Genomic DNA, 57,671 nt, shown 5'->3' with positions numbered 1-57,671 from the left:
GTGCCGCGCGACGGTCGCGTGCTGGTGCCGAACAACGGCGCGTACTGCGCGCGCATCGTCCGGATCCTGCAGCGGCTCGGCATCGCGTACGTCGAGCTCGCACTGCACGAGGACGAACCGGTCGACGCCGCCGCGATCGAGGATGCGTTCAACAGCGACCCGCGCATCACGCACGTCGCGCAGGTGCATCTCGAGACCAGCGCCGGCCTGCTGAATCCTCTCGATGAAATCGCCGCGGTGTGTCAACGGCATGGCAAACGGCTGATCGTCGACGCGATGAGTTCGTTCGGCGCGCTGCCGATCGATCTGCGCAACGGCGGCATTGATGCATTGATCTCGGCGAGCGGGAAATGTCTCGAAGGCGTGCCGGGCATGGGCTTCGTGATCGTGAAACGCGCGCTGCTCGAAACCTGCGAGGGCCGCTCGCCGTCGCTCGCGCTCGATCTGTACGACCAGTACGCGTACATGAAGAAGACCACGCAGTGGCGTTTCACGCCGCCGACGCATGTGCTCGCGGCGCTGCGCAACGCGCTCGATCAGTTCGCGGCCGAAGGCGGCCAGCCCGCGCGCGGCGCGCGCTACGCACGCAACTGCGCGACGCTGATCGAAGGGATGAAGGGACTCGGGCTCGAACCATTCCTGAAGCCGGAGGTGCAGGCGCCGGTGATCGTCACGTTCCATGCGCCGCGCGATCCGGCGTGGAACTTCGCGAACTTCTATGCGGCCGTGCGCGACGCCGGCTACGTGCTGTACCCAGGGAAGCTCACGCAGGTGGAGACGTTTCGCGTCGGCTGCATCGGCGCAATCGATTCGAACGAGCTGCATAACGCGGTCGCGGCGGTGGGTCGGGTGCTGGTGGCGCTGGGGGTGAAGGTGCGCTGATTGCGCGAGAGCGCTGCGAACGCTGATGTTCGACGCGCTCAGGCGATCAGCAACTCGGGCCCGCGCGCCGCGATCGCCTTGCCGAGCGCCCGGTCCGGCGCCAGCTCGGTGACGACGAAGCGCGCGCTTTCGAAGCCGTTGATGCGCACCGGCGTCACGCGGCCGAACTTCGAGTTGTCCGCGACGACGACCACGGTATCGGCGGCGGCGATCATCCGGCTGCGCACTTCGGCGGCCAGCCGCGTGTAGTCGGTCAGCCATGCGTCCGGCGAGATGCCGCCCGCACCGACGATCGCGAAATCCGCGTGGTATTGCGTGAGCTGCTGCACGGTGTCGAGGCCGAAGGTCGCGTCCTCGTTGTCCGACAGTTCGCCGCCGAGCAGCGTCACGTGGTTGTCGTTGCGTCGTCCGAGCAGCAGCGCGATGCGCCAGTCGTTCGTGTAGACCGACAGCCGGTGACGATCGGTCAACGCCCGCGCAACCGCCTGGGTCGTACTGCCCGAATCGATCACGATCGATGCACCGTCCGGCACCAGCTGTGCCGCGCGCTCGCCGATCGCCCGCTTCGCGCCCGCATTGGCGGCCTCGCGCACGTCGAGGTCCGGCTCGCGCCGATCGCTCGACAGCGCACCGCCGTGCGTCGTGACGATCAGCCCGCGACTCGCCAGCGCGTTGAGATCGCGCCGGATCGTTTCGCGCGACACGTTCAGTTCGCGAACGAGTTCCGCCACGGACAATGCGCCGTTCCTGGCAACTTGCGACAAAATGTATTGATGACGTTGTTCAGCGAGCATCTTGGTGGCGAGGCGTCGGGCCGGGGCGCGTCAGCGCGCGTGTAAGTTCTTCGAATGCTTCGCGAATGCTCCGCGAATTCTTCAGTTAGTCGCCGTATTGTATTACGCGACAGACCGCAATGTGCCGTCAGCCGAGGTTCCTGCTAACCTGAGCGCCCGGGCACCGATCCATCTGCCGCCACGCCACCCCGCCACCACGTCGTCAAGCCGCTCCACCGATGCCGTCACTGTTTCGCCGCCTTGTCCTGCTGTTTCACCTGCTCCGCTACGGCGCGCGATTGCTGTGGCGCGCCGCGCCGCGCGATCACAAGCTGCACTGGATCGCGACGCTGGTCAGTCGCATGCACGAGGCCGGCAGTCCGGCCGGCCTGCAGCGCGCGCTGCCGCAGCTCGGGCCGATTGCGGCGGCGTTCGCGCAGTCGCTGGCCGAGCATCCCGAACTCGCCGCCGGCACGCTGCACGACGCCTTCGACGCCGTCGCGCATCTCGAGGAGCCGCTGCCGCCGCAGGCCGTCGAGTTCTCGCTGGCTGCCGCATTCGGGCGACCGTTGTCCGCGGTCTTCGAGTCGATCGATCTCGTGCCCGCGCAGAACGGTTTCGCCGAACAGATTCACACCGCCCGTCTCGCGGTCTCGGCGACCGAGCCTGCGGGTAGTCATCGCGACGTGTCGATCAAGCTCGTGCGCACCGCGCAGTTACGCCAGCTCGGCGACGACGCCGCGCTGCTGCGCTGGGCCGCGCGCTGGATCGAACGGGTGTCCGGCGCCGCACGAAGCCTGCAGGTGCGCTCGCTCGCCAACGCGTTCTGCGACGACCTGCTGCGGCGCTTCGACCTGCGCGCGGAAGCCGCGAACCTGAGCCAGACCGGTCATCATTTCGCCGGCGATGACCGACTCGTGATCCCCGACGTGATCTGGGACCTGTGTACCGATCACACGCTCGCACTGCGGCACGTCGAATCGCTGCCTGCGATCGATCTCACCGGGCTCGCCGAACATCGCGTGAATCTCGCGCGGCTCGCGACGCATCTCGTCGAGGTGGTCGCACAGCAGGCGTTCGAGCACGGCTTCTTTCACGCGGCACTCGACGCGCGACGCGTGCGTGTCAGCATCGAGCCCGACACGCTCGGCCGCATCGTGCTCGCGGATTTCGCGCGGATGTCGAGCCTCTCCTCCGATGAGCGCGCGTTCTTCGTGCACGGCGCCACCGCGCTCTTCGAGCAGGACTACGGCCGTCTCGCGGACCTGCATCGCGAGGCAGGACACGTACCGCACACGACCCGCACCGAAATGCTGGAAGCCGAACTGCGCACGCGTAGCGAAGCGCATTTCGCCTTGCATCCGCACGAGCGGTCTGCCGGCGAGCTGTTTCATCATCTGCTGCATGCGGTGCAGCCGTTCGACGGCGGCGTCTCGCCACGGCTCGCAGCGGCGCAGCGCGCGTTCGAAGAAGCCGAAGCGCTCGCGCGCACGCTACATCCGGGTGTCAACACGTGGCACATCGCGCGCACGGTGCTCGCGGACATCGCGCGACGCGATCTCGGTCATCGCGGCTGGTTGCGGCGTCTGTCGCACGAACTGCCGCATCTCGCGCAGACGATGCCGCGTATTCCACAACTTGCCGCACGCTATCTGCAACAGCAGCACGACCGGCATGCGTCGCGCCAGCAACGGCAACTGCTCGCGGACATTGGGCGCGAGTACCGGCGCACGCGGATACTGCTGTGGGCGTGTGCTATTTGCGGCGGGGTGCTTGGTGCGTGGGCGATGCTTGCGGTGCGTTGAGGGCCCGTGTTTCACGTGGGGTACGCGTGCGGTTTCGTTTCGGTACGCGCGCAGTCAAGCTTCGATCAGGAACGACAGCATTTCCGCTCGCTAGCGAATCCCACCGCATGTCGTTGCTACACTGCCCGCTCGTCATGTAGAGGAGCGACATCGGATGTACAGGAAAGGCATCGTGCTGGAAATCCAGTTCCCGCCGCAACGGCTCAACGACAGCGCAGGCGACCCGTACTGGATCGACCTGACACTCGACGAAGCGCGCCGCCTGCATGCACAGCTCGACGCGCGTCTCGCCGGACACGCCGCCGCCAACCAGCCGCTCGATACGTTCTCGCTCGACTAGCCCCATTGCTCCAGTGCAGAACCGAACAAGACCGATGCCTACCGACGGCGTGATACTGCTGCCTCGTTAGCTCTATTCGCCTGGTCACTTCGGGCCTGTCTGCCGATGCTTGTTTCCGTTACTGCTGCCGTCTTCGTCGTCCTGTGGTCGAGCGGCTTCGTCGTCGCGCGTGCGATCACGCCGTTTGCCGATCCCAATCTCTTTCTGCTCGCGCGCTTCAGCGGCACCGCCGTGCTGTTCGCGATCGCCGCGCTCGCGGCGCGCGTCACGTGGCCGACCGGACGCGATCTCGGCAAGCATCTGTTTGCCGGCGCGCTGCTGCAAGGCGTCTATCTGGGTGCCGGCTACTGGGCCGTCGCGCAGGGTGTCAGCGCGGGTGTGATGGCGCTGCTCGGCGCATTGCAGCCGCTGCTGACCGCGGCGCTCGCCGCACCGCTGTTCGGCGAACGACTGTCGAGGCGCGGCTGGGCCGGGATGGCGTTAGGACTCGTCGGTGTCGTGCTGGTGCTCGAACCGAAGCTTGTAGCGGCGAGCGCGCCGTCGGCGGCTGTGCATGGTGCAGCGCCGCCGTGGCTGGTCATCGCGATCTCGCTGCTCGCGATCGGCGCGATCACCGCCGGCACGCTGTATCAAAAGACCTCGCTCGCCGCCGCCGATCTACGCAGCGCAAGCGCGGTGCAGAACCTCGGAGCAGCCATCGTCGCCGCGTTGCTGGTGTTCGCGCTTGGCGAACATCGATGGGTGCCGTCGATACAGTTGTGGGCATCGCTGGCGTGGGGCGTCGTGATGCTGTCGGGCGTCAGCGTGACGCTGCTCGTGTGGATGGTCCGGCGCGGCGACGCGTCGCGCGCGACGGCGCTGCTGTTTCTCGCGCCGCCGCTCGCCGCGCTCGAGGGCTACGTCGGCTTCGGCGAAACGCTATTGCCTCTGCAGATCGCGGGGTTCGGCGCGGCGCTTGTGGGCGTGTGGCTCGCGCGGTCGTAGCGGTCGGGACGTAATCGCTCGCGCACTGCCTGAATTCGGTGAAACGCTGTTGCCTCTACAGATAGCGGGTTTCGGAGCGGCGCTCATGGAGGGGGGCTCGCGCGGCCGTAGCGGTCTCTACGTGATCGCTCGCGCATTGCCTGAAGCCCGTCAGCAACGTCGACACCTCATCGCGCGCGCGATCCGTACAATGTGACACGCACATGCCGTGCCCCAACCGGTTTCACGGAGAAGAGCCGATGACCCAATCAGAACGCGCCGCCCGCCAGCAGCGGATCGCCGCCGAAATGCACGTCGCCGCGACGTTCAACGCGGCACAGGAGATCGAGCGCCGCGTGACGTTCCTCGCGAACTATCTGCGCACGAGCGGCCTGAAGACCTACGTGCTGGGCATCAGCGGCGGCATCGACTCGACGACGGCCGGCCGGCTCGCGCAACTCGCAGTCGAACGGCTACGCTCCGGCGGTTATGACGCGCGCTTCGTCGCGATGCGTTTGCCGTACGGCCAGCAGCACGACGAAGCGGACGCACAGCGATCGCTCGCGTTCATCCGTGCCGACGAAAATCTCGCCGTCGACGTGAAGCCCGCTGCCGATGCGATGCTCGCCGCACTCACGGCCAGCGGCACGCACTTCGCCGATCACGCACAGCAGGATTTCGTACACGGCAACATCAAGGCGCGCCAGCGGATGATCGCGCAGTACGCAGTCGCGAGCGCGCGGGTCGGCGTCGTGATCGGCACCGACCATGCGGCTGAATCGGTCATGGGGTTCTTCACGAAGTTCGGCGACGGCGGCGCCGACGTGCTGCCGCTGACGGGCCTGAACAAGCGGAGAGTGCGCGCACTGGCGCGTGAACTGGGTGCGGCGGATGAACTCGTGCACAAGGTGCCGACCGCCGATCTGGAGATGCTGCGTCCGCAGCGGCCCGACGAAGACGCGTACGGCATCAGCTACGACGACATCGACAATTTTCTCGAAGACAAGCCCGTCACCGATGAAGTCGCGGACATCGTGCTGCGCTTCTACGACGCGACGCGCCATAAACGCGCGCTGCCGTACACGCCGTTCGACTGGCCGACCGAGTAACGGCGTGCGCCGTGCGCGATCGCGTCAGTGATCAGTGATCGCGTGCGGCGTCCGGCTCGTCGCCGAACGGCGCGGCGCTCACCTGCAATGCGACGCCGGCAAGATGCTTGCCGTGCAACTGCTGCGCGATCACGTCGGCGATGTACGGCTGCTCCGCGTTGAGTTCGACGGTCGCGTAGACCGCGGGCGTGCCCGCGTCGTACACGGCGATCTCTTTCGCGTAGTGGCCGAGCTCGTGTTGCAGGAAGTCGCGCACCTCCTGCTCGGAGCACGATTCCGGGATGTTCCAGATGCGCACGTTCATAAACGTGGCTGCCGTGCGGCACGCGGGTCGGTGACGCGGACGCGCACCGGTTGAAGGCGGCTGCGGCGGGCGGCCTCGTCGGCGAGCCGGCGCATCAGCACAGCGCCTGCCGCGCCGAGTACGCCGAGCGCAACGAACATCGCAAGGGTCGTCACCATCATCTTTCACCTCCAGTCGATATTTCGTTCACGTGCGGGTTACATGCAACTCACGTACCGCTCAAGCATAGCCAGATTTGTACCCGAAAGCGATGCGGCAATCTGCTGCGTGCTGCGATGCTCGCGTGAAATCAATCCGCGTCGACCGGCTGCACGCTGGCCGCGCTGACCCACCAGGCCATCTTGCCGCGCGGCACATGCACGAGCACGGCGGACGGATCGTCGACGCCGTCGTCGGCGATTTCGCAGACCGTCAAGCCGTCGTGTAATCGCTTCACTTCGCCGGCGTCCTGAAACAGCGCGAGCCGGGACGCGTTCACCGGCTGCAATTGCTGGTACACATCGAAGCTGATCGCGGCCGGCACGTCGCCGCGAATCCGCAGCATATCCGCGCCGACGCGGCAGTGTGCGGGCGGATCGGCGAACGCCGATGCGCTGGCCAGCAGGCATCCGATCGCGGACATCCACGCGAAAGTACGTAAAGGTAACGGGGTCATGTCGTTCTCCATCAATGAGGCCGGCGCGAAACGATCACGGCACGCCGGAGTACGCCAATACCGGTCAAGGTGCGCTGTCGCTGGTCGCGATATCGACGCGGCTTACGTCGCACGATGTATCGGCGAAGCCCTGATACCAGGACGACCAGTTGCCGGCGATCGCGGTCTGCGCTTCGCTCAGGCTGATCTTGCCCATGCACACGCAGCGCTTAAGTTTCGCGGTCAGCAGTTCCTTGCGGCGCTCGCCGTGGTGACCGGCCCACGGCAGCAGGCCGAGATTCGCCGGCGCATCGGGCGAACCGCCCAGCACGATCGGCACGCGCCGGTCGAGTGCGTAACCGCCGCCGTCGTCGGCATCGATGCCGCGTGCCGCGAGCAAGCGGTCCTTGTGTTCCATCAGTTCGTCGAGCGGGGGCGCCACGGTGTCCGCATAGCCCGGACGACAGATCGTCTCCGCAACCGAATGCTGCGTGACCCGATCGTCGAGCATCGCCGGCGTCTGTGCGCGCGCCACGACGACATGTATGCCGAGCGCTATGACCGCACAGAAGCGAACCGCGCGCATGACGAAACGCTGCGACGCAGCGTCCATGCAACCTGCTCGAGCGAGAGAAGCGAAACGTCGCAAAACGCGACGCGTAACCGGTATTGCTGCGTTCATCAGTCGGCGCGCCGTTCTGTAGCGCGAGGATTTTTCGCAGACCAATTAAAACACATTCATTATCGACGCGGGAAAACCGTGGCCCGCGAGCGGCATCGAATGGCCTGCTGCCCGCGAGCATTTCGAGTTACACGGACGGCTCCACTACCCGGCCCTGCGTGCCTGCAATGCGCGGATGCGGCTAACCGCCGCAGTATTCGACGAGGTGGTGTCGTACATCTTCGCGACATCGGCTTTCAGCGCGGTTCTCGATGGACCGTCGAGATAGACCATATGGCCCGACGGATAAAAACGCGCGGACAGGTTCTGCCGGATCTGATCGCTGACGAGCGGCATCTGCTGCAGATCGATCACGGTCTGATAGAACGGCGTCACAAAGTCGTAAAAGCCGTTCGCCGACAGTACTTTCAGATCGACGTTGAGCGCCATCACCGCCGCGAGATCGCCGGCGGTGTACAGCACGATGTTGCCCTGTGCGTCGAGTCCCTTCTGTGCGCCGGTCGGATCGATATGACCGAAGTCCCAGTTCGCGAACGCCTGATCGTTGAGGTCGGTGAACGACGAGTTCGATGTGAACTTGAGCTGCTCGTTCAGATACGTATTCCACATCGTCGTGTAGACGCCGGTCACCGCCGTCATCGTCGGGTCGTTGCCGCCGGAGTTCGGATCGACCTGGCCCGCGATGCCGGTTTCGATCGCCGTGACGCGACCGTCGTACGAACCGAGCGCGAGCCCCTTCGACTTCAGCAGCGTCGTGAGGAATAGCGAATTGCCGCGACTGTCGTACGCAGCGATGTCGAGGCTCCACGCGATCAGCGTCGTCTTGTCGATGCCGGTGTATTCGCTGAGCTTCTCGACGATCGCGTTGTCGGTGGTCGGGAACTTGCGCAGCGCCGCGAGGTAGTCCGTGCGCGCGAACTGCGCGACTTCCTCGGCGAACGTGCCGAGGTCGGTCGGCGTCGGCGCAATGCCGAGCTTCCGGTGGAACCATGCGTCGGCGGCGGCCGTCGGTAGCGCGCCGACCGGATTGCCCGACTGCGTGTAGTCGAGAATCGACGACTGCAACGTGATGCCGTTCAGGTCGACGCCGTCCTCATGCAGCTTGTACGCGAGCACGCAGCTGCGCGCGGTGCCATACGACTCGCCGTACAGATACTTCGGCGAATTCCAGCGGTTGTTCTTCGTCAGGAAGCGTTTGATGAACTGCTTGATCGAATCCGCGTCCTGATCGACGCCCCAGAAATTGCGGTTCTTGTTCGGCGCGATCGCCGCCGAATAGCCGGTGCCGACCGGATTGATAAAGACGAGATCGCTGCGGTCGAGCAGGCTGTCGCCGTTGTCCTCCATCTGGTACGGCGCAGGCGGCGTGAATCCCGGCATCGACGTCTTGATGCGCCGTGGCGCGAACGATCCCAGCAGCACGAACACCGACGACGACCCCGGCCCGCCGTTATAGAAAAACGTAACCGGCCGGGTTTCCTCTTTCTGGTTGTCCTGCGTGAACGCGACGTAGAACATCTTCGCGCTCGGCAGCGAGCTGCTCGAATCGACGGTGACGAGATGCCCCGCCGTCGCGGTGTACGCGATCTTCTTGCCGCCGATCACGACGGAGTGTTTCGTGATCGCGGCGTTTTCGGTTGCATCGGTGACGGCATCGTCGGGCCCGTTGCCGTACGCGACGGGATCGAAGAACGGCTGGTCGCCCGCACGATGCGCGGTGCTGGGAGCATGGGAATTGTGAGTCGACTGCGCACTGCCGGAAGCTGAATCGGGGTTCGTCATGATCGCTCCATCGGATTCGTTAACGTCGTATCGTTGTATGACGCCATCCGGGCTGCACGTACGACACCGGACGACGCGATGTCCCGCAACGGCATGCGCGACGCGCGGGCGAACCCGCGCGCGGCCGGCCGCCTACAGCGCTGCTGCGATTTTCTGGCCATTGGGGCTGCCAAGCCCCGTACACGCGTCCCATCCCGGCGACGCAGCGAAACTGCCGTTGTTGCCCTGCGTAATATCGTTGAACGCACTTGCCGCCTGATACAGCTTCGGGTTCACGAAGCCGACCGGTTTGCCCTTGATCGCGTTGATGCGCGCGATCAGCGCGGCCCACAACGGCGCAACCGCGCTCGTGCCCCCGACCACCGTCGTCGTGCCGTCGATCACCACGTCGTAACCGGTCACCGGCGATGCGTCGCCTGCGACGTCGGGCACGCCGCGCCCTTTCAGCGCCACCTTGCCGCCGCCGGTCGTCGCAGCCGACAACCCTTCCTGCCAGGTCGGCACCGGGAACGCGCTGCTGACGCCGCCACCGCCCGCACCACCGGATGCGCCGTCGTTCCACACCGCCTCGTGCGTGATGGCCGTGCCCGAGGCCTGCAGCGTCGTGCCGCCGCACGCGAGTACGTACGGGCTCGATGCGGGGAAGTCGACGTGATCGGCGCCGTCGCTGACGCCGTCGCTCGAACCGCTGTCGCCGGATGCCGCACACACTGTCACGCCGACGGCCGCCGCAGCCTGCAACACGCTGTTGAATGCCTTTTGCGACTGCGCGGTCCACAAGGTTTCGGGACCGCCCCAACTGATCGAGATCACCGACGGCTTGTGCGTCGTATCGTGGACCGCGCGACTCACCGCGTCGATGAAGCCGGCGTCGCTGTTCGTCGTGAAGTAGACCGCGATCGTCGCACCGGGCGCAATCGCGCCCGCGATCTCGATGTCGAGCGTGACTTCGCCGTCGGGGCCGCTCGGATCTCCGCTCGGCTGGTTCGAGCCCTGATCGACGCCGACCGACACGACCGTTGGCTCGGGCACACCGAGGCTCGAGAAATACGACTTCAGATCGGCCGTGCGATAGCCGCCGCCCAGCTCGATGATGCCGATGCACTCGCCGCTGCCGTCGCCCTGCGGAAACTGATACAGCGACGCGAGTTGCAGCGGCGTGTACGACACCTGCTGACGGCCGCTCGCCGGCTTGAACGGCGGACGGATACGGAAATGCGGCCGCGCCTGCGGCCGATTGTCGAGCCCGAGCACGGCCGTGACCACGCCGTGCAGATCGTCGGGCACGTTGATCGGGCCCGAGCGGCCGCGATACTCGCCGATCGAATGATGTTCGTAATGTTGCAGCGTGACGTCGAAAGCGCCCTGGAACTGCGCGACGGTGCCGCCGAGTACCACCATGCAGGCAGCAGGGTCTTCGCGTGTGACAGTGAGGCCGTGTTGCTGCGCGAAGGCTTTCAGTCGCGCGACGTCGTCAGGCGACGCACCGAACTGTTTTGCGAACGACTCGCGCGACAGCGGTTGTGCGGAAGGATCGCCCGACGCGATTTTATGAACCAGCTGATCGAACTGCTGCTCGCCCTGGCGGCGCAGCATCACGACGACCTCGATACGTTCCGCCGGATTGCAATGCCCGACGACCTTCGAACCCTGCGCAAAGCCCTTCTCGCTTCCTGGCAACGGATGTTTGGCCATGGTTTCGACTCTCCTTCGTGCGTGGCCGCGTGGGCCATGCGTTGGACCCGGCGGGACCCGCAAACAGACGGCTGGCTTCCGTCTACACCCGCACCGGGCCTTCGTTTCAGGAACTGCGTCAAGCCGTCGGACAAATCCATTCAAACACAGTTCCGGGCGTCGCGGTACCGGCCAAATGGACGACGTACCCGTTTCCGTCGATGACGCTATGATGCTGCAGCGGCGATCCTGCCGTTACGTTCGCATCCTCGCGCCACGGCGCGAACCCGATCGAAGAATCGAGGAATTCTCCATGTCAATTTCGATGTATCAAGCATCGGTGCCCGCACTGGTCCGCGGCCTCACCAATCTGAAAGTTATTCTCGGCAAAGCGCAGGCGCATGCAGCAGAAAAGCAGATCGAACCCGTCGCGCTGACCGGCGCGCGCCTCTTCCCCGACATGCTGCCCCTCGCGCGGCAGATCCACATCATCACCGACACCGCGAAGGGCTGCGCATCGCGCCTCGCCGCTACCGAAGCGCCGAAGTTCGACGACGTCGAATCGACGTTCGACGAACTGATCGCCCGTATCGACAAGACGGTTTCGTACCTGAAGGAATTCACTGCGGCGCAGATCGACGGTTCGGAAGAACGCCAGATCGTGCTGAAGATGCGCGTCGGCCCGGTCGAATTCACGGGGCTCGACTACCTGCTGAATTTTGCGCTGCCTAACTTCTACTTCCACCTGACGACTTCGTACGACATCCTCCGTCACAACGGCGTAGAACTCGGCAAGCTCGATTACCTCGGGATGCGGAACGGGAAGTAATCGCAGCACGGCATGCGCGGCCGGGCCCGACAGCAACGTCGGGTCAGCCGCGCGGCTGGAACGCGATGATGCTCATGCCGACCAGCGTGACCGCTGCGCCGGCAAAGTCCCACACCGTCGGGCGAATCTGCTCGACGGCCCACAGCCACACGATCGCCACCGCGATATAGACGCCGCCATACGCCGCATAGACGCGACCGGCTGCCGCGCCGTGCAGCGTCAACAGCCATGCGAACACCGCGAGGCTCACTGCGGCGGGAACGAGCAGCCAGACAGACCCGCCGTCCTTAAGCCAGCGCCACGGCAGATAGCAACCGATGATTTCGGCGACGGCGGTAACGACGTAGAGCAGGAGCGTCTGCATGATCGGCGCAAAGGGAAAGCCTGCAGGTTACCTGAACGGCACGCTTGCACGAGCAGTCCCCCTATTGCGTTCATTGGCACAATCGCTTGGCGCGTCTGCGCGACGCCGTGCGACAGTCGCAGCTCGCGATCAATGAATCTATGGGGCCGAGCGTCCGATGAGCATCAAATCTCCCTGTGTCGACATTTGCAAGTTCGACGACAAAACCGGTCTGTGCCTCGGCTGCCTGCGCACTCGCGACGAGTGCAAAAGCTGGAAGAAAATGAAGGACAAGCACCGCAAAAAGATCATCGACGACCGGCCGCGCCGGGAGGCCAAGCTCGACCGGTAGTCGTCATCACTGCGCTCAGTTGAATCTCAGTCGAGCGACAGACGCACCGCAAACCCGATCAACGCCGCAGAGAACGTCCAGCGCTGCACCGTCTGCGCGAGCGGATGCGCGCGTACCCACGCCGCGATGCGCGACGCGCCCGTCGCATACGCCGCGTCGAAGCATGCACCGACGGCAACCAGCACGCCGCCCAGCGTCAGCATCTGCAACGCGACCGGCCCCGCTTCCGGCCGCACGAATTGCGGCAGCAGCACCGAACAGAAAAGCAGCGCCTTCGGATTCAGCAGGTTGGTCAACAGCCCTTTGACGAATGCGGTCCGCAGCGGCTTCGACAGCGCACGGGGTGCGTCGCCGTCCGGCAGACTGAAGATCGGAGAACGGAAAATCTGCACCGCGATCCACGCGAGATAAACCGCGCCGCCGTAACGCACTGCTTCGTAGAGCCACGGTGCGCTGCGCATCAACGCGGCGACACCGCACGCGGACAGCGTGACGTGCGTGGCCCGCGAAATCGCGAGACCGCCGGCAGCGGCAAAGCCGGTGCGGACGCCCTGCCCGATCCCCGTTTGCAGGATCAGCGCCATGTCCGGTCCGGGCACCGCGTAGACGACGGCCAGCGCGGCAACATAGACGATCAGCAGATGAGTGGACACCATGGAAACCTCGCGTTGAAGAGGTTCCATGATGCGTCGAGACACTGAGCGATTGCTGGCGAATTCCAGACAGCGGCCAGCACATCATGGCGGAATGCACTACCATTTCGTCACTTACACCATGATTCCCCTCATGACCACCGACCTCGACAAAGTCGACCGCGCGATCCTCGCCGCGGTCCAGACCGATGGCCGCATGTCCAACGCGCGGCTCGCCGAAGCCGTTGGACTCAGCGAAACGCCGTGCGCGCGGCGCCTCAAAAGACTCGAAACCGACGGCTATATCGAGCGCTATCGCGCGATGCTGTCACGCCGGACGCTGGGCTATGGCGTCGTGTCGTTCGTGCTCGTGCGCTTCGCGGTCCACGACCGCGAGGTCGCCACGCGTTTCGAACGCGAAGTGCTCGCGATTCCGCGCATCCTGTCGTGCCACAACGTGTCGGGCAGCGCGGACTACGTGCTGCAGGTCGTGGCACGCGATCTCGACGACTACGGTACGTTCATGCGCGACCAGTTGCGCGGTCTGCCGGGCGTGACGTCGGTCGAATCGTCGCTGTCGCTACGCGAAGTGAAGGCGGACACGGGTCTGCCGATCACCTGAGACGTGGCATAGTGGCGCGAACATTTACTGATGGAGTTGAGATGAACCCAGAACAGGCACGAGCCGAAGAGGCGAGCGCGATGGAGCGCGTCGTCGCTGCGACGAAGCAGGTCCAAACCTCATTCACCGCATTGCAGTCGCAGTTTCCGCCGGCAGGCGAAGGCCGGCCGTCGCAGATCGCACTGCAGACCTTCGATGCCGCGCTGCAGGAACTCGAGGACGCGCAAGCCGCGTTCGACGAAATACTCGGCGCGCTGCTTGACGGCGAGCGTTGAGCGGATTATTCGCGGCCGGCTGATCGCCGGTTGGCCTGCGACGCGGACATCAGCCTTAGCTCATCCGCAGCGCAGGCAGCGTATTTCGAGGGGGCCGGCGCGGCAGACCGTTAGTTGCGCTTGGGCGTTCGCACGCAAAACTGCGCGCGTCGAAGCACCCCTACTACCCATCAATCCCGCACAGCGACGATCGCCTCGATCTCGACCGTGATATTCCGCGGCAGCGACCCGACGCCCACCGCCGACCGAGCATGCCGCCCCGCTTCACCGAGGATGTCGACGAACAGATCCGAGCAGCCGTTGATCACGCGCGGATGCTCGCCGAATTCGGGCGTCGCGTTGACCATCCCGAGCAGCTTGACGACCCGCTTCACGCGACCCAGATCGCCAAGTGCATCGTGCAACACCGACAGCAGATTCAGACCGACGAGTTGCGCATGCAGATACGCATCGTCGGTCGTGACGGTCGCGCCGACCTTGCCGGTCATCAGTTCGCCGTGTTCGTTCAGCGGCCCCTGTCCCGACAGAAACAGCAGGTCGCCTTCGCGCGTGCAGTGTGTGAAGTTACCGATCGGTGCCGGCACCGGAGGAAGCGTAAAGCCGCGCGTACGCAGACGGTCGTAGCAGTTCATCGAAAGCGGAGAAGCCATTGAGCGAGGGAGTGGAGAGCAGGATGTGGAATCGGATGAAGGGTGAACAGTGACGACGACCGTTACCGCTCGCCGCCACGTGTAGCCGCATTCAAGCGGCGAAATCGGACGAACGGTGTTGCCAGCCGAGCCGTGCCTCGATCCGCGCGGCAACCGTGCGCACTGCGTCGGCGAACGGCTCGGTGCCCTTCACGGCTTTTGCTTCGGGCATCACGATCGAGATCGTGAACACACACGTCCCGGTGTTGTCGACGACCGGCGATGCAAGACACGCAACCGACGCATCCGACTCGCCGATCTGGATCGACAGTCGCGCGTCGAGCGCTTCGCGCGCGGTGCGCGCGAGCACGTCGGCGCGCGTTTCGGCGCGACCGGTCGGCGAAGGTTTGGCGTAACGACGGAAGAACGCGACCCGCTCGGCATCCGGCAGATGTCCGACCAGCAAGCGGCCCGACGCGGTCCAGTTCAGCGGCACGCGGCTGCCGACCCGCGACGTCACACGAAAATGGCCTGGCCCTTCGGCCATCTGCAACACGACCATCATCCCTTCGACCAGCCCGCACACCTGTACGGTCTCGCCGACCTCGGCCGACAACGTCTGCATTTCTTCGCCAGCGACACCGAGATAGTCGAGCGAACTCGCGTAGCTCAGACCGTAGCCATAGAGACGCGAACCGAGCCAGATCGTCCCGTCGGCTTTGCGGCCGAGCATATTCCGCTCGACCAGATCGTTGATGATCGAATAGACCGTCGACGGCGGCGCGCCGACCAGCCGCGCGATCTCGTACGCGGTCGCGGGCCGGCCCGCTTCCTGGAGCGCGTCGAGAATCTGCACTGCCCGCTCGATCGCGCTGGTACGCGTGCGCGGCGCGGCTTCCGCGGCATCGGCCGGGTCGGCCGGCTGGGCTGCTGAGTCTTTGGCGGACGGCGGCGAAGTCCGTGTCATCGTGTCCTCTGATCCTGATGCGTGCTGGCTATTTTTGTCCGGTTGACCGGGAACCATTGTATGTTAGACTGATCCGCAATTACAACATATATTCCACAGTTACGGAATAAACGGAATACGTTGCGGAGGCAGTTCCATGGATATCCGTTCTCGTCTCGGCTTGCGCCCGGTCATCAATGTGTCGGGCACGATGACGGGTCTCGGCGCGTCGATCGTTGCGCAACCGGTCATCGATGCGCTCGCGGACGTGCTGCCGCAATTCGTCGAGATCGACGATCTGCAGCGCCATGCATCCGCGGCTATCGCCGAGGCCTGCGGCAGCGAGAGCGGCTACATTACCGCATCCTGCTCGGCGGCGATCACGCTGTCGATCGCCGCGACGATGACCGGCGACGACGCCGGTCTGATCGAACGGATGCCGGATACCTCGGGCCTCGCGAACGAAGTCGTCGTGCAAACCGGCCACCTCGTGAACTACGGTGCGCCGATCGACCAGGCGATCCGACTCGCCGGCGCCCGCGCCATCGCGGTCGGTGCCGCCACCGAAGCGCACGCGTATCAACTCGCCGCCGCAATCACCGAACGCACCACGGCTGCGCTGTTCGTCGTGTCGCATCACACCGTCGGCTACGGCCTGATCCCGCTCGAAGCCTTCATCGAAACCGCGCACGCGAAGGGTGTGCCCGTGATCGTCGATGCGGCATCCGAATACGACCTGAAGCGTTTCATCGCCGCGGGCGCCGATGTCGTGCTGTACTCGGCGCACAAGTTTCTCGGCGGCCCGACAGCCGGCATCGTCGCGGGCCGTAAGGCGCTGGTCCGAGCCGCGTATTTCCAGAACGGCGGTATCGGTCGCGGGATGAAGGTCGGCAAGGAAGGCATCGTCGGTGCGATCGCCGCGCTCGAGCAGTGGGCGCGGCGCGATCACGCAGCGGTACGCGCGCGTGAGCACGGCTACCTGACGTTGTGGCAAGAAGCGCTGAACGACTGCCCCGGCGTGCGTGCGCAGATCGATCCCGATCCGACCGGCAATCCGCTCGACCGTCTGAAGGTATCGATCGATCCGCGTGAAGCACGAACCACCGCATGGGATCTCGCGGATGCGCTCGCCCGTCCGCGCGACGCAGCGCGCCCGGTAATCGTCCGCGATCACGAGGTCGAGCTGCATTTCTTCTTTCTCGATCCGTGCAATCTGCATCCGGGCGAAGAGCACGTCGTGCTCGAACGTCTGCTCGCCGAGCTGCATGCCGCACGCGATGCACGGGAACCCGTCGTCACACCGTTTCACGCACACGACGCAAAGCGCGGCGCAGCCCGCAAGAACTGGCCTGACTGATTCACTGATGTCCGATTGAACGCGGCGGCGGGCGTCCGCTGCGCAGTCGCGCACGATTTTTACCATTAGTACTACTACCAATAGAAAGCACGCAGCAAAAACCCGAAACCGGTCAGCCCCCGGCATTCGCCTTTGACTTGAGGAAACCACCATGCAAAAGAAGATCCTTCACACGGCCGTCGCCGTCGCTATCGCGGGTATCGCCGGCATCAGCTCGCACGCCGCGTGGGCGCAAAGCAGCGTCACGCTATACGGCATCGCCGATGCCGGTCTGACGTTCACGAACAATCAGGGCGGCCAGAAGGCGTATCAGGCCACGCAGGGCAACGTGCAGGGATCGCGCTGGGGCTTGACCGGCACCGAAGATCTGGGCGGCGGCAACAAGGTGTCGTTCCGGCTTGAAAACGGCTTCAGCCTCGAGACGGGCGCATCGGGCCAGGGTGGCCGGATGTTCGGACGCAGCGCATGGGTCGCGTTGACCAATGCTCGCGCGGGCACGATCACGCTGGGTCGTCAGTACAACAGCGTGCAGGACTATCTGTCGAATCTGCAGATCAACGGCGTCGGCGCATTGAGCCAGTACGCGAACGCGATCTACGACAACGACGACCTGAACAACACGTACCGCACGAACAACGCCGTCAAGTACACGACGCCGACGTTCTCCGGCTTCACCGCGAACGCGATGTACGCGTTCTCGAACACCGCCGGCCAGTTCGCGAACAACCGCGCATGGAGCGTCGGTGCGGACTACGTCAACGGACCGCTGCACCTCGACGCCGCGTACTCGCTCGTTGACAGCCCGGCGACGAACACGGCCGGCGCCGCGCCGTCGGACAACTACTTCAGCACCAGCTCGTCGATCATCAGCAACGTGAAGCGCAACCAGGTGTGGGGCGGCGGCGGCGCGTACGTGTTCGGCCCGGCGACGCTCGCGTTGCTGTACACGAACTCGCGCTTCGATCTGCTGACGGGCGGCAGCCTGCGCTTCGCGAACTACGAAGCGAGCGTGCGTTATCAACTGACGCCCGCGACGCTGCTGTCGGCCGGCTACATCTACACGAGCCAGAACAGCAGCTCGGCCACCGCGGCGAACGCGCACTACAACCAGCTGAGCGTCGGCGGCGAATACTTCCTGTCGAAGACCACCGACCTCTACCTGAACGGCATCTACCAGCGCTCGTCGGGTTCGAACGCGTGGATCGAAGGCATCGGCAAGGCATCGTCGAACAACGGCCAGTTCGTGACGGTCGCGGGCATTCGCCACAAGTTCTGATTCAGCGCGTTTCTGCCCAGATCGCGTGCAGGTATCGCATCCGCAATGCGATGCCTGCACGCGTATCACATCGACCCCTTCCTCACCCGGAGCACCCATGGCGACTGTTCAAGGAAGCCTGTTACTCGTCTATGCGCTGATCGCAATCGTCGCACTCGTCGTACTGATCGCGCGCTTCAAGGTCAATCCGTTCATCACGCTGATGGTCGTCTCGGTTGCGCTGGCCCTCGCGGTCGGCATGCCGATGACATCGATTCTGAAATCGTTCGAAACCGGGGTCGGCGGCACGCTCGGCCACATCGCGATCGTCGTCGGGCTCGGCACGATGCTCGGCAAGATGATGGCCGAATCCGGCGGCGCCGAGCGCATCGCGCAAACGCTGATCAATCTGTTCGGTCCGAAGAACGTCCACTGGGCGATGATGTGCATCGCGTTCCTGGTCGGCCTGCCGGTCTTCTTCGAAGTCGGCTTCGTGCTGCTGATTCCGATCGCGTTCAACGTCGCGCAGCGCACCGGCACGTCGATGATCCGCGTCGGCATTCCGATGGTCGCGGGGCTGTCGGTCGTGCACGGGTTGATCCCGCCGCACCCGGCCGCGCTGCTCGCGGTCACCGCGTACAACGCGGACATCGGCCACACGATTTTCTACGCGTTGATCGTCGGCATTCCGACCGCCGCGCTCGCGGGCCCGCTGTTCTCGAAGCTCGCGAGCCGCTTCGTCGTGCTCGACGGCGTCAATCCGATCGCGCAGCAGTTCATCGAGCAGGACGCGCAACGTGCGGATCGCGCACTGCCCGGTTTCGGCATCACGCTGCTGACCGTTCTGTTGCCGGTGCTGCTGATGCTGATCGGCAGCTGGGCCGATCTGATCGCCACGCCGAAGTCGACGCTGAACGGCGTGCTGCGTCTCGTCGGTCATCCGGACATGGCGCTACTGCTTGCGGTGCTGCTGAGCTTCTACACATTCGGCGCGGCGCGCGGCTTCGGACGCGAAGCGATCCTCAAGTTCACCAACGAGTGTCTTGCACCGACTGCGGGCATCACGCTGGTCGTCGGCGCGGGCGCGGGCTTCGGACGCATCCTGATCGACAGCGGCGCATCGAAAGCGATCGTCGACGTCGCGATGGGCGCGCACATGCCGTTGCTGCTGCTCGCATGGTTCGTCGCCGCGCTGATCCGCGTCGCGACCGGCTCCGCGACGGTCGCGATGGCAACGGCCGCCGGCATCGTCGCGCCGATCGCGTCGGCTGCCGTGGGCACCGCCGCTGCGGTGCGTCCGGAGCTGCTGGTGCTCGCGACCGGCGCGGGCTCGCTGATCCTGTCGCACGTGAACGACGGTGGCTTCTGGCTCGTCAAGGAGTACTTCGGCATGACCGTGCCGCAGACCTTCAAGACGTGGACCGTCTGCGAAACAGTGATCTCGATCTCGGCGCTCGTGTTGACGCTGGGGTTGTCGACGGTGGTCTGAACATATCGTCGACGCAAACCGGCCGGCTCGTAAAAGGATCGTAAAAGGATCACAAAAGGATCGTCCTAGCCAGCGCGGCCGATGCGATGCGACAGTCACGCGTAACACCCAGTCCGGAGCTATCGCGTGACCGTCGCCGAACCCATCTCTTCTGCTGCACCCACCACGTACCGCCCGTTCGCCGTCGACGACATCGCCGCAGCGCATGCACTGTCGACCCAGTTCGCGTGGCCGCATCGTGTCGACGACTGGCGTTTCGTCCTCGATGCGGGGACCGGCTTCGTCGCGGTGAGCGCGGACCGCGTGATCGGCACCGCGCTGTGCTGGGAGTACGGACGGCAGGCGGGATCGGTCGGGATGGTGATCGTCGAACCGGGCCACCAGGGCCAGGGCATCGGCCGCCAGTTGATGGACCGGTTGCTTGAAAAGCTAGGCAACCGCTTGACGCTGCTGCACGCGACGCCCGCCGGCCAGCCGCTCTACGAGAAGCTTGGCTTTCGCGCGATCGGCTTGCTGCATCAGCATCAGGGCGCGAACTTCAATCCACCGCCCGTCGTGCTGCTGCCGGGCGAACAACTGCGTCCACTACAGACAACCGATACGCCACGCGTCATCGAACTCGCATCGCGAGCCACCGGCGTCGACCGCAGCGCGCTGCTGCCGCCGTTGCTCGACATCGCACAAGGCATCGCCCTCGAACGCGAACGCGACGGCGCCCTGCTCGGCTTCTCGCTATTCAGGCGCTTCGGTCGCGGGTACGCAATCGGCCCCGTCGCCGTACTCGCCGACAACGCGAAGAACGAGCCCACGCTACACCGCGCGCAGGCGCTGATCGCCCACTGGCTCGCCGCCCATCCCAACACGTTCATTCGCGTCGATACACCCGAGCATCCGGGTCTGTCCGCCTGGCTCGACGGCATCGGACTGCCGCGCGTCGACACCGTCGTGAAGATGGCGCGCAACGGCACACCCGTCGACGACCCGTCGGTCCGCTCGTACGGCATCGTCAACCAGGCGCTCGGCTAATCGTCATGACGCTGCTCTATAAAGCGGACCCGGACCGCGGCCGTCAATGGGCGCAACTCTTCGCGGAAAAAGCGCCGGACATTCCGTTCCGTCTGTGGCCCGACATCGGCGATCCGTCGTCGGTCCGTTATCTCGCCGCGTGGCAGCCGCCCGACGATCCCGTCCGTGCGTTCTCGAATCTGGAGGTCGTGTTTTCGGTCGGCGCGGGCATCGATCAGTTCGATCTGTCGCGCGTGCCCGATCACGTCGCGGTCGTACGGATGATCGAGCCCGGCATCATCGAGGGCATGGTCGAGTATGTGACGCACGCGGTCCTCACGATCCATCGCGATCTGCTCGACTACGCGCAGCAACAGCAGCAGCGCGTGTGGCGCGAGCTGCCGCCGCGCGCCGCCGCGACGCGGCGCATCGGTGTGCTCGGCCTCGGCATGCTCGGCGTCGCGGTGCTCGAACGGCTGCGGCTGTTCAATTTTCCGTGCGCCGGCTGGGGTCGTTCGCCGCACGTGCTCGACGGCATCGAATGCTATGCGGGCAGCGAAACGCTCGACATGTTCCTCGCGCGCACGGACATTCTGATCGGCCTGCTGCCGCTCACGCCGGCGACGCGTGGCCTGCTCGACTGGCGCCTGTTCGCGAAGCTGCCGCGCGGCGCGTCGTTCGTCAGTGTCGGACGAGGCCCGCAGGTCAATCAGCAGGATCTGCTCGACGCACTCGACTGCGGCCAGCTGCACAGCGCGATTCTCGACGTGACCGATCCCGAGCCGTTGCCCGCGTCGCACCCGCTATGGACGCATCCGCGTGTGCGCATCACGCCGCACATCGCGAGCACGACGCGACCCGATACCGCCGTCGACGTGATCCTCGACAATCTGCGCCGGCATCGCGCGGGTCTGCCGATGCTCGGTCTGATCGACCGGCAGCGCGGCTACTGAATCCGTTCCCGGACGCTGCGCCCACACGCGCAGCACAAAATGCCGCCGACACCCCGCAAAACGCGGCGCCTGCGCTTTTCGACGGCCGATTTGACGGTGCAGCCGGACCGGTCCGCTCAGTAGTATTGAGCTATCCACCCACCGACCACACCGTCCCTCCGGAACGAGAGCCACCATGCCGACCTCCCCCCTCATCGAAGCCGACCGCAAGCATCTGATCCACCCCGTCGTCAGTTATCGCGCGCACGAGGCGCGCGGCGTCACCGTGCTCGATTCCGCCGACCGCGTGTTCCTGCGCGACATCGACGGCAACGAACTGCTCGACGCGTTTTCCGGGCTCTGGTGTGTGAACACCGGCTACGGCTGCGCGAGCATCGTCGAAGCCGCGCGCCGGCAGATGGAACGCCTGCCGTATGCGACCGGCTATTTCCATTTCGGCTCCGAACCGGCGATCGAACTCGCCGCGAAGCTCGCCGAACTCGCGCCCGCGTCGCTGCAGCACGTGTATTTCACGCTGGGCGGCTCGGATGCCGTCGATTCCGCGCTGCGCTTCATCACGCACTACTACAACGCGACCGGCCGGCCGTCGAAGAAGCACGTGATCGCGCAGACGCGCGGGTATCACGGATCGTCGGCGATCGGCGCGGGGCTCACCGCATTGCCGGTGTTCCATCGCGGCTTCGATCTGCCGCTCGCGACGCAGCATCACATCCCGTCGCCGTACGCATACCGTAACGATTTCGCCGACGACCGCGCGCTGATCGCCGCGTCTGTCGCCGCGCTCGAAGCGAAGGTCGCGGCGCTCGGCGCGGACAACGTCGCAGCGTTCTTCTGCGAGCCGATCCAGGGATCGGGCGGCGTGATCGTGCCGCCCGTCGGCTGGTTGAAGGCGATGCGCGACGCGTGCCGCGCGCTCGACATCCTGTTCGTCGCCGATGAAGTGATTACCGGATTCGGCCGCACGGGCCCGCTCTTCGCATGCGACGCGGAACACGTCGAGCCGGACCTGATGACGGTCGCGAAGGGACTCACCGCCGGCTACGCGCCGATGGGCGCGGTGTTGATGTCGGATGCCGTGTATCGCGGCATCGCGGACGGCGGCGATCTCAACGCGGTGATCGGCCATGGTCATACGTATTCGGCACATCCGGTGAGTGCTGCGATCGGTCTCGAAGTGCTGCGGCTCTATCACGAGGGCGGTCTGCTCGCGAACGGCATCGCGCAGGCGCCGCGCTTCGCGCAAGGGCTCGACGCGCTGCTAGCGCATCCGCTCGTCGGCGATTCGCGTCACCGCGGCCTGCTCGGCGCACTCGAACTCGTCGCCGATAAGGACAGCAAACAGGGTTTCGATGCCACGCTCGCGCTGCCCGACCGGATCGCCACGGCCGCGTATCGCAACGGCCTCGTGTTCCGCGCGTTCGGCGACGGCATTCTCGGTTTCGCGCCCGCGCTGTGCTACACGGAAAGCGACTTCGACATGCTGTTCGAGCGCCTCGAAAAAACGCTCGACGACGTGCTCGCGCAAGCCGACGTCCGCGCCGCGCTGAAGCGGTCCAACGAATTCAGACACGGCGTAACAGCGTGATATCTGCGTGATAACATCGGCCGACTACTCCGACATGCGGCACTGCCCCCGTCACGATGAGCACCGACTGCAAACTGGATCGAATCGATCTGCGGATTCTCTCGCAACTGCAAAAGCGCGGCCGCATCACGAACGTCGAGCTCGCCGATGCGGTCGGGCTGTCGCCCAGTCCGTGCCTGATCCGCGTCAAGCGTCTGGAGAAAGCGGGCTACATCCTCGGCTACGGCGCGCAGATCCAGCTGGAAAAGCTCGGCGACATCCAGGTCGTGTTCACCGAGGTCACGCTCGCCGATCATCGCCGCGAGGACTTTGTCCGCTTCGTCGCGGCGATCCGGGATGTCGACGAGATCGTCGAGTGCCATCTGGCGAGCGGCGGCTACGACTACCTGCTGAAGTTCGTCACGCGCAGCGTGAGCCACTATCAGAGCATCGTCGAGAGTCTGCTGGATCGCGACATCGGCATCGAGAAATACTTCAGCTACGTGATCATCAAGTCGCCGTTCGTGAAAACGCACTACCCGCTCGAAACGCTGTTTTCGCCGAACTCTCACTGACGCCCGGCGCGTTCGTCGGTTGCGGCAGTTTCAGCGGGTTCAGCCCAGCGCCCGAACTCGTCGGCAAGAAACTCCACGCAGGCGCGCACTTTCGCCGACGCCGCGAGCCGTGCCGGATACACCGCCCACACGTTCGCCGGCTGCGTGACGCCGGGCAGCACCTGCTGCAGCGCGCCGCTTTCGAGCAACGGCCGCACGTTCCACATCGACCGCAGCACGATGCCGCGTCCCGCCAGCGCCCATTGCACGGCGACCTCGCCGTGATTGGTCGACAGCGGGCCGGTCACTTTCACCGACACCGTCTCGCCGCGCTCGCTCAATCTCCAGATACCGAACGGACGATCGCGCTCCTTGATCGCGACGCATTGATGCGCGGCGAGATCCGCAAGCTGACGCGGCGTGCCGTGACGCGCGAGATAGTCCGGCGACGCGCACAGCACCCGATGATTCGACGCAAGCCGCTTCGCGATCAGATGCGGCGCGATCTCGTCGCCGACACGCACGTCGAGATCGAAGCCCTCGCCCGCGACATCGACAATGCGATCGAACAGATCGAGCCGCACACTCAGTTGCGGATAGCGCGCGGTGAGCCGGTCGAGCGCGGGCGCGACGATGTGCCGACCGAACCCAAAGCTGCTCGACACGCGCAGCGTGCCGCGCGGTACACGCCGCGTCGTCGATACGTCCTCGACCAGCCGGTCGACGTCGTCGAGAATTTTTTCTGCCCATGCATACACGCGCTCGCCGGCTTCGGTGATCGCGACGCGCCGCGTCGAGCGATGCAGCAGACGCGTGCCCAGTTCCGTCTCGAGCACGTTCACGCGCTTGCTCACATACGCAGCCGACACCGACAGCGCCTCCGCCGCCGCGCTGAAGCTTGCCTTGCGGGCCACCGTGCAGAACACGCGCAGGTCGTCGAGGTTCGGGGCTTTATTCACGATTCGTGCACAGTGGCTTAACCAAAACCGCGATTTTAGGGCCGAACATCAGGAATAGACTAGCCGCTGGCCCCCGACACAACCGAAAGAAACCAGAGAGACGCCCATGACCCGCACCCCCTATCGCATCGCCGTGATCCCCGGCGACGGCATCGGCAAGGAAGTGATGCCCGAAGCGCTGCGCACGCTCGACGCCGTCAGCCGCCGCTTCGATATCGGTCTCGAATACCGGCACATCGAATGGGCCAGCTGCGACTACTACGCGCAGCACGGCCAGATGATGCCCGACGACTGGAAGGCGCAACTGCAGGATTGCGACGCGCTGCTGTTCGGCGCAGTCGGCTGGCCGCAGACCGTGCCAGATCACATTTCGCTGTGGGGCTCGCTGCTGAAATTCCGTCGCGAGTTCGATCAGTACATCAACCTGCGCCCGGCGCGTCTGTTCGACGGCGTGCCGTCGCCGCTCGCGAACCGCAAGGCCGGCGACATCGATTTCATGATCGTGCGCGAGAACACCGAGGGCGAGTATTCGTCGGTGGGCGGCACGATGTTCGAGGGCACCGAGCGCGAACTCGTGATGCAGCAGTCGATCTTCACGCGCAAAGGCAGCGAACGCGTGCTGCACTACGCATTCGATCTCGCGCAGCAACGCGCGAAAAAAATCACGGTCGCGACGAAGAGCAACGGCATCTCGATCAGCATGCCGTGGTGGGACGCACGCGCCGCCGAAGTCGCGACGCAGTATCCCGATGTGACGTGGGACAAGCAGCACATCGACATCCTGTGCGCACGCTTCGTGCTGAACCCCGACCGCTTCGACGTGGTCGTCGCGACCAATCTGTTCGGCGACATCCTGTCCGATCTCGGCCCCGCGTGTACCGGCACGATCGGCATCGCGCCGTCGGGCAACCTGAATCCGGACCGGACCTTTCCGTCGCTGTTCGAACCGGTCCACGGCTCGGCGCCGGATATCGCCGGCAAGGGCATGGCGAATCCGGTCGCGATGATCTGGTCGGCGGCGATGATGCTCGATTTTCTCGGTGGCAATCAGGGCAGCGGTCCGGAGCGCGACGCGCACGACGCGATCCTCTCGGCGATCGAGGCGGTATTGAAAGAAGGTCCGCGCACCGGAGACCTGGGCGGCAACGCGAGCACGACCGAAGTCGGCAAGGCGATCGCGGAACGGCTCGGCTGAAAACCCGGGCGCAAGCCCATCCACCCCCACACACCAAGGAGCGTTCCGATGAGCGGCACCCTGCAGCTGGACGATCTGATCCGCCCGGACAATTTCATCGACGGACAGTGGGTTCCCGCCGCGAGCGGCAAGCGCTTCGCGGTGACGAATCCTGCGACGAGCGAACGCATCGTGGACGTCGCCGACAGCGATGCCACCGACGCGCGCGCCGCAACCGACGCGGCCGCGCGCGCGTTCCCCGCGTGGCGCGACACGCTGCCGGCGGAACGCGCCGCCGTGCTGCGCCGCTGGCACGCGCTGCTGCTTGCGAACGCCGACACGCTCGGCCGGCTGATCTCGCTCGAACAGGGCAAGCCGTTAGCCGAGGGACGCGGCGAGGTGCTGTACGGCGCGTCCTATGTCGCGTGGTTCGCCGATGAAGCGACCCGCATCTACGGCGACGTCATCCCGCAGCAACAACGCGGCAAGCGGATGTCGACCGTGAAGGAACCGGTCGGCATCGTCGCGGCGATCACGCCGTGGAATTTCCCGCTCGCGATGATCGCGCGCAAGATCGCACCCGCGCTCGCCACGGGCTGCACGGTCGTCGCGAAGCCCGCCGAAGACACGCCGCTCACCGCACTCGCGCTCGCATTGCTCGCGCACGAGGCCGGCGTGCCGCCGGGCGTGCTGAACATGATCGCGGCGTCGCGCGAACAGACGGTGCCCGCGGTTGCCGACTGGCTCGCCGACAGTCGCGTGCGCAAGATCACGTTTACCGGATCGACGGCGGTCGGTAAGCATCTCGCACGCGAATCGGCCGGCACGCTGAAAAAGCTGTCGCTCGAACTGGGCGGCAACGCGCCGTTCATCGTGTTCGACGACGCCGGTCTCGATGCCGCAATCGCCGGCCTGCTCGCGGCGAAATTCCGCAATGGCGGTCAGACCTGCGTGAGCCCGAATCGCGTGTACGTGCAGTCGAACGTGTACGACGCGTTCGCCGCACAGCTCGCCGAACGCGTCGCAGCGCTGAAGGTCGCGCCCGCGACCGACCCCGCCGCGCAGATCGGTCCGATGATCAACGCGCGCGCCGTCGACAAGATCGCGCGCCACGTCGACGATGCAATCACCCAGGGCGCACGTGTGCTGACCGGCGGCCAACGCCTGCCCGAACTCGGACCGAACTACTACGCACCGACCGTGCTCGCCGACACAACGCCCGCGATGCAGTTAAGCTGCGAGGAAACCTTCGGTCCGATCGTGCCGCTATTCCGTTTCGACGACGAAGCGGACGCGATCCGCGCGGCCAACGACACCCCGTTCGGTCTCGCCGCGTACTTCTATACTCAGGACGTGCGGCGTATCGATCGCGTCGCGCGACGTCTCGAAGCGGGCATCGTCGGCATCAACGAAGGCGCGCTCGCGAGCGAGGCTGCGCCGTTCGGCGGCGTGAAGGAATCCGGCTACGGCCGCGAAGGATCGAAATACGGCCTCGACGATTATCTGTCGATCAAATATCTCTGCCAGGGCGGCCTAGAATGACTCAGGATCACTACCCGATCGAACTCGCGTTCCCCGATATCTCCGCGCACGCGCACAGCGAATCCGGCATTCCATACGTTCACGTGTTCGACTCGGGCGTGCCCGGTCCGCACGTGATGATCAACGCGCTGACGCACGGCAACGAGGTGTGCGGCGCGATCGTCGTCGATGCGTTGTTGCGCGCGCGGCTGCGCCCGCGACGCGGCACGCTCACGCTGTCGTTCGCGAACGTCGATGCGTATGCGCGCTTCGATCCTTCGCAACCCGACGTAGCGCGTTTCGTCGATCAGGATTTCAACCGCGTGTGGACCGCGAAAACGCTCGACGACACTTCGCTCGATTCAAGCGAACTGCGACGCGCACGCGCGATGCGTCCGGTGATCGACACCGTCGATCTGCTGCTCGACCTGCATTCGATGCACGAGAAGAGCGCGCCGCTGATCGTCGCCGGGCCGCTCGCGAAGGGCATCGAACTGAGCGAACAGCTCGGCGCGCCGGCCACTGTGATCTGCGACGAAGGGCATCCGGAAGGCCGGCGGATGCGCGACTACGAAGGCTTTGGCGATCCGGGCAGCTCGAAGAATGCGCTGCTGGTCGAATGCGGTCAGCACTGGGAAGCGAGCGCGGTCGCCGTCGCGCGCGATACGACCGCGCGTTTTCTTGCGCTGTCGGGTGTCGTCGACGTAGCGGATCTGCCGCTCGACTGGACGATGCCGCTGCCCGCCGAAATGCGCATCGTGCGCGTGACCGAGCCAGTCGTTGCGACGAGTCTCGACTTCCGTTTCGAGGCGCCGTACACCGGTCTCGAAGTGTTCCCCGATGCGGGCAGCGTGATCGCGTGGTCGAACGGCGAAGCGATACGCACGCCTTACGCCGACTGCATGCTCGTGATGCCGTCGCTGCGGCAGTTGCGCGTGGGCGTGACCGTCGTGCGGCTCGGCAAGATCGAGCGGCGCATCGCTATTAATCGGTAACGCGCAGCGCGCGTCACGCCGGTTCGGCTGCGCGCGCGTGCCGCTGGAACGAACCCGGCGTCATCCCGCAGACGCGCTTGAAGTGCCGCGCCAGATGACTCTGATCGAAGAAACCAACTTCGGCCGCAACCACCGAGCCGGGGACGCCCGCCAGCAGCAACGTCTGCGCGCGCCGTACCCGCAGCCGGCACAGATAGCGATACGGCGATAACCCGACCTGCTGCCGGAACACCGTCGCGAAACGCGACACGCTCAGTGCCGACAGCGCGGCCAGTTGCGCGAGGCTCACCGTCTGATCGAAGTGCGTGTCGAGGTAGGCAAGCGCATCGTCGAGCACGGCTGCCGGGCGGTTCATGCTGGTCATCGGGACACCTCGACAGGAAGCGTAGCGGTCTGCGCGATGTTCTCGCTACGAAACCGCGCGATCGAAAACGCATCGAGCGGAATCGGCGTACTGCCCGTATCGATCAGTTCGGCCATCGTCTCGCCGACACCCGGGCCGATCTGAAAACCCGACCCGCTGAACCCGAACGCGTAGAACAGACCGTCCGTCGTCGTGCTGCGTCCGATCACCGGTTCGCCGTCGGGCAGATAGCTTTCGACGCCGCTCCACACACGGATCACATGCAGCGGCGCGAGCCCGGGCACGAGCCGGCGGAACTGCGCGAGCTGGTTCAACGTATGTTCCGGCAACACGGAGGCACGCCGCGTCCGCGTATCGGCCGGACCGTGCTTGCCGCCGCCGAGTACGATATTGCCGCGCGGAATCTGCCGGAAATACACGCTCTCTTCCTTGTGCGACGTATACACACCCATCGACGATCCAAACACGTACGGCACCGGCTCGGTCACGGCCATCTGCGGCCCGCGTGCGACGAGCGGTGCCGGTTCGCCGAATTGCGTCGACAGCGCACTCGCCCACGCGCCCGCGCAAATCACGACCTGTGCCGCGCGATAGACGTCGCCGGTCGCGCTCTCGACCCGAAAGCCGTCCATGTCCCGCTCCACGCGCACGATCTCCATGTTCTCGACGATGCGCGCGCCAAGACGCGCAGCCGCGCGCGCGAACGCGGGTGCGGCTAGACGCGGGTTCGCGTGACCGTCAAGCGGTGACACCGACGCGGCCAGCACGTCGCGACTCAAAAACGGAAAGCGCTCGAACAGTTCGGCGCCTTCCAGCACCTGGAGGTCGAGTCCATATGCACGCGCGTCGTCCGCATAGCGATGAAAATACTCGACCTCGTGCGCGTGATAGCAGACGCGCGTATGGCCCGACGGCAGAAACTCGACGTCCTCGCCGAGCAGTTCGCGCGAGCGGCGCCATGTATCGAGCGCGCGATTCGACATCGCAAGCTGCGGCAATGCACGGCCCTGACGACGCACGCCGCCGAAGTTCACACCGCTCGCCTGCTGCCCCGTCAGGCCGCGTTCGAGCAGGATCACCGAGCGTCGGCGACGTCGCAGGAAAAACGCGGTGGTCGAGCCGACGATGCCGCCTCCGATCACGATCGCATCGGCTTGCGCGTTCATTCGCTGTCCTCCTGCACTTCGGCGGGGGTTTCGTCGGGTGAGTTGTCGTGCGCTTCGGCTTGCGTTCTGTCGCACGCTTCGGCTTCGATCGCTATCGGCAACGGCCGCACCGGCGCCTGACCGCGCAACCGGCCCACGGCATCGAGCGGAATACGTGCTTCGGCTGCGATCACTTCCGCGCCCGCATGACTGCAGAAACGCCCCTGACAACGCCCCATCCCAACCCGTGAAAAGGCTTTCGCGCGATTCGCTTCGATCGCGCCCGTGTCGCGCACGACACGCCGCAGTTCGCCCGCCGTAATCGCTTCGCAGCGACAGACGATCGTGTCGTCCGGTAACGTGGCCGCGAAATGCGCGGGCCAGGGAAACGCCGCGCGCAGTCCGGCCGCGAAGCGCGTGAAGCGCGCGAGTTCGGCACGCAGTTGCCCCATGTCTCGCTGGACGCTAGCGACAGCAATACCCGCATCGTGCAACGCGGCCAGCGCCGCGAGCCGTCCCGAGCGTTCGGCAGCATCCGCGCCGCGCACGCGCACACCATCGCCCGCGAGATAAACGCCGGCAACGCTGCTGCGGCCATCGGCATCGATGTGCGGCAGCCACTGACGCGCGTCGGCATCGAAGGTGAAATGACAGCCCGCGAGATCGGCGAGCTGCGTTTCCGGTCGCAGGTGATAACCGAGCGCCACCGCATCGCACGCGATCTCGAGCATCGTGCCGTCCGCACGACGCGCACACACACCGGTCACGCCGTGTTCGGCGGAGCCGTCGATCGCGAACGGCGTCACGCCGCGATACACCGGTACGCCCGCGCGGCGCAGCACGTTCAGCAGCGCGATGCCCTTGCGCAGTGCGGCCGGCAGTGCAAGCAACTGCGGCAACGCACGCAGGCGCTGCGCGAACGTCGACGTATCGAGTACAGCACTCACCTGCGCGCCCGCCTTAACGTATTGCGCGGCGACGAGATACAGCAGCGGCCCGCTACCCATCATCACGGTCCGTGCGCCGATCGCACAGCCCTGCGACTTCAACGCGACCTGCGCGCCGCCGAGGCTGTACGTGCCGGCGAAGTGCCAGCCGGGGACCGGCATCAACCGGTCAGTGGCGCCGCTGCAGACGACGAGCACGTCGAACGGCAAGCGCCGGTAACGCGTGCCCCGCACGACGTGCACCGCGTTCTGTCCGACGTTCCACACCAGCGTCTCCGGCAGATAGTCGATGTGCTCGCGCAGCGCATCGAAGTCGCGATGCAGCGACGCGGCACGTTCGGCTTCGGTGCCGTACAGCGTGTCGTACGAACGCGAAAAACCCTCCGGCTGCCGGCGATAGATCTGACCGCCCGAACGCATGCCTTCATCGACGACCACCGGCCGCACGCCCGCTTCGACAAACGCCTGCGCCGCGCGCACCCCCGCCGGACCGCAACCGATCACGACCACGCGCAGGTTCGCTGCTGTTTTCACGCCGTCAGTCGCGGCCATACATCCTCTCCGATACGTTCGACGCGTGTGACGATCGACATGCCCGGTACAGCCGGCGTCGAACAGGCGCGCACGCGCTCGCCGTCCGTCGTCCAGACCCAGCAGTCCTGGCATGCGCCCATCAGACAGAAGCCTGCGCGCCGGCCGTCGCCGAATTCGGAATCGCGCAGCGCGTCGTGCGACGTCAACAACGCGACCATCAAGGTGTCGCCTTCGGCCGCGCGCGTTTCGACGCCGTCGACGGTGATCGCGAACGTCTTTCGCCCGGTCTCGGCCACTCTGACGAAGCGCGCGTTCATACGGCCTCCGGCGCGAGGGTCTGCAGGCGGCTCAGTTCAGCTGCCGGGTGATGACAGAGAATCTCCGCACCTGACGGCAGCGTCTTCGCCGACGGCGGCACGACATTGCATTTGCCGTCGATACGCACCGGACAGCGCGCACGAAACCGGCACAGCTCGTCGGTGTGACCGACCAGGCCGGTGTCGGTCTCCGCGCCGAGCGGCGGCAACGCTGCACTCGCCTGCGCGTGGCGCGCATCGAGCCAGCCCGGCCGCAGTGCTGGCACCGAATCGATCAGCAGGCCCGTGTACGGGTGATACGGCGGCGCCGCGAGTACGTCGCGGTGACCGGCTTCAACGCGCTGTCCTGCGTAGAGCACCATCACCTCGTCGCAGACCGCGCGCACGGTCGACAGATCGTGACTGATGAACATCAGCGACACGCCGGTTTCGCGGCGCAGCTCCGCGAGCAGTTCGAGGATCGCCGCGCCGACGACGGTATCGAGCGCGGACGTTACTTCGTCGCAGAGAATCAGCGCCGGGTCGGCGGCGAGCGCGCGCGCCAGATTCACACGCTGCTTCTGACCGCCCGACAGACCGCCCGGCTCGCGCGTCGCGACCGTTGCGGGCAGCTTCACGAGATCCAGCAGTTCGAGCATGCGACGCTTCGCCGCCGCGCCGCGCAGGCCGTGATAGAAGCACAACGGCCGCGCGAGAATGTCGGCGATCGTGTGGCTCGGGTTCAGCGCGGTATCCGCGTTCTGGAACACGATCTGCACGCGCCGGTACTGATCCGGCGTACGTGCCGCGAGCTTCGCGGGCAGCGGCTTTCCATCGAGCAGCACATCGCCGCGCGCCCGCTCGACCAGCCCTGCGACGACCCGCGCGAGCGTCGTCTTGCCCGAGCCCGATTCGCCGATCACGCCGAGCGCACTGCCGCGCGCGATCGTCAGGCTCACGTTGTCGAGCACGCGCGTGGCGGGCAGACCGTTCGCACCGGTGCGTCCATAGCCGGCGCTCAAGCCGCGAATTTCGAGCAGCGGCGGCACCGTCTGCCCGCGCTCCGTCGCGAACGTCGCTTCGGGTCGACGGGTCGCGTCGAGCAACGCGCGGGTGTACGCGTCGGCGGGCGCATCGAGCACCTGTGCAGTCGTGCCGTTCTCGCGCACGCTGCCGCCGTTCAGCACGACGATGCGGTCCGCCATCTGCGCGACCACGGCCAGATCGTGCGACACATACACCGCTGTCGTGCCGAGTTCGCGGATCACGCGTCTGAACGCGGCGAGCACGTCGACCTGCGTCGTGACGTCGAGCGCGGTGGTCGGTTCGTCGAAGACGACGACGGCGGGATCGGTGATCAACGCCATCGCCGCCATCACCCGTTGCAGCTGACCGCCCGACACCTGATGCGGATAGCGCGCGCCGATCGTCTCCGGCTCCGGCAGCGCGAGCGAGCGAAACAGTCCGATCGCTTTCTCGCGCGCGGCGGCCGGCGTCATCAGCCGATGCAGCAGTGCGGGCTCCGTCACCTGATCCATGATCGTGCGGGCCGGATTGAAACCCGCCGACGCGCTCTGCGCGACATACGCGACCGTGCGGGCGCGCAGTGCGCGACGGCCGCGCGCGTCGAGCGCGAGCACGTCGGTGCCGCCGATCCGCACCGAGCCGCCCGCGATCGCGCAGCCGCTGCGTGCATAGCCGAGCAGCGCGAGCGCGATCGTCGTCTTGCCCGAGCCCGACTCGCCGATCAGCGCGACAACCTCGCCCTTGCGCACCGTGAAGTCGACCCCCTTCACGATCTCGACGACCGGGTCCGGCGCGGCACCGGCCACGACCCGCAGCCCTGTGACCTCGATCATGTTCATTGCAGTGCTCATTGCCCTGCTCCCTGTCCGCGTCCGCCGTGGCGTCGCAGACTGTCGATCAGCAGATTCACGCCGATGGTCAGCGTCGCGATCGCGATGGCCGGCATTAGCACCGCCGACGCCCCTTCCGCGAGACCACCGATGTTCTCGCGCACGAGCGACCCCCAGTCCGCGTCCGGCGGCTGCACGCCAAGACCGAGAAAGCTGAGACCGCTCAGCAGCAGCACGATGAACACGAAGCGCAGACCGAAATCCGCGAGCATCGGATGGATCATGTTCGGCAGCACCTCGACGCGCGCGATATAAAACAGCCCTTCGCCGCGCGCTTTCGCGACCTGCACGTATTCGAGCGTCATCAGGTTGACCGCGAGCGAGCGCGAGATGCGGAACGCGCCGGGGATGTACGCGAGCGCGGCGACCATCGTCAGCATCGGAATCGACGAACCGAACGCGGCGATCACGACCAGCGCGAGCACCTTGCCCGGAATCGAGATCAACGCGTCGAACAGGCGGCTCAGGATCTCGTCGACCCAACGCCCGGCGACAGCGGCGAGCAAACCGAAAAACGTGCCGATGCCGCTCGCGAGCACCGCGGATGCAAGCGCAAGACCGACCGTATAGCGCGTGCCGTACAGCACGCGGCTCAGCATGTCGCGGCCCAGATAGTCGGTGCCGAGCGGATTGGCCGCACTCCAGCCCGCGAAGATTTCCGTCGACGTCAGCGCACCGCCTTTGTACGGCGCAACCAGCGGCCCGATGAACGCAATGCAGAGCCAGAACACAACAATCGCGAAGCCGATCAGCCCGAGCACCGACAGCCGGCCGGTCAGTCGACGCAGCACGCCGCGCTTTTTCTGCGCAGCGGGGGCGTTGGTTGAATTTTCAGTCAGCGTTTCAGCAGGCTCCGGGTTCGATGCTTCGGCCGACAACGGCTCGACAGAACGCGACGCATCGTCGTCGAGCATGTCGTGAGTCCCATCGTTCGGTACCGCTAATAGCGCGGCGGGCGGTGTCCGCCAGGTCGGGAGTCGGTTCATCGCTGGCGCAGCCTCGGGTTGGAAACGATCTGACACAGGTCCGCGATCAGCACGAGCGTCAGATACGCCGCGCAGAACACCATCACGCAGCCCTGCACGAGCGGCATGTCGCGGTTCGTGACCGCATCGACCATCAGGCTCGCGAGCCCCGGATAGTTGAAAATCGATTCGACGATCACCACGCCGCCGAACAGATAGGACAGACTCAGCGCGACCGCGTTGGCGATCGGGCCGATCGCATTCGGCAGCACGTGACGCAGCACCACGCGCATCGGCGACGCGCCCTTCAGCCGCGCCATCTCGACATACGACGTGCCGAGCTGGTCGAGCACCGCCGCGCGCGTCATCCGCGCCATCTGCGCGACCAGCACACAGCACAGCGTCATCACCGGCATCGCGTAGATACGCACGAGACCGCCGAACGACGACACCTCCGACAGATACGACAACGCCGGCAACCAGCGCAGCTTCACCGCGAAGATCAGCACGGCGATCGTCGCGATCAGGAACTCGGGCACCGCGACCGTCGACAGCGTGAACACGTTCAGCGTGCGGTCGAGCAGCGAGCCGCGAAACATCGCCGACACGATGCCGATCACCAGCGCGACCGGCACCGACACGATCGCGGTCAGGCCGGCGAGCACGAGCGAATTCGGCAGACGTGTGGCGATCAACTGGCTGACCGGCAGGTTGTTCGACAGCGACGTGCCGAAGTCGCCGTGCAACACGTGCATGAGCCACTGGACGTAGCGCAGCAGCGCGGGCTGGTCGAGTCCGAACTGGTGGCGCAGCGCGGCGACGGCCTCGGGCGTCGCCGCCTGGCCGAGCGCCTGCTGCGCCGCGTCGCCGGGCAGCAGACCGGTGATCGCGAACACGATGACCGACACCAGCAGCAGCGTCAGCAACGCGAGACCGAGGCGCGCGGCGATGAGTCGTTGCGCGTGAGCTTTCATCGGATATCGCCTCCTGGTTGAACGTACGTGCCGACCCGTTACCGGGTCCGGTTCCGTCCTGCTATGCGTCGAGCCAGACGTTCTCCGCGAACGCAAAACCCATCAACCCCGCGAGCGGAATCGAGCCGAGCCCCTTGAGCTTCGACGTATGCGCGTCGAGCGAACTCTGAAACAGCGGAATGCCGATGCCGCCGTCTTCGTGCACGAGCGTCTGCATGTCGCCATAGATCTGCTTGCGCTTCGCGTCGTCGGGTTCGCCGCGTGCGGCCAGCAGCATCTGGTCGAACTTCGGACTCTTCCAGTTCGCCTCGTTCCACGGCGCGTCCGATTTGAAGAACTGCGTGAACAGCACGTCGGCGCTCGGCCGCGCGTTCACCGATCCGAAACCGAGTGGATGCTTCATCCAGTGATTCGACCAGTAGCCGTCGGCGGGCACGCGCTGCACCTGCAGGTTCAGTCCCGCCTGCGGCGCGACCTGCTGCAGCAGCATCGCCATGTCGACGGAACCCTCCGCTGCCGGCGACGCAAAAATCTGCACCGGCGCGCTGCCGAGCTTCGCCTTCTGGAAGTGGAACTTCGCCTTCGCGGGATCGAACGCGCGCTGCGGCAGACCCGCGAGGTAGTACTTGTTGGTCGGATCGATCGGCTGATCGTTGCCGATCGCACCGTAGCCGCGAAACACCGCACGGCGAATCTGCTCGCGATCCATCAGGTACATCATGCCGCGCCGGAAATCCGGGTTGCCGGTGATGCCGCCTTCGTCGCGCACGATCAGATCGGTGTACTGGCCGGTCTTCGTCTCCAGCACCGTGAAGCCGCTCGTGCCCTTGATGCGGTCGGTCGAGCGCGGGCTCACCGCGTTGATCAGTTGCACGTCGCCGGACAGCAGCGCATTCACGCGCGCCGGTTCGTCGCCGATGCCGATCAGCTCGATCTCGTCGAGGTGCGGCATGCCGGGCTTCCAGTATTTCTCGTTGCGTACGCCGACCGTGCGCACGCCCGGCGAGAACTCCTTGACCTTGAACGGTCCGGTGCCGATGGCCGTTTTGAAATCGGTCGTGCCGTCCTTAATGATCAGGAAATGCGACGTCGCGAGAATCACCGGCAGATCGGCGTTCGCCCCTTCGAGCGTGATCGTCACTTCGTTCGGACCGGTCGCCTTCGCGTCCTTGATCTGGTCGGCGAGCGTCTTCGCTTTCGATGCAGTGGCCGGGTCCTTGTGACGCAGCAGCGAATAGGTCACGTCGGCGGGCGCGAGCGCCTTGCCGTCGTGGAACTGCACGCCGTTGCGCAACTTCACGACCCACACGATCGCGTCCTTCGTATCGAGCGATTCGGCGAGCGCGAGCTTTGCACCGAGATGCGAGTCGAGTTCGGTCAGGCCGTTGTAGAACATGTTCGCGCGCACGTAGTCGGTGCCGAGCGCGCCCTTCGCGGGGTCGAGCGTGTCGGCGGCGGACGCCGACTGCGTCGCGACGCGGATCCGGCCGCCCTGCTTCGGCTTCGCGGTCTGCGCGAGCGCACTGCCGCTCGCGGCGAGCAGCCCCGCGCCCGTCAGCGACATCATGCTGCCCGCGGCCAGTGCGCGCAGCACATCGCGTCGCGACGCGCCGCGACGCGTCAGGGCTTCGAGCCGGATGCCGGCATCGGCGACTGCTTCGGGCGTTTGATCAATGCGATCGGTGCGATCGATGCTCATGAACTTCTCCGCGTGACAGGGTCTGGGGAATCCGGCTATTTCTGCTTATGGGTGACTCACTGCAACTCGCTACTGCTTCAGTAGAAAACATCCTTGATCCGGTAATACGCGCCGACGAGCGGCAGAAACCACGGCTTGCCCGTATGCCCGGGAATCGCAGGCCACGCGAAATCGCGCCACGGATTCGCCGCCACGTTGCCGTTCATCACGTCGGCCATCACCTGGCCCATGTGCGTCGACATCTGAGTGCCGTGGCCGCTGTAGCCCAGCGAAAAATACAGGCCGTCGTGCTGTCCGGCGCGCGGCAGACGATCGGCGGTGAGATCGACGAGTCCGCCCCAGCAATAGTCGATGCGTGCATCGGCGAGACTCGGAAACATCTGCGCGAGATTCGCCTGCAGGATGCGTCCGCTGCGCGCATCGGACGGTTGCTCCGATGCAGTGAAGCGCGCGCGGCCGCCGAACAGCAGACGCGAATCCGGCGTCACGCGAAAGTAGTTGTGCATCAGGCGGCTCGTCGTGTACGAGCGACGTCCCGGCAGCAGTTGCGCAAGCCGCCCGGCGGCCAGCGGTTCCGTCACGACGATGAACGAGCCTACCGGCGCCATCCGTCGCCGGTACCAGCCGAACGGACCGTGCCGCGACGGTCCCGTTGCGATCAGCACCTGCTGCGCGTGCAGCGTGCCGCGCGCGGACACGATCCGATATCCGCCGCTGTTCGAGAGCGGTTCGATCGACGTCACGGCCGCGTTTTCGAACAGCCGCGCACCGTGACGCACCGCCGCGTCCGCGAGTCCGACGGCAAAGCGGCCCATGTGCATCTGTCCGCCGTGCTTCTGCAACAGTCCGCCGAAAAAACTGTCCGAGTCGACTTCGCTGCGAATGCGCTCGCGGCCGATCACGTCGATGTCGCTATCGACCTCGCGACGGATCAGCTCGGCAGTCCGTTCGAAGTGGTCGAGATGATGCGGTTTCGCGGCGAGCTTCAGCTTGCCGGTCGCGACGTAGTCGCAGTCGATCCGTTCTTCGCGGATCAAGCGCTCGACTGTTCCGACCGCTGCCGCATACGCGCGATAGCAGCCGGCCGCGCGCTCCGGGCCATACTGCGCGCGCAGCGCAGCGTAGTCCTGCGCGACGCCGGTGTTGCACTGGCCGCCGTTGCGCCCGGACGCACCGCCACCGATCCGCCCCGCGTCGAGCACACTGACGGTCGCACCGCGCCGGCCGAGCGCCAACGCCGCCGACAGCCCGGTGAACCCGCCGCCGATCACGACCGCATCGACGCGGCCCTCGACCGGCCCCGCGCTCGCCGACGTGCAGGCGGGCGCGGTATCGAGCCAGTAGGAGTCGAGTTTCATCGGGCCGCAGAACGTCAGAGACCGAGCAGCGATGCCACGCCGCCGATGTCGGCAACCTCGTGGTACTGGTAATACGGCGTCGACGGTTCGTGGCCGCGATTGATAAATGTCTTGTGCTTGATGCCCATGTCGTGCGCGGTCATCAGGTCGTAGCGCAGGCTCGACGACACATGCAGCACGTCTTCCGGATTGCAGCCGAGCTGGTCGAACATGTACTCGAAGCCCTGCATGCGCGGCTTGTACGACTGCGCCTGCTGCGCGGTGAACACCTTGTAAAACGGTGCGCCGAGCTTGTCGACGTTGCTCTGGATCTGATCGTTCGATGCGTTCGACAGAATCACCAGACGATACTTCTTCGCAAGCCGCGACAGCCCTTCCGGCACGTCCGGATGCGGGCCCCACGTCGGCACCGCCGTGTAGAACTTCTCCGCTTCGGCCTCGTCGAACGCGACGTTCATCCGCAGGCACGCACGGCGCACCGAATTGACGACCACGTCGCGATACGGCTTCCACGCGCCGAGCACCTCGTCGCGGCGATAGCCCGCGAAGAACGCGACGAACTGTTCGAGTTCGGCGCCTTGCAGACGGTTGCCGTACAGCTCGCGGGCCATGTCGGCCATACGGAATTTCGTCAGCGTGCCGTAGCAGTCGAACGTGATGTACTTCGGCTCGAAATCGATCATGGTGGTAGTCCTGTCGTGGTGTGAACGGTCGAACGGTGGAACCGTCGGTCGGCGTTCAGTGGCGAAAGCAGAAAAACGCAGCGCAACGCGCATCCCTGCAGAAAATTTAACCAGTGCAAAAACACGGATGTGGCTGATTCGCGTGGGTCGCGCAACACAATCGACCCGTTTTGAGGCCTCTGGACAGCAGACTCTGCGGCGCGCCCTTACGATTCATTCCATCCATTCGTCAGACCCTTGCGTCGATCAGCACGCTCTTGAAACGCAGGTTCGCTTCGTAGGCCTCGCGGCCCAGGTCCTTACCGATTCCCGAGCCTTTGTAACCGCCGGTCGGAATCATGAAATCGCTGGTGCGGCCATAGCGGTTCACCCATACCGTGCCTGCCTCGATGCGCCGCACCATCCGCAGCGCGCGGCCCAGGTCTGCTGTATGCACACCAGCCGCGAGCCCGTATTCGGGGTGGTCGGCAAGCGCGAGCGCTTCCGCTTCGCTGTCGAAGGTTTGCAGCGTCAGCACCGGGCCGAAAATTTCCTCGCGCACCGCTTCGGTCGACGACGTGACGTCGGCGAGTATCGTCGGCGCGTAGAACGCACCCGACGCACCGGCCGCAGTGGCATCGATACGATGTCCGCCGTAGCGCACGGTCGCGCCGCTCGCGACGCTGCGTTCGACGATCGCGTCGATGCGCGCGGCCTGCGGCTCCGAAATGATCGGCGGCAGCGTCGTGCCGTGCGTCCACGTCGCGCCGGCCCGCAGTTCGCCGAACGCGCGCGCGACCGCGTCGGCCAGTTCGTCGGCGATCGACCGCTCGACCAGCAAGCGCGATCCCGCGACGCAAACCTGCCCCGCATTGACGGCAATCGCGGCGGCGATGCGGCGCGCGACGTCGGGCAGACGCGGCGCATCCGCGAACACGATCTGCGGACTCTTGCCGCCGAGTTCGAGCGTCACCGGCCGCGTGCCGGTTTGCGCGCACGCGGTCATGATCGCGGCTCCCGTGCGCGACGAACCCGTGAACGTCACCTTGCCGATCTTCGGATGGCGCACGAGCGCGTCGCCGGTCGTGCGGCCGTCACCCTGCACGACGTTGAAAATACCGGGCGGCACGCCGGCTTCGACCGCGAGTGCGGCGAGCCGCAGCACCGAGAACGGTGTCAGTTCCGACGGCTTCAGCACGACCGCGTTGCCCGCGGCCAGTGCCGGCGCGATCTTCCATGACGCCATCACCAGCGGAAAATTCCACGGCGCGATCGCGGCAATTACCCCATACGGTTCGGCGATCGTCATGCCGAGATGATCGTGATCGGTCGCGGCAACGTGGCCGCCGCTCTTGTCCGCGAACTCGGCGTAGAAGCGAATGCCTTCGGCGGTGAACGGCACGTCCCACTCATACGCATCGTGCACCGGACGCGTCGAGCCGAGCGCTTCGAGCGGCGCGAGCGTCGCGGCATCGGCGGCAACGAGGTCGGCGAAGCGCCGCAGGATGCGCGCGCGTTCGCGCGGCGCGGCGCTGGCCCAGCCGCTCGTGCGCGCAGCGGTCCATGCGTTCTCCACCGCGCGATCGACCGTCGCGGCATCGGCGAGCGGCACCGATGCGTACGCTGCGCCATCCGACGGCCGCGCAACGTCGATATACGACGGGGCGTCGAGATGCGATGCGGCGTCGAACACCAGCTTGCCGCCGATAAAATGGCCGCCGTGCACGACGATTGCTGCGGGATCGAAACTGTCCATTGCGCGAGTCCTTCATAGGCGTTCGCCTGCTGTCGATGCAATCCATCGTAGAACCGTCGCGGCGGCATATTTCGCCGACAAAAAAGCGGATTCAGCAGATTCGACGCGTTCTCGGCACTCAGGAGCCGCGTTTTGCGTTGCACCGTCGATAGCGGCCACCGCTCGACGCACGATAGAAGGATCGTCCTAGTCAATCGCGCCGGACGGTGAGACAGTCGCGGTATATAGGTTCAACGCAAATGCTCAAGGTAAATGCTCAAGGCAAGGAGGCCGGCGTGCCCGACCCGATAGAGAACCGCGCGATCGTCTACCGTCCGTTCACATCAGACGACATTCCGGCGGCGCACGCGCTGTCCATCGCGGTGAAGTGGCGACATCGCATCGACGACTGGCGTTTCGCGGCCCGCGCGGGTCACGGCTTCGTCGCGGAAGACGCGAGCGGCGTGATCGGCACCGTGCTCGTGTGGAAGTTCGATCGCGAGGCCGGGTCGCTCGGCATGGTGATCGTCGCGCCCGATCATCAGGGACGCGGCATCGGACGCAGGCTGCTCGAACTCGCACTGGCCGAACTCGGTCCGCGCATCACGCAGATCCATGCGACGCCCCCCGCCCAGCCGCTGTGCGTGAAGCTCGGTTTCGAAAAACGCGTGACGATTCGCCAGCATCAGGGCGCGGCGTTTCAGCCGCCGCTCGTCTCGCTGCCGCCCGGCGAACGGCTGCGTCCGATCGGTGCGAACGACACGCCGCGACTCGTCGAACTCGCGTCGCGTGCAAGCGGTGTCGATCGCAGCGTGCTGCTGCCGCAGGTGCTCGATGTCGCGAACGGTATCGCGCTCGACCGCGACGGCGAACTGACCGGCTTCGCGCTGTTCCGCCGCTTCGGCGACGGCCACGTGATCGGGCCGGTCGTCGCGCCGCGCTCGGGCGCGACGAGCCGCGCGCGGGCGTTGATCAGCTACTGGCTCGCGCAGAATGCGGGCATGTTCGTGCGTATCGATACGCCGGACGATAGCGGACTGTCCGAATGGCTCGAAGGGCTGGGGCTGCCGCTGGTCGATAGCGTCGACTGGATGATGCTGGGCGGTGCGCTGCCCGACGATCCACAGTTCAGGCAGTTTGCGATTACGAATCAGTCGGTGGGTTAGAGCAGGCGATGCGGCGTGCTACGCCGATTCGCGCGACACGATGCTGAATCCGACGTCGACGATCTTCTCGTCTTCCGCGCCGCTCAACCGGTCGAGCAGAAAGCGCGCGGCATTCGTGCCGATACGCGTGCCGTCCACCCGCACAGTGGTCAGTGGAGGCACCGTTTCGGTTGCGAATTCGAGGTCGCCGAATCCGCACACCGACAATTGATCGGGCACCTGCACACCCATCTGCCGCGCAGCACCGAGCGCGCCGATCGCGAGCAGGTCCGAGCCGCAGAACAGCGCATCGATACGCGGCGCGCGTTCGATCAACTCCGGCAACGCCGCCTTGCCGAGCGCCACGGAACTCGGCGGCGCGACCAGCGTTTCGGCGACATCAACGATGCCTTCTTTCGCGAACCGGTCGCGAAACCCCGCGCGTCGCGCGAGCGCGCGTGCATCGTTCGCCGAAATCAACGCGGGACGCCGCGCACCACGCGCGATGAAATGCTCCGCGACCGCCGCGCCGATCCGGTAATGCGAGAAGCCGACCAGCATGTCGATCGGCGTATCGGTCATGTCCCATGTTTCGACGACCGGAATGCCGACGTTCTTCAAGCGCTCGCGCAGCGAATCGGTGTGCGCGACGCCGGTCAGCAGCACACCTTCGGGCCGACGGCTCAACACGGTGTCGAGCAGATGTTCCTCGTTCGTATCGCTATAGCCGCTCAACGCGAGCAGCACCTCGTAGCCCGCGCGCGACATCGTTTCGCTGAACACCTGGATCGTCTCCGCGAACAGCGAATGCGCGACCGTCGGCACGATCGCCGCGATCAACCGCGAACGCGCCGACGACAGTCCGCCCGCAAGCCGGTTCGGTACGTAGCCGAGTTTCTGCACGACCTGACGCACACGTTCGAGCGTTTCGGGCGCGACCGATTCGGGGTTGTTGAACACGCGCGACACCGTGATCGGCGACACGCCCGCCTGCTGCGCGACGTCGGTGATGCGCAGCCCCTTTGGACCGCCGCGCGTGCGCCGGGCCGGTGCGACGGCATCGGTGGGATCGACGGGGGCAGTGACGGGTTTAGCGATCGGCATAAGAGCGAATAAAAAGCGAATGGAGGTTTACTCGGCGACCGGCTTACCCGGCGACTCGCTACGCGTCCGCGACAAACGCGCACCACGCCGCAGATTCAGCGCGGTGATCACCGCAAAAATCAGCATGCATGTCGCCGGAATCAGCATCGGCGCGCGCGTGCTGCCGCTCACCTGCCTGACGAACGGCACCAGCGTCTGCGCGATAAACCCGCCGATATTGCCAAGCGAATTGATCGCCGCAATCCCCGCCGCCGCACGCGCGCCGACGAGGAATTTCGGCGGCAGTGTCCAGAAACACGGGATCAGCAGATACATGCACGGCGCTCCGAAACACAGCGCCGCGAAACGCAACGTATTGGTCGGCAGAAACACCGACGACAGAAAGAACACCATCCCGAGCAGCGCCGACGCAAGCATCGCGATCATCGCGCGATTGCCGGCACGCAGCTTCGACGGCAGCCACGCGAGCACAAGTGTCGCGAGCAGCCACGGAATCACGTTGAGAAAACCGTTCGTCGTGTTGCTGACGCCGAAGCCCTTCACCAGCGTCGGCAGCCAGTAGCTGACGCCGTACACGGAGATCGACAGCATCATGTAGTACAGCGCCATGCCGATCACGCGCGGCTCCGTCAGCACGCTCCAAAGCGACGCATGCGCGGGCGCATTGCGGCGGGTTTGCGCGCTCTCGGCATCGAGCGTTTGAACGAGCCATTGCCGTTCGTGCGCATCGAGAAATCGTGCGTGAAACGGCGACGCCGGCAGCAGATAAAGCACGACGACCGTCAGCAACACCGACGGAATGCCCGTCGTGATGAACACCAGTTGCCAGCCGTGCAGACCGAACAGTCCGCCCTTGTCGAGCAGCCAGCCGCAGATCGGTGCGCCGACCATGTTGCCGAGACTGCTGCCCACGGTGAAGTAGCCGAGCATCCGCACGCGATGACGCTGCGGAAACCACAGCGTCAGGTAATAGATCACGCCGGGGTACAGCCCCGCTTCCGATGCGCCGAGCAGAAAGCGCAGCGCGTAGAACATCGTCGCGTTCTTCGTGAACGCGAGCAGGATCGTCACGACGCCCCACGTGAACATGATCCGCGCGATCCAGCGCGGCGCGCCGTAGCGATGCAGCATCACGTTGCTCGGCACCTCGAAAATCAGGTAGCCGATGAAGAACAGCGATGCGCCGAAACCGTACGCGACCTCGGAAAGCCCGAGACTTTCGAGCATCTGCAGCTTCGCGAAGCCGATGTTCGACCGATCGATATACGCGACCAGGTACAGCACGCCCACGAGGGGCATCAACCGCCAGGCGAGCCGGTTGATGAGACGCGCTTCGTCGATGGCCGGAGGGGCGGCGTTCATGGTGTCTCCTGCGCCCGCTTTTTTGGTGCGGGCGTCGCTATGTCGATGGATACGGCGATGAGCGGCGTTACGTTATGACTGTGCCGCCCGCCACTCGCGGTACGCGGCGAGCGTTGCTTCATCCGGCGGATAGGTCCCGCGCAACGGCCGGCCTTCGGCGATGCGCTGCGTGACGAATGCTTCGAGCTGTTCCTGTTCGGTTGCATCGCGTGCGACTTCTTCGGCCATTTCCTTCGGCACGATCACGACGCCGTCGACATCCGCGACGACGATATCGCCCGGGTACACCGCCACGCCGCCGCATGCGATCGGCACGTTCATATCGACTGCGTGATGCTTCGCGAGATTCAGCGGCGCGCTCGCGCCCGCACACCACAGCGGCAACCCGAGGTCCGAGATCGTGCCGCTGTCGCGCACCGCGCCGTCGGACACCATCCCCGCGACGCCGCGCTTCGCGAGCCGCAGCGCGAGGATCGAACCGACCGACGCGACGCTACGATCGCCACGGCAATCCTGCACGAGCACGCTGCCCGGCGGCGCCGACTCGACCGCCTTGCGCTGCGGATGATCCGGGTTCTGAAACACGCCGAGATGATCGAGGTCTTCGCGCGCCGGGATATTGCGCAGCGTGAACGCGGGACCGACGAGATTCGGCGTGCCGGGCGCCGGCTTCACGAGCGGCACGACGCCTTGCAGGAACACGTTACGCAGGCCGCGCTTGAAAAGCTGGGTGGTAAGCGTTGCCGTGCTGACATGGCGAAGCTGTTCGAGCGCTGCGGCGCTCACGGGTTGATCCGGGGTAGTCATGTCGTCGCTTCCGAAACAGATGAGTTGAGTTAGTGGATTTCCGGCTCGCCAGAAGAGGCGTCGGGAGTAGTCGTTGTGGTCAAGGGCTCTTCGAGAAAATCGAAATCGCAGCCCTTGTTAGCCTGCATCACGTGCAGTTGATGCATCACGCCGAAGCCGCGTTCGAAGTGACGTTTGGGCGGCTGCCATGCGGCCTTGCGCGCCGCGAGTTCGGTGTCATCGACATGCAGATGCAGCCGCCGCCCAGGCACGTCGAGCTCGACGATGTCGCCGTCCTTCACCAGCGCAAGCGGCCCGCCGACAAACGATTCCGGCGCGACGTGCAGCACGCACGCGCCATAGCTCGTGCCGCTCATCCGCGCATCGGAGATCCGCACCATGTCGCGCACGCCCTGCTTCAACAGCTTCTGCGGAATCGGCAGCTGGCCCCACTCGGGCATCCCCGGCGCACCGACCGGGCCTGCGTGTTGCAACACGATCACCGAATCGGCGGTCACGGCGAGGTCTTCGCTGTCGATGCGTGCGGCCATGTCGCCGTAGTCGCGAAACACGACCGCTGGCCCGCGATGCGTGAGTAGATGCGACTCCATCGCGGCGGGTTTGATCACTGCGCCGTCGGGTGCGAGATTGCCGGTCAGTACCGCGAGCCCGTCGCGTTCGACGAGCGGATTCGCGCGTCGACGGATCACGTCGTCGTTGAACACTTCCGCGCCCGTGATGTTTTCCGCGAGCGTGCTGCCGTTCACCGTCTGCTGCGTGCCGTCGATCAGATCGCCCAGTTCGACGAGCAGCGCGCGCAGGCCGCCCGCGTAAAAGAAATCTTCCATCAGGTACTGGCCCGCGGGACGCAGGTTCGCGAGTACCGGCGTAATGCGCGCGAGTTCGTCGAAGCGCGCGGTGGTCAGATCGATGCCCGCGCGCCGCGCGACCGCGACCAGATGCACGATCGCGTTGGTCGAGCCGGACATCGCGAGTACGGTCGTCACCGCGTTATCGAAAGATTTTGCGGTGAGGATGTCCTTCGGTTTCAGATCGGTCCACACCATCTCGACGATCCGCTGCCCCGTCAGCGACGCGAACTGCGCGTGCCGCGAATCGACCGCAGGAATCGACGAAAAGCCCGGCAACGTCAGGCCGAGCGATTCGGCCGCGCTCGTCATCGTCGATGCGGTGCCCATCGTCATGCAGTGTCCCGGCGAGCGCGCGATGCCGCTCTCGATGCCCTTCCACTCCGCTTCGCTGATCTTGCCTGCGCGCAGTTCCGCCCAGTACTTCCATGTATCGGAACCGCTGCCGAGCGTGCGGCCGTTCCAGTCGCCGCGCAGCATCGGGCCAGCCGGCAGATAGATTGCGGGCAGGTTCATGCTGATCGCGCCCATCAGCAGACCGGGCGTGGTCTTGTCGCAGCCGCCCATCAGCACGCAGCCGTCGAACGGATAGGACTTCAGCAGCTCCTCGGTTTCCATCGCGAGGAAGTTGCGGTAGAGCATCGTGGTCGGCTTCTGGAACGGCTCGGCGAGTGTCATCACCGGCATCTCGACCGGGAAGCCGCCCGCCTGCCACACGCCACGCTTGACCTCTTCGACGCGCTGCTTGAAGTGCGTGTGGCACGAGTTGATCTCGCTCCACGTATTGACGATCGCGACGACCGGCTTGCCCATGTAGTCGGACGGGTGATAGCCCATCTGCGCGGTACGCGAGCGATGACCGAACGAGCGCAGGTCGTTCACGCCGTACCAGCGGTAGCTGCGTAGCTGCTCGGGCGTTTTGCGGGTTGAAGACAAGGGGATCCTCCGGGGACGGCTTCGGGCGTGGCTTTAAGCGTGGCGCAATGGTAGCGCTATCATTTGCCATGATGGTAGCGCTATCATCGGGATGCGTCGCCTGGGGATATCACCGAGCCACTGCCAATAAACCTGTCGGGCGACGTCGCGCATCTGACGATCGGCGATGCGATGCAGTCGAACGGCGTGATGCATGTCATCGATACGCCTGAGCGAAAAACGTTGCACGCAAAAAAAACGCCACGGATTGCTCCGTGGCGTAAAAAGAATTCCTGCCTGTGCCGGGGGACACAGGCAGGAACCCCGAGAGATCGTCCGATGAACAACGCGTCGTCTACGTCGTTATGCCGCGCGTGAACGTTCGGGGGCACGTCGCATCGTGGCTTTAACATCGTGAGCGGCAACCGGAAGTTGCCCCTGGTACGGATACATTGCCGCTCTTCGCGAACGACCTCCCACCGTTAAAGAACGGCAGTCGCCGCCAGGCATTACCAGCGATAGCCGACCTGAGCCTTGAACGCCACGGAGCCGCCCTGACTCGACGTTGCCAATGCCGTCGCGACGTTCAGATGTGTGGTGGCCTGATACGCAGCGCCAACACCCATCGCACTTGCCGAGCCGTACGTGCCGAAGCCTGCACCGACCCATTTTTCGCCCGTAGCGAGTACTGGAATGCTGGGCATCGCCAGCGCCGAAGCGATCCCGCGATCGGCGTAGGTGCGTGCCTGAGCAAGACCGCGATCGAGCTGACCGACGTTCACCGCATCGTTCGGGCGAATGCCGTTCGCAACGTTCGTGATCCGGCGCCCCTGTCCCGGTTGACCGACCGACACCGTGTTGGGCTCGCTCGCAATCGATCCCGCACCGAGCGCCACCGACGAGCCCGTGGCCACCGCACCCGTCCCGATAGCGGTTGCGTTCGGACCGTTCGCGATAGCGCCGGCACCGAAGGCCGCGGCACGTGCACCATTCGCGCTGGCGCGCGCGCCGTACACCGTGGTCGAATCGCCGGTCCCTTGCGCATACGCGCCATGCACGGTCGATTCGTTGCCCTTCGCCGATGCGCCGACACCTAGCGCGATCGAATTCGTGCCAGCGGCGATCGCGTTATTGCCGATGACTGTGGCGTTCGTGCCGGTGGCCGTCGAATTGTGGCCGAAGAAGACAAAGGCGTTCGTGCCGGTGGCCGTCGAATTGCTGCCGATGACTGTGGCGTTCGTGCCGGTGGCCGTCGAATTGCTGCCGATGACTTCGGCGTTCGCGCCGGTGGCCGTCGAATTGCTGCCGATGACTTTGGCGTTCGCGCCGGTGGCCGTCGAATTGTTACCTATGGCCCACGAGTCCTGCACATTCGCCGTTGCATTCTGGCCCGAAGCAGGCGCGTCGTTGCCAGTAGGCGTCGGAGACGCCGGCACGACTGATGCCGTCACATCGAGCGGCGTTGCGGGTACGGCGGTGCTTGCAGGTGCTGCCGGCGTCGCAGAATCCACAGGTGCTACAGGTGCTGCCGGTGTCGCAGAATCTGCAGGTGCCACAGGTGCTGCCGGCGTCGCAGAATCTGCAGGTGCCACAGGTGCTGCCGGCGTCGAAAAATCTGCAGGTGCCACAGGTGCTGCCGGCGTCGCAGAATCTGCCGGTGCTACAGGTGCTGCMGGCGTCGCAGAATCTGCCGGTGCCACTGGTGCTGCCGGCGTCGCAGAATCCACAGGTGCTACAGGTGTCGCCGGTGTCGCAGAAGCGGCAGGTGCTACAGGTGCCGTCGGCGGTTGTTGAGTCGAGCTATTCGGTACTTGTACCTGTGCCTTTTGCGGCGGCGTAAACGTCCGTGCCCCTGCATCCCGTGCAGCCTGCGCCTGTCGATCCCGCTCTTTTGCCTCTGCCTGTTGTACAGCCGTTGGCTGTGCCAAAACTGTAGCGGTAGTCATTGCCAATGCTGCTGCCGCTGCCATGTGATGCAACTTCATTTTCTGTTTCCCCTATTTCAATAATGATTGCCGCGGTCTGTCTGACGCGAATATCCCGTGAGTCTGAAAATTCACACGCTGTGTCAACGTAGAGTTGCCGCGGCAAGCGCGTCCCCGCATGGCTTGCGCCAGTTGTATGAGGGGAACGCAGGTGGAAACCCTTTGGATAAGCCATTCGATTCGTCGAACCAAGCCGCGCCTGTCGCGCAATTTGTCAATCGATCTTCATCAGGCCTGTTAAGGATTTTCTCAATATGAGACAGGGACCGAAATTGGATAGCTCCTAGTCTCTTGTAGGAATAATCTTATTTATTGGCGAATGATCGATGGGTACAACGGATAGCGATGGGCATGTGTTAATTTATTCAGCAGCGCTTAACCATTTTCCAAACAATTCAATAGAGATTTAAATTGCAGCACAGCGAAGCACTCTCGGCGCGGGAGACTCCGACGGAAAACTTCCCTCCTCACCCATCGAGATTCACCTATGGCAACAGTCACGATAGCGATGACGCCGACGTTGTGCGTCGGATTCGTCGCGGCATAATCGATCGCGAATTCACGGTGGCTTTTCAGCCCATCGTTCATGCAGGTAGCCGCAAACTAAGCGCGGTCGAATGTCTGATTCGATGGCAGCATCCCGAATGCGGTCTATTGCTTCCCGGCTGCTTCGCTCAAGCCCTGGAAAATGTCGATATCGCACAGCGAATTTTTTATTTCGTCGTCGAGGAAGCGTTCCGGCAACTGGCCGCGTTGCCCCGCAAAACGGATATCCCGCGCGTTGCCGTGAATCTCCAGCCGTTTCAGTTGCTCGACGAGCAATTGCCGAAACGCCTCGATGAAATTGCGCGGCGACACGACATCGATCTGTCGGTGCTCGAACTGGAAGTTGTTGAAACCAGCGATGCGTCGCAGATACTCAGCCTGCCATCCGTGACGGAACCGCTTCGACAACGTGGCATGCATCTCGCCATCGACGATTTCGGCTCGGGGTATTCGTCGCTGCTAACACTCGTCTCCGCGCAGGTCGAGACGATCAAGCTGTCAGGCGAGTTGATGCGCGTATTTCCGGAGTCCGGGCGGGCGTGCACGATTCTGGAAGCGATGCTCGCACTGCTAGGGAAACTGCAGACCCGAATCGTCGTGGAAGGCGTTGAGACCGAAGAGCAGTTCGGGCTCGTTTCGAAACATCCGCACGTTCACGTGCAGGGATATTTTTTGAGCCGCCCGAGACAGACGCTGGCGGAAATTCTTGACGACAGGTGATGGCTGTTCCGACCGCGTTACTTCAAACGGCAGCTCAGCCGGTTACGCATGCGTCCGTGCCATCCCCAGGTCGTACTTCTATCTTCGCGGGTCATCGCGTCGATCCATGTTGTCGACACGCATGACGTAACCGCGAAGCGACGAACCATCGCTTCCGCGCATTCATCGACGTCAACGAAAAAGAGCGCTGGGGCATGCAATCGTTCACATGCCCCAGCGCTCCAATGCCGCCATCTCGATGGTTACCTGGTACGGGTGATTTTGCGGATTTCGTTATTCAACGCATCTGCCACATACACGTTGCCCTTCGCGTCCACTGCCAGACCAGTTGGGCCTTTGAACGACGCATGTGTTCCGACGCCATCGGCATTCGGCGCTGTCGCACCACCGCCCGCAAGGGTGGACACCACGCCTGAGGACGTAATCTTCCGGACGACGTTCCTGTACATCAACCCGCCATCTGCCACATAGACGTTCCCGGCAGCGTCGATGGCAAGACCCAGCGGAAAGGGAAACGAAGCCGCACCTGTGCCGGCACCCGACCCGGTCGTCCCACTGCCCGTGAAGGTGGAAACCACGCCAGCGGGGGTGATCTTACGAATCCGGTGGTTCTTGTTATCCCCCACGTAAACGTTGCCGTCCATGTCCACGACGATACCAAGCGGACCATGAAACGGCGCAGCCTCGCCGATGCCGTCAGCTCTTCCAGCTGTCACGCCAGTTGCGAAAGTCGATACCACACCAGCGGGCGAGAGCTTGCGAATCGCGTCGTTCGCGGTATCTGCCACATAGACATTCCCGCTTCTGTCCACGGCAAGCTTGAGCGGGGTATTGAACGACGCCTGTGCCCCCATACCGTCCGCATTTCCGGACGTCGCGCCGCCTGCCAGAGTGGACACCACGCCGCTAGAAGAGATCCGGCGAATCTTGTTGCCGTCCGTCACGTAGACGTTGCCGATAGCGTCCACGGCGACGCCGTTCAGAGCGTCGAAAGAAGCGGCCCCGCCGATACCGTCCGCGCTCCCTTTCGTCCCACTGCCCGCCAGGGTCGACACCACACCGGCAGGTGAAATCTTGCGAATCTGATAATTTCCTGAATCCGTCACGTACGCGTTGCCGCTCGCATCTACCGCTATGTCAAAGGGAAGGTTAAAAAGTGCGGTCGCCCCTGCACCATCGATATTTCCGGCCGTCGCGCTACCGGCCACCGTGATGACCATCGCATGAGCCGAATCCCAGTCTCCGCAATTAACCGCGACGGAAGTAATATCGACCGCCGCCACGCCGCTATGGCTGCTCACCGAACAGTACTGTCCGTACGGATGGTCACCGATGCTGACGTCGTACGACGAACCGGGGGCAAGCGGCATGGCGAAGATGAACTTCGTCGCATCCTTTGCGACGCGCAGCATGTCTGCGCCGTTGTCCAGCAGGACGAGCCCGGAAGCGCTCAACCCGTTAATGCTTCCGCCGATCGTATGCGCTTCTTTGAGCGACCTGTCGCCGCCTCCATGCCTGCTTGTGTTCGGTACAGAAGGCGATGCTCCGTCACCGCAAGCCACGAGCACGAGTAGCATCACTGCGGCAATTGCCGTCAGCGCAAATCGGGACCGGTTATCCCTGACTTCGACTGCTTGACGCGATCTCCAGATCCATTCCGTGCCGCTTTTCATGTGCATTCCTTAAATACGTTTCTCTAAAAACTCCAGCCAGTGTTTATTTTTTCCGCAGGCTGAAAACCATAGGCAATCAGGCAGCCAGTCATTCGTCGAGGCTCGCTGCACGCACTGGCTGGGCTGGACGTTCCCCGTCACCGCTCGGGCAAGATCCGGCACGAAAGCGAGCGCTCGCGTTTCGCCGTCCGTCACGGCAATCGCATCTGCTCCTGGAGGTCCCGCTGCTGGACAGGATTGCGTTGATCGGCCGACGGTTGCTCCGCACTGGAACGATCAAGCGGGTTCACCGAGGTCGCCAGCAGAAGATCGTCGGCGTTCTTGTCGGCGAGCCACTTCGGCGGCCGTCCTCGCCCAGACCAGGTTCGCCCTGTTTGCGGATCGATATACTTCGGCACGTATTTGCCCCGCGGTCCCGTCTTCATCTGCTTTGGAAGTGCTTTACGGATTTCGTCGATCGTGATGCCGTAGAGCGCCGCCGTCCGTGCGATCGCTGCGATCGCATGTCCGATTTCGCGCTTGCGCGCGGACAAAACCTTTTCTTCGAGTTCACGTTGCTGCCTCACAAGAATCTGATAGTTGTCCATCACCTTCCCCTTGCTTGCCCGCCGGCGTTGAGCCATGAACGGCTTCCTGCGGCGAGTCGCGTCGCAGCGGCGTCTTGCCGTTGCCCGGAGTCTGTCCGCACTGTCAGCCCACGTTAAAAGGACGTCGCAACCTCGCCTCCAGCCGGAAGCATCGCGACCCATATTGCTGCGTGATTTAATTCGAATCTCATTCGAGAGCCGCCTTTCGTCAGCGATATCGCTCATCAAATGTCAGGGATCTCATGCTCGGCGATATCGATGGTTTGTTAAATCAGCGGAGTCCGAAAAAGGAGTAGGAATAATCCTAAAAACGTAGCGTTTCCCGCTATCGGATCTGAGACAAACAGGGGGCGGGAGAACGATGCGGATCCGTTGGGATCGCTACAGGAACGGTGGACAGGCAGGCGGGCGAGCTTCATCACACCATCAAAAAATCTGCCCCACGGCGCAGATATCCGCGAGGAAAATGCGCATCTCTGACAGCTACGGCGTTTATAGGAATTTTCTCACCGCACCGTAGGTGCAATCCTATTCATGGCCTTTTACTTTTCGAAGAGAATCCGATACGTCGAAGCGTAAATTTACCTGCCGCATTTCGGGAAACGGGTCGTCGACATCCCGCGTTTAGCGGCACCGGCTAAACGTCGAAAAATCGATCGCTACGCGAACGGGCGTCCGCGGTCGGGCGCCCGCCGGCACGGACCTGCCTCGCAAGCCCTGCCCGGGCCTATAGTCGAATCGAAAGAATGCTCATGAAAAGTCAACTGGCATTTACGCGTTGCGCTGTGCGACTTTAGTCGTGATCAGGGAAAGAAAAGCGCAAAAGTAACGAGTAATATTCCGTACAAAATGGGAGGATTACCAGGCATGCCCTTTAAGTCTGACGAACCCTCATGCTGCAGTGCACGGAAACATGTGCAGCGGATGCGCCACCCACGCGATTTCCGGACGCGACAATCAGCGCAGAAATCCGCGTGGCGCGTCACGGCACGAATAACGACGAATGGATCGAGATGGACCGGATCATGTTAACGACGAAAAACAGCCCTCCGCAGACGATCGACGTCGTCATCGCAGACGACCATCCGGTCGTCGTGGCCGGCATCAGAAAGATGCTGGAGAACGTCGACGACATCAGCGTCGTGGCGACGGCGGGGGACGTCGAGTCGCTGATGCGTACGCTGGAAAAGCACCCATGCGACGTGCTCGTGTGCGACTTCACGTTCGACAGCGACGGCGCGCAGGACGGCATGCGCTTGATGGAGCGGCTGCTGAAGCACTTCCCGAAGCTACGCATCATCCTGCTCACCGTGCACGAGGATCTGCTGCTCGTCCAGCACGTGCTGTCGCTCGGGGTCGCCGGATTCATCGGCAAATCCAGCCGCACGCTGGAAACGCTGCCCGTCGCGGTGCGCACGGTCCACTCCGGCAGCGTGTACCTGGACCCGGAAATCTCCGGGACGCTCGTCAATCACCTGATCAGCCGGCCGCCGAACGGCACGGCCGCGTCGGGCACCGAAACGGCGATCAGTCAGGCGCTGACGAAGCGGGAGTTCGAGGTCGTGCGCCGTCTCGTCAAAGGGATGAGCGTGTCCGACATCGCGCGCGAAACGCATCGCAGCATCAAGACCGTCAGCACGCAGAAAATACGCGCGATGGAAAAACTGGGCGCGCGTAACGACATCGAACTCGGCACGCGTTTCCGCATGCTTGAGGGTGACGAACGCTGACTGCCGGCGCGACGCGATATCGAAGGAGGAGACGGCCGTGCGGATGCGGATGAAGCGATTCTTCTGGAGACCACTGGACGCTATCGTGTCGCGTCTACGCAGGCGCGATTCCGAGGGCTATGCGACGACGATCCTGTACGCCGGCGGCGCGTTGCTGACGGTCGCGATTCTCGGCACTGCATACACGATGGTCGTCATCGAAGTCGACGACTATGCGGCACGCCAGATCGTGGAATTCGATGCGCAGATCGACGCGGTCGACGCCGAATTGCTGCGGATCGGAAGCGGCATCTCGCGGGTCGCCGATCTCTACGGCGCACTCGAAGAACAGGACCAACGACACCGGCTCGACGCCCATGCCGGGGAGCCGATGCAGGCAGTCACGCCGGCCGATTGCTCGATGGACATCTACGTGTCGGCCCATGCAGGCGATCTCGCGAATCTGCCATGTGCGTCGGAAACGTCGCGCAGTGTCTGGAAGTGGATGTTGCACACGTGCGGGTTCTGCACGCCGATCCCCGTGTCGCTCGTCGATCCTGCCGGCCGATATCTGGCCGAATTGACAAACCAGCATCGGCCGACGGACTATCGTGCGGACGCGCGCATCGAGGATCGCACCGAACGCATCCGCCAGGCGCTTGTCGAGTGGCAGCGCAGCGGACGCAGCGTCGAACACGGTTTGTGGATCGAGCCACGTTTCGACCCGGCCATCCGCCAGTATCAACTGGACTATACGAGGCTGCTTCGCCTGCCTCACGAAGAAAAAGCCATCCTCGTTCGCTCGGTACCGCTGAACACGCTGCTTGCCGCAAAAGTTCCTGCGCAGACGCTGGGTACGCTTGCACTGGTGTATCCCAACGGGATCGTCGATTTCTCGGGGCATCTCGCGCGCGAGCCGGACCAGCACGCGACGCTGGAAGCCGTTGCGTCGCACGACCCTGCCCGGTTGCGCACAACCTGGATCGGAACGACGCTCTATCTGACGCGTGCTTTCCCCGGACAGCGCTGGACCTGGGTCTATCCGCTAAGCACGGCGAAGATCGCGGCTGGCATGTGGCGCGAAGGCCTGACCGAACTCCTGCCGTTAGCCGCGCTGCTCGTGTGCGTCTGGTCGATGATCGTGGTGTTCAACCGGCGCGTGCTGGCGCCGATCAAACGCCGCTCGAGAAGCGGCCGCGAAAGCGCAATATTCCAGCAGGCCATGGTGGAGTCGCTGCCGATCGGCTTCGCCGCGCTCAGGCGCGAGACCCGCGACTTCGTGCTGGTGAACGCCCAGTCCCGCGAGCTGCTCGCAACCGATCGCGACGCGATTCTCACGACGCTCTCCAACCGTCTCGACCGACACGATTTCGCCACGCACCCGGTACTGGTCGTCGAAATGGAAATTGTGCGCGCCGGCGAACCCCGGCATTACGAATTCGCGCTGCGTTCGACGCTCTACGCGGGCACCGAAATCCTGCTGCTGGCGATCTACGACATGACGGCACGCCGTCAGACCGAAGCGCTGCTGAACGAGGCAAAGACCACCGCCGAGGAAGCGAACCGCGCGAAGAGCGATTTTCTGGCGATCATGAGCCACGAGATCCGCACGCCGCTGCATGGCGCGCTGTCCAACCTCGAACTGCTCGCGCACGCGTCGGCGGATTTCCGGCAGCGCGAACGCGTGAGCGTCGTACGGCAATCGTTTGGTTCGCTGTTGACGCTGCTCGACAACGCGCTCGATTTCTCGAAGATCGACGCGCAACTGTTTCAACCTCGTTCGACACTCTTCAGTCTGCGCACGCTCGTCGAAGAAGTCGTGCTGTCGTCGCTGCCGCTGGCTACCGCGCAGGGCGTGCGCATCAACTATTCGGTAGCGGACGACGGCGCACGCGCATTCGGCGACGAACGCCTGATGCGGCAGGTCGTGCTGAACCTGCTGCACAACGCGCTCAAGTTCACGCCGCGAGGCCGGATCAGCGTGTCGTGCCGCCGCGCGCGCATGCCGGACAGCCGCGACTGCGTCGAGATCGACGTGTCGGATACGGGCCTGGGAATCGCGTCGCGCGACCTCGCGAGCATTTTCGACCCGTTCGTACAGAGCCCGTCGTCGTCGCGCACGGGCATGCTGCGCGGCACCGGACTCGGACTCGCGCTGTGCAAGCGAATCTGCGATCTGCTGGGCGGCGAGATCCACGTACGCAGCACACCCGGCGTGGGCAGCACCTTTTCGCTGCATATTCCGCTCGCGTGGAGCGGCACGCCCGACACACCGTACGACTGGCCCGCATCGCATGGCCGTCGAGCGGTCGTCGTGCTCGATCGCGCGGATTGTCCGAACGATCTCGTCGACGTGCTCGGCGCAGCCGGATGGCCGGTTCAGGTGATCCCCGCAGCCGATGCGCTCGCGGCAGCCGCAGAGACGCGCGGCGCACTGCGCGTGCTCGTCGCGAGCCATGTGCCGTCCGAGGCTGCGATGCCGGATGTCCATCTCGTCGTCGCCGACGATGGGCCGCTGCATCCGCAAATCGTCGCCAGCGGCGCGTACATCGTGTCCGCGTATGCGTTCGACGCGACGCGCGTCGCGTGGAACGCGATTGCCGGTGACGCAGACGACGCACTCGCGCACATCGAGACGCCGAGCCTCGCATCGGTACGCAACGATCTGCGCGCGATCCGCGTGCTGGTCGCCGATGACGATACCGTCTGCCGGCACGTGCTGGTCAGCCAGCTGGCGGCGCTCGGCATCGACCGCGTCGACGTGGCCGCCGACGGCGACGAAGGGATGAACCACGTGATGAACGAGGACTACGATCTGATCCTCACCGACCTCAGCATGCCGCAGGCGGACGAGCGCCTGTTCGCCGAAGCACTCGCGACTGTCGCGCTCGACACGCCGGTCATCCTGACCACGGCGGACATCGGCTGGGAAGAGTCGGTTCGCGGATACCGGCACCGCATTGCCGACGTACTGATCAAGCCATCGTCGATGGTAGCGTTGTGCGCAGCGATCAACCGCTGTTTTCCTGACGACCCGGCAAGCGCACGCACGCGTCACGCGCCTCCGCCAGATCAGGAGGTGGCCCGCCTGCTCGCCACCAGTCTGTCGACCGACTGGGCCGCCGTGCGTGCCGCGCACGCCGCAGCGGACACAACGAGACTCATGCGCGTCCTGCACAAGATGGCTGGGGCGCTGCTGATCGTCGGCGAAGAAGAGTTGGGCCGCACCCTGCGGGCCCTCGAACAGCGTTACGGTACCGCGAGCGCCGCCGA

54 protein-coding genes (2 of these 54 running past the window's edge) are annotated in these 57,671 nt (G+C 64.8%); 24 read left to right on the top strand and 30 right to left on the bottom strand.

The genetic code is table 11. The features are described 5' to 3' along the window. Positions 1–882, top strand: the 3' portion of a protein-coding gene (locus E1748_RS11290) for a 2-aminoethylphosphonate--pyruvate transaminase (RefSeq protein WP_133647343.1). Its footprint begins 228 nt before the window's first position; the window shows 882 of its 1,110 coding nt (coding positions 229–1,110); its start codon lies beyond the left edge, outside the window; its stop codon occupies positions 880–882. A 38-nt stretch (positions 883–920) separates the two neighbouring features. Here E1748_RS11290 and E1748_RS11285 read toward each other — a convergent pair whose 3' ends face one another. Further along, a complete protein-coding gene (locus E1748_RS11285) occupies positions 921–1,676 on the bottom strand; it encodes a DeoR/GlpR family DNA-binding transcription regulator (RefSeq protein ID WP_133647161.1) in 756 nt (251 codons plus the stop codon). Between the two features lie 218 nt (positions 1,677–1,894). Between E1748_RS11285 and E1748_RS11280 the strand changes: the two genes are divergently transcribed. From E1748_RS11280 to nadE, 4 genes are all read left to right on the top strand, one after another. Next, positions 1,895–3,460 carry an ABC1 kinase family protein gene (locus E1748_RS11280; RefSeq protein WP_133647160.1) on the top strand — a complete coding sequence of 522 codons (1,566 nt, stop codon included), beginning with the start codon at positions 1,895–1,897 and terminating at the stop codon, positions 3,458–3,460. Between the two features lie 154 nt (positions 3,461–3,614). Continuing rightward, positions 3,615–3,800 carry a hypothetical protein gene (locus E1748_RS11275; protein ID WP_133647159.1) on the top strand — a complete coding sequence of 62 codons (186 nt, stop codon included), beginning with the start codon at positions 3,615–3,617 and terminating at the stop codon, positions 3,798–3,800. A 105-nt stretch (positions 3,801–3,905) separates the two neighbouring features. Further along, positions 3,906–4,784 carry a DMT family transporter gene (locus tag E1748_RS11270; RefSeq protein WP_133647158.1) on the top strand — a complete coding sequence of 293 codons (879 nt, stop codon included), beginning with the start codon at positions 3,906–3,908 and terminating at the stop codon, positions 4,782–4,784. 239 nt (positions 4,785–5,023) lie between these two features. Beyond that, positions 5,024–5,872 carry an ammonia-dependent NAD(+) synthetase gene (gene nadE / locus E1748_RS11265; RefSeq protein WP_133647157.1) on the top strand — a complete coding sequence of 283 codons (849 nt, stop codon included), beginning with the start codon at positions 5,024–5,026 and terminating at the stop codon, positions 5,870–5,872. Positions 5,873–5,903: 31 nt separating this feature from the next. On the opposite strand, the gene E1748_RS11260 is transcribed toward nadE, so the two are convergent. The 6 genes from E1748_RS11260 to E1748_RS11240 form a co-directional block, all read right to left on the bottom strand. Next, positions 5,904–6,176 carry an RNA-binding protein gene (locus E1748_RS11260; protein ID WP_133647156.1) on the bottom strand — a complete coding sequence of 91 codons (273 nt, stop codon included), beginning with the start codon at positions 6,174–6,176 and terminating at the stop codon, positions 5,904–5,906. Next, positions 6,173–6,337, bottom strand: a complete 165-nt coding sequence (locus E1748_RS31455) for a hypothetical protein (RefSeq protein ID WP_166653546.1) — start codon at positions 6,335–6,337, stop codon at positions 6,173–6,175. The genes E1748_RS11260 and E1748_RS31455 overlap by 4 nt, the downstream gene beginning before the upstream one ends. A gap of 128 nt (positions 6,338–6,465) precedes the next feature. Further along, entirely contained in the window at positions 6,466–6,831 is a 366-nt protein-coding gene (locus E1748_RS11255; RefSeq protein ID WP_133647155.1) for a hypothetical protein, read from the bottom strand. 64 nt (positions 6,832–6,895) lie between these two features. Further along, positions 6,896–7,396 (bottom strand): hypothetical protein, encoded by a 501-nt coding sequence (locus E1748_RS11250; protein WP_240766539.1) that lies wholly within the window; start codon positions 7,394–7,396, stop codon positions 6,896–6,898. Positions 7,397–7,636: 240 nt separating this feature from the next. Continuing rightward, positions 7,637–9,274, bottom strand: a complete 1,638-nt coding sequence (locus E1748_RS11245) for a S10 family peptidase (protein ID WP_133647153.1) — start codon at positions 9,272–9,274, stop codon at positions 7,637–7,639. 132 nt (positions 9,275–9,406) lie between these two features. Continuing rightward, positions 9,407–10,969: a S53 family peptidase gene (locus E1748_RS11240; protein WP_133647152.1), complete on the bottom strand. Its 1,563-nt coding sequence runs from the start codon at positions 10,967–10,969 to the stop codon at positions 9,407–9,409. Between the two features lie 292 nt (positions 10,970–11,261). Between E1748_RS11240 and E1748_RS11235 the strand changes: the two genes are divergently transcribed. After that, positions 11,262–11,777 (top strand): DUF1993 domain-containing protein, encoded by a 516-nt coding sequence (locus E1748_RS11235; protein WP_133647151.1) that lies wholly within the window; start codon positions 11,262–11,264, stop codon positions 11,775–11,777. Positions 11,778–11,820: 43 nt separating this feature from the next. Here the strand turns inward: E1748_RS11235 and E1748_RS11230 are convergent, their stop codons facing one another. Beyond that, on the bottom strand, positions 11,821–12,141 hold the full coding sequence (locus tag E1748_RS11230; protein ID WP_133647150.1) for a YnfA family protein: 321 nt from the start codon (positions 12,139–12,141) through the stop codon (positions 11,821–11,823). Between the two features lie 157 nt (positions 12,142–12,298). Here E1748_RS11230 and E1748_RS11225 point away from each other — a divergent pair, with 157 nt between their 5' ends. Continuing rightward, positions 12,299–12,472, top strand: a complete 174-nt coding sequence (locus E1748_RS11225) for a DUF1289 domain-containing protein (RefSeq protein ID WP_133647149.1) — start codon at positions 12,299–12,301, stop codon at positions 12,470–12,472. Positions 12,473–12,498: 26 nt separating this feature from the next. Here E1748_RS11225 and E1748_RS11220 read toward each other — a convergent pair whose 3' ends face one another. Continuing rightward, entirely contained in the window at positions 12,499–13,128 is a 630-nt protein-coding gene (locus E1748_RS11220; RefSeq protein ID WP_133647342.1) for a LysE family translocator, read from the bottom strand. Positions 13,129–13,258: 130 nt separating this feature from the next. Here E1748_RS11220 and E1748_RS11215 point away from each other — a divergent pair, with 130 nt between their 5' ends. After that, the gene (locus E1748_RS11215; RefSeq protein ID WP_133647148.1) at positions 13,259–13,726 is read left to right on the top strand and encodes an Lrp/AsnC family transcriptional regulator; all 468 of its coding nucleotides are present in this window, start codon (positions 13,259–13,261) and stop codon (positions 13,724–13,726) included. Positions 13,727–13,767: 41 nt separating this feature from the next. Beyond that, a complete protein-coding gene (locus E1748_RS11210) occupies positions 13,768–14,001 on the top strand; it encodes a hypothetical protein (RefSeq protein WP_133647147.1) in 234 nt (77 codons plus the stop codon). A 170-nt stretch (positions 14,002–14,171) separates the two neighbouring features. Here the strand turns inward: E1748_RS11210 and E1748_RS11205 are convergent, their stop codons facing one another. Further along, the gene (locus tag E1748_RS11205; protein ID WP_133647341.1) at positions 14,172–14,633 is read right to left on the bottom strand and encodes a RidA family protein; all 462 of its coding nucleotides are present in this window, start codon (positions 14,631–14,633) and stop codon (positions 14,172–14,174) included. Positions 14,634–14,742: 109 nt separating this feature from the next. Beyond that, positions 14,743–15,597, bottom strand: a complete 855-nt coding sequence (locus tag E1748_RS11200; protein ID WP_133647146.1) for an IclR family transcriptional regulator — start codon at positions 15,595–15,597, stop codon at positions 14,743–14,745. Positions 15,598–15,733: 136 nt separating this feature from the next. Here E1748_RS11200 and E1748_RS11195 point away from each other — a divergent pair, with 136 nt between their 5' ends. The 7 genes from E1748_RS11195 (at position 15,734) to E1748_RS11165 (ending at position 23,774) form a co-directional block, all read left to right on the top strand. Next, entirely contained in the window at positions 15,734–16,933 is a 1,200-nt protein-coding gene (locus tag E1748_RS11195) for an aminotransferase class V-fold PLP-dependent enzyme (protein ID WP_133647145.1), read from the top strand. A 151-nt stretch (positions 16,934–17,084) separates the two neighbouring features. Next, entirely contained in the window at positions 17,085–18,209 is a 1,125-nt protein-coding gene (locus E1748_RS11190; protein ID WP_133647144.1) for a porin, read from the top strand. Between the two features lie 97 nt (positions 18,210–18,306). After that, entirely contained in the window at positions 18,307–19,677 is a 1,371-nt protein-coding gene (locus tag E1748_RS11185) for a GntT/GntP/DsdX family permease (RefSeq protein WP_133647143.1), read from the top strand. Positions 19,678–19,803: 126 nt separating this feature from the next. Beyond that, positions 19,804–20,703 (top strand): GNAT family N-acetyltransferase, encoded by a 900-nt coding sequence (locus E1748_RS11180; protein WP_133647142.1) that lies wholly within the window; start codon positions 19,804–19,806, stop codon positions 20,701–20,703. 5 nt (positions 20,704–20,708) lie between these two features. Next, a complete protein-coding gene (locus E1748_RS11175; protein ID WP_133647141.1) occupies positions 20,709–21,635 on the top strand; it encodes a 2-hydroxyacid dehydrogenase in 927 nt (308 codons plus the stop codon). Between the two features lie 175 nt (positions 21,636–21,810). After that, positions 21,811–23,220, top strand: a complete 1,410-nt coding sequence (locus tag E1748_RS11170) for an aspartate aminotransferase family protein (RefSeq protein WP_133647140.1) — start codon at positions 21,811–21,813, stop codon at positions 23,218–23,220. Positions 23,221–23,276: 56 nt separating this feature from the next. Then, the gene (locus E1748_RS11165) at positions 23,277–23,774 is read left to right on the top strand and encodes an Lrp/AsnC family transcriptional regulator (protein ID WP_133647139.1); all 498 of its coding nucleotides are present in this window, start codon (positions 23,277–23,279) and stop codon (positions 23,772–23,774) included. Here E1748_RS11165 and E1748_RS11160 read toward each other — a convergent pair. After that, positions 23,768–24,712, bottom strand: a complete 945-nt coding sequence (locus E1748_RS11160) for a LysR substrate-binding domain-containing protein (protein WP_133647138.1) — start codon at positions 24,710–24,712, stop codon at positions 23,768–23,770. The two genes, E1748_RS11165 and E1748_RS11160, sit on opposite strands and share 7 nt — an antisense overlap. Before the next feature lie 106 nt (positions 24,713–24,818). On the opposite strand from E1748_RS11160, the gene E1748_RS11155 reads away from it, so the two are divergent. Genes E1748_RS11155 through E1748_RS11145 form a run of 3 tightly spaced genes read left to right on the top strand, consistent with a single transcriptional unit; the run spans position 24,819 to position 28,402 of the window. Further along, the gene (locus E1748_RS11155) at positions 24,819–25,907 is read left to right on the top strand and encodes a tartrate dehydrogenase (RefSeq protein WP_133647137.1); all 1,089 of its coding nucleotides are present in this window, start codon (positions 24,819–24,821) and stop codon (positions 25,905–25,907) included. A 48-nt stretch (positions 25,908–25,955) separates the two neighbouring features. Beyond that, a complete protein-coding gene (locus tag E1748_RS11150; protein WP_133647136.1) occupies positions 25,956–27,428 on the top strand; it encodes an NAD-dependent succinate-semialdehyde dehydrogenase in 1,473 nt (490 codons plus the stop codon). Further along, positions 27,425–28,402 (top strand): M14 family metallopeptidase, encoded by a 978-nt coding sequence (locus E1748_RS11145; protein WP_133647135.1) that lies wholly within the window; start codon positions 27,425–27,427, stop codon positions 28,400–28,402. The genes E1748_RS11150 and E1748_RS11145 overlap by 4 nt, the downstream gene beginning before the upstream one ends. 13 nt (positions 28,403–28,415) lie before the next feature. On the opposite strand, the gene E1748_RS11140 is transcribed toward E1748_RS11145, so the two are convergent. From E1748_RS11140 to E1748_RS11090, 11 genes are all read right to left on the bottom strand, one after another. Further along, positions 28,416–28,757 (bottom strand): helix-turn-helix domain-containing protein, encoded by a 342-nt coding sequence (locus E1748_RS11140; RefSeq protein ID WP_240766456.1) that lies wholly within the window; start codon positions 28,755–28,757, stop codon positions 28,416–28,418. Positions 28,758–28,762: 5 nt separating this feature from the next. Next, a complete protein-coding gene (locus E1748_RS11135; protein ID WP_133647133.1) occupies positions 28,763–29,932 on the bottom strand; it encodes an NAD(P)/FAD-dependent oxidoreductase in 1,170 nt (389 codons plus the stop codon). Beyond that, entirely contained in the window at positions 29,929–31,410 is a 1,482-nt protein-coding gene (locus E1748_RS11130; RefSeq protein ID WP_133647132.1) for an FAD/NAD(P)-dependent oxidoreductase, read from the bottom strand. The genes E1748_RS11135 and E1748_RS11130 overlap by 4 nt, the downstream gene beginning before the upstream one ends. Further along, entirely contained in the window at positions 31,389–31,709 is a 321-nt protein-coding gene (locus E1748_RS11125; RefSeq protein ID WP_133647131.1) for a (2Fe-2S)-binding protein, read from the bottom strand. Before E1748_RS11125 ends, E1748_RS11130 begins: the two co-directional genes overlap by 22 nt. Then, entirely contained in the window at positions 31,706–33,553 is a 1,848-nt protein-coding gene (locus tag E1748_RS11120; RefSeq protein ID WP_133647340.1) for an ABC transporter ATP-binding protein, read from the bottom strand. Before E1748_RS11120 ends, E1748_RS11125 begins: the two co-directional genes overlap by 4 nt. 8 nt (positions 33,554–33,561) lie before the next feature. Further along, positions 33,562–34,590, bottom strand: a complete 1,029-nt coding sequence (locus E1748_RS11115) for an ABC transporter permease (RefSeq protein ID WP_240766454.1) — start codon at positions 34,588–34,590, stop codon at positions 33,562–33,564. Then, positions 34,587–35,543, bottom strand: coding sequence for an ABC transporter permease (locus E1748_RS11110; RefSeq protein WP_133647130.1), 957 nt, complete (start codon positions 35,541–35,543; stop codon positions 34,587–34,589). The genes E1748_RS11115 and E1748_RS11110 overlap by 4 nt, the downstream gene beginning before the upstream one ends. Positions 35,544–35,604: 61 nt before the next feature. Beyond that, complete coding sequence (locus tag E1748_RS11105) at positions 35,605–37,242, bottom strand: ABC transporter substrate-binding protein (protein WP_133647129.1); 1,638 nt, start codon at positions 37,240–37,242, stop codon at positions 35,605–35,607. A gap of 77 nt (positions 37,243–37,319) precedes the next feature. Further along, positions 37,320–38,600: an NAD(P)/FAD-dependent oxidoreductase gene (locus E1748_RS11100; protein WP_133647128.1), complete on the bottom strand. Its 1,281-nt coding sequence runs from the start codon at positions 38,598–38,600 to the stop codon at positions 37,320–37,322. A 14-nt stretch (positions 38,601–38,614) separates the two neighbouring features. Further along, positions 38,615–39,283, bottom strand: coding sequence for a haloacid dehalogenase type II (locus E1748_RS11095; RefSeq protein ID WP_133647127.1), 669 nt, complete (start codon positions 39,281–39,283; stop codon positions 38,615–38,617). Positions 39,284–39,512: 229 nt separating this feature from the next. Then, positions 39,513–41,018, bottom strand: coding sequence for an aldehyde dehydrogenase family protein (locus E1748_RS11090; RefSeq protein ID WP_133647126.1), 1,506 nt, complete (start codon positions 41,016–41,018; stop codon positions 39,513–39,515). A 275-nt stretch (positions 41,019–41,293) separates the two neighbouring features. Between E1748_RS11090 and E1748_RS11085 the strand changes: the two genes are divergently transcribed. After that, the gene (locus E1748_RS11085; RefSeq protein ID WP_420819300.1) at positions 41,294–42,163 is read left to right on the top strand and encodes a GNAT family N-acetyltransferase; all 870 of its coding nucleotides are present in this window, start codon (positions 41,294–41,296) and stop codon (positions 42,161–42,163) included. A gap of 18 nt (positions 42,164–42,181) precedes the next feature. Here the strand turns inward: E1748_RS11085 and E1748_RS11080 are convergent, their stop codons facing one another. The 5 genes from E1748_RS11080 to E1748_RS11060 all read right to left on the bottom strand — a co-directional run bounded on the left by E1748_RS11080 (position 42,182) and on the right by E1748_RS11060 (position 48,614). Next, positions 42,182–43,246, bottom strand: coding sequence for a LacI family DNA-binding transcriptional regulator (locus E1748_RS11080; RefSeq protein WP_133647124.1), 1,065 nt, complete (start codon positions 43,244–43,246; stop codon positions 42,182–42,184). A 27-nt stretch (positions 43,247–43,273) separates the two neighbouring features. Then, positions 43,274–44,608, bottom strand: coding sequence for an MFS transporter (locus E1748_RS11075; protein ID WP_133647123.1), 1,335 nt, complete (start codon positions 44,606–44,608; stop codon positions 43,274–43,276). Positions 44,609–44,680: 72 nt separating this feature from the next. Further along, the gene (locus tag E1748_RS11070; protein WP_133647122.1) at positions 44,681–45,415 is read right to left on the bottom strand and encodes a ribonuclease activity regulator RraA; all 735 of its coding nucleotides are present in this window, start codon (positions 45,413–45,415) and stop codon (positions 44,681–44,683) included. Positions 45,416–45,444: 29 nt separating this feature from the next. After that, positions 45,445–47,199, bottom strand: a complete 1,755-nt coding sequence (gene araD, locus E1748_RS11065) for an L-arabinonate dehydratase (RefSeq protein ID WP_133647121.1) — start codon at positions 47,197–47,199, stop codon at positions 45,445–45,447. Positions 47,200–47,687: 488 nt separating this feature from the next. Further along, positions 47,688–48,614 (bottom strand): YadA family autotransporter adhesin, encoded by a 927-nt coding sequence (locus E1748_RS11060; protein WP_166653545.1) that lies wholly within the window; start codon positions 48,612–48,614, stop codon positions 47,688–47,690. 5 nt (positions 48,615–48,619) lie between these two features. Between E1748_RS11060 and E1748_RS11055 the strand changes: the two genes are divergently transcribed. Together E1748_RS11055 and E1748_RS11050 are read left to right on the top strand one after the other, a co-directional pair. Further along, on the top strand, positions 48,620–49,018 hold the full coding sequence (locus tag E1748_RS11055) for a hypothetical protein (protein ID WP_166653544.1): 399 nt from the start codon (positions 48,620–48,622) through the stop codon (positions 49,016–49,018). 556 nt (positions 49,019–49,574) lie between these two features. Then, positions 49,575–50,429: an EAL domain-containing protein gene (locus E1748_RS11050; RefSeq protein WP_133647118.1), complete on the top strand. Its 855-nt coding sequence runs from the start codon at positions 49,575–49,577 to the stop codon at positions 50,427–50,429. A 242-nt stretch (positions 50,430–50,671) separates the two neighbouring features. On the opposite strand, the gene E1748_RS11045 is transcribed toward E1748_RS11050, so the two are convergent. Both E1748_RS11045 and E1748_RS11040 read right to left on the bottom strand, forming a co-directional pair. Then, a complete protein-coding gene (locus E1748_RS11045; protein WP_205965222.1) occupies positions 50,672–52,102 on the bottom strand; it encodes an NHL repeat-containing protein in 1,431 nt (476 codons plus the stop codon). A gap of 191 nt (positions 52,103–52,293) precedes the next feature. Continuing rightward, on the bottom strand, positions 52,294–52,725 hold the full coding sequence (locus E1748_RS11040) for an H-NS histone family protein (protein ID WP_166653543.1): 432 nt from the start codon (positions 52,723–52,725) through the stop codon (positions 52,294–52,296). 989 nt (positions 52,726–53,714) lie between these two features. On the opposite strand from E1748_RS11040, the gene E1748_RS11035 reads away from it, so the two are divergent. Both E1748_RS11035 and E1748_RS11030 read left to right on the top strand, forming a co-directional pair. After that, positions 53,715–54,419, top strand: a complete 705-nt coding sequence (locus E1748_RS11035; RefSeq protein ID WP_166653542.1) for a response regulator — start codon at positions 53,715–53,717, stop codon at positions 54,417–54,419. 85 nt (positions 54,420–54,504) lie between these two features. Beyond that, on the top strand, positions 54,505–57,671 hold the 5' portion of the coding sequence (locus E1748_RS11030) for an ATP-binding protein (RefSeq protein ID WP_166653541.1). The gene runs 82 nt beyond the window's last position; only the first 3,167 of its 3,249 coding nucleotides appear in the window; it begins with the start codon at positions 54,505–54,507; its stop codon lies off the right edge, out of view.

The sequence above is a fragment of the Paraburkholderia flava genome (assembly GCF_004359985.1).
Lineage (GTDB): Bacteria > Pseudomonadota > Gammaproteobacteria > Burkholderiales > Burkholderiaceae > Paraburkholderia > Paraburkholderia flava.
Note: the sequence above shows the minus strand (reverse complement) of the source record. Positions and strands in the feature narration are given on the sequence as shown.

Coding starts and splice junctions, on each gene's coding strand:
- E1748_RS11285 (WP_133647161.1), bottom strand. CDS start 1,676: ATGCTCGCTGAACAACGTCATCAATACATTTTGTCGCAAGTTGCCAGG.
- E1748_RS11280 (WP_133647160.1), top strand. CDS start 1,895: ATGCCGTCACTGTTTCGCCGCCTTGTCCTGCTGTTTCACCTGCTCCGC.
- E1748_RS11275 (WP_133647159.1), top strand. CDS start 3,615: ATGTACAGGAAAGGCATCGTGCTGGAAATCCAGTTCCCGCCGCAACGG.
- E1748_RS11270 (WP_133647158.1), top strand. CDS start 3,906: ATGCTTGTTTCCGTTACTGCTGCCGTCTTCGTCGTCCTGTGGTCGAGC.
- nadE (WP_133647157.1), top strand. CDS start 5,024: ATGACCCAATCAGAACGCGCCGCCCGCCAGCAGCGGATCGCCGCCGAA.
- E1748_RS11260 (WP_133647156.1), bottom strand. CDS start 6,176: ATGAACGTGCGCATCTGGAACATCCCGGAATCGTGCTCCGAGCAGGAG.
- E1748_RS31455 (WP_166653546.1), bottom strand. CDS start 6,337: ATGATGGTGACGACCCTTGCGATGTTCGTTGCGCTCGGCGTACTCGGC.
- E1748_RS11255 (WP_133647155.1), bottom strand. CDS start 6,831: ATGACCCCGTTACCTTTACGTACTTTCGCGTGGATGTCCGCGATCGGA.
- E1748_RS11250 (WP_240766539.1), bottom strand. CDS start 7,396: ATGCGCGCGGTTCGCTTCTGTGCGGTCATAGCGCTCGGCATACATGTC.
- E1748_RS11245 (WP_133647153.1), bottom strand. CDS start 9,274: ATGACGAACCCCGATTCAGCTTCCGGCAGTGCGCAGTCGACTCACAAT.
- E1748_RS11240 (WP_133647152.1), bottom strand. CDS start 10,969: ATGGCCAAACATCCGTTGCCAGGAAGCGAGAAGGGCTTTGCGCAGGGT.
- E1748_RS11235 (WP_133647151.1), top strand. CDS start 11,262: ATGTCAATTTCGATGTATCAAGCATCGGTGCCCGCACTGGTCCGCGGC.
- E1748_RS11230 (WP_133647150.1), bottom strand. CDS start 12,141: ATGCAGACGCTCCTGCTCTACGTCGTTACCGCCGTCGCCGAAATCATC.
- E1748_RS11225 (WP_133647149.1), top strand. CDS start 12,299: ATGAGCATCAAATCTCCCTGTGTCGACATTTGCAAGTTCGACGACAAA.
- E1748_RS11220 (WP_133647342.1), bottom strand. CDS start 13,128: ATGGTGTCCACTCATCTGCTGATCGTCTATGTTGCCGCGCTGGCCGTC.
- E1748_RS11215 (WP_133647148.1), top strand. CDS start 13,259: ATGACCACCGACCTCGACAAAGTCGACCGCGCGATCCTCGCCGCGGTC.
- E1748_RS11210 (WP_133647147.1), top strand. CDS start 13,768: ATGAACCCAGAACAGGCACGAGCCGAAGAGGCGAGCGCGATGGAGCGC.
- E1748_RS11205 (WP_133647341.1), bottom strand. CDS start 14,633: ATGAACTGCTACGACCGTCTGCGTACGCGCGGCTTTACGCTTCCTCCG.
- E1748_RS11200 (WP_133647146.1), bottom strand. CDS start 15,597: ATGACACGGACTTCGCCGCCGTCCGCCAAAGACTCAGCAGCCCAGCCG.
- E1748_RS11195 (WP_133647145.1), top strand. CDS start 15,734: ATGGATATCCGTTCTCGTCTCGGCTTGCGCCCGGTCATCAATGTGTCG.
- E1748_RS11190 (WP_133647144.1), top strand. CDS start 17,085: ATGCAAAAGAAGATCCTTCACACGGCCGTCGCCGTCGCTATCGCGGGT.
- E1748_RS11185 (WP_133647143.1), top strand. CDS start 18,307: ATGGCGACTGTTCAAGGAAGCCTGTTACTCGTCTATGCGCTGATCGCA.
- E1748_RS11175 (WP_133647141.1), top strand. CDS start 20,709: ATGACGCTGCTCTATAAAGCGGACCCGGACCGCGGCCGTCAATGGGCG.
- E1748_RS11170 (WP_133647140.1), top strand. CDS start 21,811: ATGCCGACCTCCCCCCTCATCGAAGCCGACCGCAAGCATCTGATCCAC.
- E1748_RS11165 (WP_133647139.1), top strand. CDS start 23,277: ATGAGCACCGACTGCAAACTGGATCGAATCGATCTGCGGATTCTCTCG.
- E1748_RS11155 (WP_133647137.1), top strand. CDS start 24,819: ATGACCCGCACCCCCTATCGCATCGCCGTGATCCCCGGCGACGGCATC.
- E1748_RS11150 (WP_133647136.1), top strand. CDS start 25,956: ATGAGCGGCACCCTGCAGCTGGACGATCTGATCCGCCCGGACAATTTC.
- E1748_RS11145 (WP_133647135.1), top strand. CDS start 27,425: ATGACTCAGGATCACTACCCGATCGAACTCGCGTTCCCCGATATCTCC.
- E1748_RS11140 (WP_240766456.1), bottom strand. CDS start 28,757: ATGAACCGCCCGGCAGCCGTGCTCGACGATGCGCTTGCCTACCTCGAC.
- E1748_RS11135 (WP_133647133.1), bottom strand. CDS start 29,932: ATGAACGCGCAAGCCGATGCGATCGTGATCGGAGGCGGCATCGTCGGC.
- E1748_RS11130 (WP_133647132.1), bottom strand. CDS start 31,410: ATGGCCGCGACTGACGGCGTGAAAACAGCAGCGAACCTGCGCGTGGTC.
- E1748_RS11125 (WP_133647131.1), bottom strand. CDS start 31,709: ATGAACGCGCGCTTCGTCAGAGTGGCCGAGACCGGGCGAAAGACGTTC.
- E1748_RS11120 (WP_133647340.1), bottom strand. CDS start 33,553: ATGAACATGATCGAGGTCACAGGGCTGCGGGTCGTGGCCGGTGCCGCG.
- E1748_RS11115 (WP_240766454.1), bottom strand. CDS start 34,590: ATGAACCGACTCCCGACCTGGCGGACACCGCCCGCCGCGCTATTAGCG.
- E1748_RS11110 (WP_133647130.1), bottom strand. CDS start 35,543: ATGAAAGCTCACGCGCAACGACTCATCGCCGCGCGCCTCGGTCTCGCG.
- E1748_RS11105 (WP_133647129.1), bottom strand. CDS start 37,242: ATGAGCATCGATCGCACCGATCGCATTGATCAAACGCCCGAAGCAGTC.
- E1748_RS11100 (WP_133647128.1), bottom strand. CDS start 38,600: ATGAAACTCGACTCCTACTGGCTCGATACCGCGCCCGCCTGCACGTCG.
- E1748_RS11095 (WP_133647127.1), bottom strand. CDS start 39,283: ATGATCGATTTCGAGCCGAAGTACATCACGTTCGACTGCTACGGCACG.
- E1748_RS11090 (WP_133647126.1), bottom strand. CDS start 41,018: ATGGACAGTTTCGATCCCGCAGCAATCGTCGTGCACGGCGGCCATTTT.
- E1748_RS11080 (WP_133647124.1), bottom strand. CDS start 43,246: ATGCCGATCGCTAAACCCGTCACTGCCCCCGTCGATCCCACCGATGCC.
- E1748_RS11075 (WP_133647123.1), bottom strand. CDS start 44,608: ATGAACGCCGCCCCTCCGGCCATCGACGAAGCGCGTCTCATCAACCGG.
- E1748_RS11070 (WP_133647122.1), bottom strand. CDS start 45,415: ATGACTACCCCGGATCAACCCGTGAGCGCCGCAGCGCTCGAACAGCTT.
- E1748_RS11045 (WP_205965222.1), bottom strand. CDS start 52,102: ATGAAAAGCGGCACGGAATGGATCTGGAGATCGCGTCAAGCAGTCGAA.
- E1748_RS11040 (WP_166653543.1), bottom strand. CDS start 52,725: ATGGCTCAACGCCGGCGGGCAAGCAAGGGGAAGGTGATGGACAACTAT.
- E1748_RS11035 (WP_166653542.1), top strand. CDS start 53,715: ATGTTAACGACGAAAAACAGCCCTCCGCAGACGATCGACGTCGTCATC.